Below are 57,671 nucleotides of genomic sequence, written 5' to 3'. Positions count from 1 at the left end.
GCTCAGCCATAAGACAAGCACCAAAACGTCCATTCTGGACGCGATCTGACGGGCAACCGACATTCAGGTTTACTTCGTCATAGCCTCGCTCTGCTGCTAACTTGGCACAAGTGGCAAGATCTTGAGGGTTTGAACCGCCCAACTGCAACGCGACAGGATGCTCTTCTTGGTTATAAGCAAGGAAGTCCCCTTTCCCATGAATAATTGCTCCAGTCGTAATCATTTCGGTATAGAGCAAGGTTTCTTTCGTCATCAAGCGATGAAAGTAACGACAATGGCGATCGGTCCAATCGAGCATAGGAGCGACAGAAAGACGACAAGAGTGAGTCATAAGTATTTACCTTAACAACAAAGGAGCCGAAGCAATCCGCATAAGTAACGGCGCAAAGTGCTGATATTTTGCACGGTTAATTATTCGGGTTGGCTTCATATCAAAATTTTGGTCCGATATTGTAATGGTTCATGTCGGGATGCGCTACACTCGCTTTACCTGAGTCAGGTTTCGTTTTATTGTTGGGCGAACACTGACCGTTTGTGACAAAGATAAAAGCTTATTTGGATTTTTATCGGTTTCTCAACGATCTTCGTATAGAAATAGTTTATTATTAAGAAAGTCCAATCATTATGGTGAAAGCTTTGGACCAGACACTAGTTGAGCAAATAGAAGGCATATGTTCGGCACGAGGAGTCCGACTGACTCCGCAACGTAAGCGAGTTTTTGAACTGATTTGTTCAAACTCAAGAGCCTCCAGCGCTTATGAATTACTGGAGCAGCTCAAGGAGAGCGAACCTCAAGCCAAACCTCCTACCGTCTATCGCGCTTTGGAATTTTTAATGGAGCAGGGCTTTATTCATCGGGTTGAATCGACCAACAGTTTTATCTCCTGCTGCTCTTGCAACGCAAACCAACATTTTTTCCAATTACTTATTTGTGATAAATGTGGGGATGTCGTTGAACTTCAGGATGATACACTGATATCCTTGTTGGCCAATAATGCTGAGAAATACGGCTTTAAATTGACCAATCAAGTGATCGAAACTCACGGTACCTGTAAAACTTGTCTCTCAGAGTGAAAGAATAAAGATATAGAAGAACGTTATGCGCGCTGAATTTGTAAACCCGTTTTTAGCATCTCTAATGAATGTTCTAAAAACGATGGCTTCACTGGAATTGAAGCCTCAGAAACCACGAATCAAAAAAGATGAGATTGCCCGTGGTGATGTTTCTGGCCTTATTGGTATGGTCGGGGCGCAAACACGCGGCTCGATGTCAATTACCTTTGATGAAGGGCTTGCGCTCGAAATCATGCAGAACATGCTGGGTGAGCGACCAAATGGATTGAATGAAGAAGTAACCGATATGGTGGGTGAAATCACCAATATGGTTACTGGTGGAGCAAAACGTATTCTCGCTGAAAGTGGCTTTGATTTTGATATGGCGACACCTGTTGTGGTCTCAGGCAAAGGTCACACGATTCGCCACAAGTGCGAAGGCTCGATCATCATCATGCCATTTTCCTCTCAATGGGGTAACGCGTTCATCGAAATCTGTTTCGAATAATCAATAAATGAAAGGTTGGCTTTGGCCAACCTTTTTTGTTTCGCTATTACGAACATAAAAAAGGTCAGCAAATGCTGACCTTTGTTTTTCTATTCGCACATTACGCTTTGAAAGCTTTAAATGCGTTAATGAGACCATTGGTCGAGCTGTCGTGTGAACTGATTTCAGAACCATCAGCTAGCTCAGGTAGGATTTGGTTTGCTAGTTGTTTACCTAGCTCCACACCCCATTGGTCAAAGCTGAAGATGTTCCAAATCACGCCTTGAACAAAAATTTTGTGCTCGTACATGGCGATCAGGTTACCCAGTGTGCGAGGGGTGATTTGCTTAACCAAGATAGAGTTGGTTGGACGGTTACCTTCAAATACCTTGAATGGGGCAATCGCCGCCACTTCTTCTGCATTTTTACCGGCTTTAACCAATTCCGCTTTGACGGTTTCTTCATCTTTACCAAATGCCAATGCTTCTGTTTGTGCAAAGAAGTTCGACATCAGTTTCTGGTGGTGGTCACCTGCTGGGTTGTGACTCACAGCCGGTGCAATGAAGTCACAAGGGATTAACTTGGTGCCTTGGTGGATCAGTTGGTAGAACGCGTGCTGACCATTAGTACCAGGCTCACCCCAGATAATTGGACCAGTTTGGTAAGTCACTGGGTTACCATTGCGGTCAACGTATTTGCCGTTCGACTCCATGTTACCTTGCTGGAAGTACGCCGCAAAGCGGTGCATGTACTGATCGTAAGGTAGAATAGCTTCTGACTCAGCGCCATGGAAGTTGTTGTACCAAATACCAATCAGGGCAAGAATAACAGGAATGTTGCTTTCTAACTCTGTAGAGACGAAATGGTTGTCCATCTCGTGAGCACCCTCTAGAAGCTCAACAAAGTTGTCGTAACCGACAGCAAGTGCAATAGAAAGACCGATGGCTGACCATAGAGAGTAACGACCACCAACCCAGTCCCAGAACTCAAACATGTTATCTGTGTCGATACCGAACTCAGATACCGCTGGAGCATTAGTAGAAAGTGCCGCAAAGTGCTTAGCAACGTGTGCTTGATCGCCAGCCGTAGCTAGGAACCAATCACGTGCAGTGTGAGCGTTTGTCATGGTTTCTTGAGTCGTGAACGTCTTAGACGCGATCAAGAAGAGTGTTGTCTCAGGATCGACTTTCTTCAGTGTTTCAACGATGTGAGTACCATCAACGTTAGATACGAAGTGTAAGTTTAGGTGGTTTTTGTATGGTGCAAGCGCTTCCGTCACCATGTAAGGGCCGAGGTCTGAACCGCCAATGCCGATGTTGACGATATCTGTGATCGCTTTACCTGTATAACCTTTCCATTCACCGCCAATAACACGCTCAGTAAATGATTTCATTTTCTCTAGCACTGCGTTTACCGCTGGCATCACGTCTTCACCATCAACCAGGACTGGCTGGTTTGAGCGATTACGTAGCGCCGTATGCAGCACCGCGCGACCTTCCGTTTGGTTGATCGCTTCACCACTGAACATTGCTTTAATAGCAGCACTTAGTTCCGTTTCTTTCGCTAGTGCGAATAGGTGTTTTAACGTTTCTTCGTTGATAAGGTTCTTTGAGTAATCGACAAGAATATCACTGCCAAAACGTGCTGAGAGCTTATCAAAACGCGCTGCGTCTTGAGCAAAAAGATCTTTCAGATCCATATCTTGTGCAGATTCAAAATGCGCTGTCAGCGCGTTCCAAGCTTGTGTTTGCGTTGGATTAATAGTTTTCAACATGGTATTTATCCCGATGTTACAGTAGGTTCTATTCCATACAGTCTAGCGAAAACTGGTGGAATCCCCGATTTAGCAAAAAATAATGGTGATTGTCGACTGCACTCTCGTGCAAGACAACCTTAAGTTTGTAATTTTTTTTCAGAGTGCAATTATGACGCACTCGTGCTGCGCGCTCTTTGAGTTAAGTCACGTAAACCGTTTCTGTTTTGAGCAAGCCACTTAGCATTATGGCTCACTATAGTGTGTTGTCTCTCTAATACGCTGCAACCAAAGATAGCGTTGAATTATCCATTTGCCAAATAGATTATAAGGAATGAGATATGTGGTATCAGAAGTGTTTAACCCTACCCGCCCGAAAGCGTGGCTTTCATCTGATCACTGATGAAATTGAACAACAATTACCAGAATTATCAAAATTATCCGTTGGTTTGTTACATCTTTTTATCCAACATACCTCAGCCAGTTTGACTATCAATGAGAACGCCGACCCCACCGTTCGACATGATATGGAGCAACACTTTAATCGCTTTGTTCCTGAAAGGGCCCCTTACTATCAGCATGATTATGAAGGCGATGATGATATGCCCGCCCACATAAAAGCCTCAACATTAGGATGCCATCTCACTATTCCAATCTCTCAGGGGCGTTTAGCGTTAGGTACTTGGCAAGGGATCTACTTAGGCGAACATCGAGATCATGGTGGACAACGGCGTATAATGGCCACGCTCTATGGGGAATAAAAAACAAGCCGAGCAAATAGCTCGGCTTGAGTGATGATAAGGTGTGGCAAACGTTAAAACGGCTGATTGACCATGACACGAAAAAGGCTCTCTTCACTTCCCCATGCCATTTCGGCTCGCACCACAATGCCTTCCACTTGAAAACGCACGGCACCACCTGCGCTCCACTGCATATCGCTGTGCAGTTCAGAGAAACTGCTTTCGTCGCTCACTCGTCCCATATCGACAAAAGCGACCCATTGCCACCAAGGGATATCGTAGATATTCAGCACTGGAATATCATCCAAAGGTTGCCATTTGGGTAAAACACGGTACTCAGCGCTGTAGTTGATGGCCGATTTGCCATGAAAACGCCCAGAGGAAAAACTTCTCAATCGGTATAAACCACCTAGACTCACCTGATCAAACTCTGGCGGTCTTTGACATGTTTGAGTATTACAATTATTCCAAGTAGGCGTATCGGCAATATAGAAGTTAAACGCAAACACTTGTTGGTCGAGAAGATCATCGACACCACCGAGATTCCAAAAGCCACTACTGGAATACTCATACTTCAACCAATCGCTGTTATTGCCCCAGTTTTCATCTGCGTAGGTGATGTCCAGTCGAGTGCGAAAGCCTTGAGTAGGGTTGCGAACATCATTTCGGTTATCCCAATCCAACTTCAAACTGAGCCCGCTAGAGTCGCTATCTTGGCCAGCAATCGCGTTAATCTCTCGAGAGGTATGAAACGGCTGAAACTCAATGGTGGTGATGCCACTGCGATCTGGCGAGAAGCCTTTAATTTGCCGAGTGGGTTCTAATGCCGCACGCGCTCCACGAAACGCCGCATGCCCCCAAGGCACAATATAGCGGAAGGAGAAACGCGTGATTGATTCTTTACCTGTCGCTATCGTTCGATCGGCCGCTGTTGAATCATTACTGGCGTTAGCTCCAAGGTAATAGTCGTAATCAACAAACTTCCCCTGATAGCTTTCCGCACCGAGCAACCAGAAATCACCCACTTGGTAATTTGTTGCCGAAAGATAAGTGACATAGCTTCCTTTGTCAGAATAAAGCACGGTACCTAACACAGAAGCATTAGCTTGCCCTACGTGCTTTGCAAGTCCAGCGACACCCAGAGTATTACCCATGCTATCACTGACAAAATAGTAAGGAACCACGGCCGTTTCTGGAGACCAACTTGGCCAACCATCAGCCCAAGTTGGCAGAGCGCACAAGCCAGTTGCTGCAACCACAAAGCGAAAAACAGGTTTTGATTTCATTATTGATTTATTCGCTATAAGACATTTCAACGCGTGAAGTAAGTTTAGTCACTAACTCATAAGCGATGGTGCCGATATGCTGCGCCACGTCTTCCGCAGGCAAATCTGCGCCCCAAAGAATCGCCTCATCCCCGACATGATCGGTTGCGTCGGGTCCGAGATCCACCGTGAGCATATCCATAGAGACTCGACCAGCAATCGGCACCTTGCGGCCATTGACCAACACGGGAGTTCCGTTGGGTGCGGTTCGTGGGTAGCCATCACCATAACCAATAGCAATTACCCCTACTTTGGTATCGCGTTCGCTGCTCCAGGTTGCACCATATCCCACTGACTCGCCCGCTTTGACATCTCGAACCGCAATTAAATGAGACTTTAAGGTCATCACTGGTTTGTAGCCTAACTCGGAGGCGGTCTTGTCACCAAATGGAGAAACACCATACATAATGATGCCCGGGCGCACCCACTCCAATTGACTTTCTTGCCAAGCCAATAATCCTGCAGAAGCTGCAAGCGAGCGCTCACCTTTGCAACCTCGAGTCAGCGACAAAAACAGCTCGATTTGTTTCGGCGTCATCTCGTTGTTCATCTCATCAGCACAACCAAAGTGGCTCATATAGCGCAAAGGCTTGGCCACATTCGGACACTGATGCAAACGCTCAACAAACGCTTGATATTGCTCAGGACGAACCCCTAAACGATGCATACCGCTGTCGATTTTCAGCCAAACCACTACGGGCGTTTCCAACTCAGCATTTTCCAAATCGCGCAGTTGCTCTTCACAGTGCACCACCGTTTGAATGTTATTGGTCACCAAGACAGGCAAATCACCCGACGAGTAAAATCCTTCTAAAAGCAAGATGGGTTTAACAACACCACACGCTCGCAGTTGTAGCGCTTCTTCAATTCGCGCAACCCCAAAGGCATCAGCACCAACCGCATGCTTAGCGACGTGACGCAAACCATGACCATAACCATTTGCCTTAACCACCGCCATCAACTTACTGTGCGGGGCTTGCTGTTTGATCAACTGCAAATTGTGTTGCAAAGCCACAAGGTCAATACAAGCCGTGGCGGCTTTCATGTAATTCATCGTGTTACTCATCATCAAACGCCGGGCCTGCATAATTGTCAAAGCGAGACCACTGTCCTTGGAATGTCAGCCGCACCGAACCGATAGGACCGTTACGCTGCTTACCAATAATGATCTCCGCCGTACCTTTCAGCGCGCTGTCAGGGTTATATACTTCGTCTCGATAGATGAACATGATTAAGTCGGCGTCCTGCTCGATAGAGCCAGATTCACGCAGATCCGAGTTCACAGGACGTTTGTCTGCCCGTTGCTCTAGCGAGCGGTTCAACTGCGACAGGGCCACCACGGGTACATTCAGCTCTTTCGCCAATGCTTTCAGTGAGCGAGAAATCTCCGCAATTTCCAAAGTACGGTTATCCGAGAGAGCTGGCACGCGCATCAATTGAAGGTAGTCGACCATGATCATCGATAAACCACCATGCTCACGCGCCACACGACGCGCACGTGAACGCACTTCCGTTGGCGTTAGACCAGAGCTGTCATCGATGTACATGTTCTTCTTCTCCATCAAAATACCCATGGTCGAAGAAATACGCGCCCAATCCTCATCGTCCAGCTGACCGGTACGGATCTTGGTTTGGTCAACACGAGACAAAGAGGCCAACATACGCATCATGATTTGTTCCGCGGGCATCTCCAGTGAGAAAATAAGCACAGGCTTGTCTTGATCCATCGCGGCGTTTTCACACAAGTTCATTGCAAAGGTGGTTTTACCCATCGATGGACGTGCGGCGACAATGATAAGGTCAGAGCCTTGCAAGCCTGCGGTTTTCTTATTCAGATCCGTAAAGCCAGTATCCACCCCGGTGACACCATCTTGCGGGCTCTTGTACAGTAGCTCGATACGTTCTAAGGTTTTCTCTAGAATGGAATCGACATTTTGTGGGCCTTCGTTTTCGCTGGTGCGTTCTTCCGCGATGGCGAATACTTTACTCTCAGCGAGATCGAGCAGATCTTCCGAACTACGGCCTTGAGGATCATAACCCGCGTCCGCAATTTCATTGGCCACACTGATCAGATTACGTACTAAAGCTCGCTCAGCAACGATATCAGCATAGGCATTAATGTTGGCAGCACTTGGCGTGTTCTTCGCCAAATCGGCAAGGTACGCAAAACCACCGACATCTTCCAACTGCTCACGGCGTTCTAAATGCTCGGACAGGGTAATCAGATCCAGCGGCTTGTTCTCTTCCAAAATGCTTTTAATGGCATCGAAAATCAAACGGTGGGGACGACTATAAAAATCCTTGCTGACCACACGCTCAGCAACCGTATCCCAACGTTCATTATCCAATAACAAACCACCAAGCACCGATTGCTCAGCTTCTAAGGAATGAGGAGGAACTTTTATTGCATCTACTTGGCTATCCGGAATTTTGCGTTTTCGATTATCCGCCATGACTACACTCTGTAACTTATATTTAGCGTCATTATACTCAAAATGGTTTAAGATGCGCGCCTCCGCATGCAGAGTTTGTTGCCCATCTGACAAGTTTTAACTTTAGGCTGACGCACCTATTCTCGTATGTTCGTACTATCCTGAGCCATAAGCTCACATTATAAGAGGTGTTCGTGTCCAATCGCTGGTTTCTGTCGTTAGGTCTATATGCCGTTAGCCTAACTGCTTATGCTGAAGATAATTTGGATAAGGACATCGCCCTTCCATCTCCTTGGAAAAGTGAAGTGGAGTTTGGCTATCAAGCTCACTCAGGCAACTCGGATTCTCAAGCGCTCAACGCACGCCTCAGTGGGGAATACACGGAAGGTCGCCACCGCTCAAATGGAGAGTGGAAATTCTACAATTTATACAAAGATGGCGAAGAAGATAAGCGCACGTCAACTTACAGCCTGCAATCTGACTACAAGTTATCCCCTAAGACCTACCTTTACGGCAGCTTTAAAGGCATTGATTCACGCTACAGTGCGTACTTCAAAGACTACACAATTTCAGCGGGTTTGGGTTATCAGTTTGCCAGCACGGATACCTTTGTGCTTGAGTTCGAATTCGGTCCTGGCTTTCGTTATCAAGAGCCCAATCTGGATGAAATTGATGACGATGACATTATTTTCCCTGAAATCGTCGAAGAAGGGATTTTCCGTGGCAATTTAAAAACCAGTTGGCAAGCGTTAGAGAATTTGCGTCTCTCGGCCGATATTACGGTCGTCAGTGGTCACAGCAATACGCGAACCGACAGTGATTTAAGTTTGACCAATAACATTACCGAAGACATTGCCCTTAAGATCGCCCACTCTCGCCAATACCACGACCGAGTGCCCGATGGTCTAAGCAAAGCTGACAGCGTATTCTCCGTGAATCTGCTGTTTGCTTTCTAATCTCAATCCTCTGATACGATAAACTCAAGCAATAAAAAAAGCACCTCAGAGAGGTGCTTTAAAATTTCGTCTTGATACTGAATATTACTCAGCAACAACTTGTAGTTTAACTGTCGCGAATACTTCAGAGTGAAGTTGAACGCTGATTTCGAACTCACCAGTTGTACGTAGAGCACCTTCAGGAAGGCGAACTTCGCTCTTAACAACTTCAACGCCAGCTGCAGTGATTGCATCAGCGATGTCACGAGTACCGATAGAACCGAACAGTTTACCTTCGTCACCAGCTTTAGAAGCGATAACTACTGCTTCTAGAGCGTTTACTTTCTCAGCGCGAGCTTCTGCAGAAGCTAGTTGCTCAGCAACTTTTGCTTCAAGTTCAGCACGACGAGCTTCAAACATTTCAACGTTGCCTTTAGTTGCCATAACTGCTTTACCCTGAGGGATAAGGAAGTTACGAGCGTAACCAGACTTAACGTTTACTGTGTCACCAAGGCTACCTAGGTTACCGATTTTATCAAGTAGAATAACTTGCATTGTTTAATCCTCTTTCTTAATAAACGGTACCGATTACTGATGCTTATCAGTGTACGGTAGTAGAGCTAGGTAACGAGAACGCTTGATCGCGCGAGCTAGTTGACGCTGATACTTAGCGCTAGTACCAGTGATACGGCTAGGTACGATTTTACCAGCTTCAGTGATGTAGTTTTTAAGAGTTGCTACGTCTTTGTAATCAATCTCTTGTACGCCTTCTGCAGTGAAACGGCAGAATTTACGACGACGGAAGAAACGAGCCATGGGCTATCTCCTGATCTTAAATATGAATTATGTCATCGGCATGTAACACCAATTTACCTACGCCATTTCGGCCGGTCTGATAAGCAACAAAGCCACTTACCTTAATGTTACTGCCCAAAACTATTTGTTGAGTTATGTCTTGTGACCCTTTACCGCTGACAACCACTGGCATTCGACAGAAAACTTGTCTTGGTAAATCCGCCTCAACCACTACCGAGCGATGCTCGAGCCAAAATCGACAATGTGAGATTCCAGCAGGGCTTTGGCTTCGAATCGGATCTTTCACGACAGTGCCGCTCAGCTCCATTCGATTGGTCATAAAATCAATTACTCAGCAGCGAATTCTTTCGCTTCAGCTTCACGACGAGGAGCGCGTTCTTCTTTCTGCTTAAGCATGATTGAAGGCTCAGTGATAGCTGCTTTAGTACGCATGATCATGTTGCGTAGAACTGCATCGTTGTAACGGAAAGCAGTTTCTAGCTCATCGATTACAGCTTGGTCCGCTTCAACGTTCATTAGAACGTAGTGAGCTTTGTGAAGCTTGTTGATTGGGTAAGCCAGTTGACGACGACCCCAGTCTTCTAGACGGTGGATTTTACCGCCAGCTTCAGTGATAGAACCTGTGTAACGCTCGATCATGCCAGCAACTTGCTCGCTTTGATCAGGGTGCACCATGAATACGATTTCGTAATGACGCATTGTTTGCTCCTTACGGATTATTAGCTTCCACATTTGGCTCAGTCATCCAGAGGAAGCAAGGAACTAAGGGTTATTGACCGAGTTTAAGGACGGCAAATAGTACAGAAAGGGCTCAGTTTAAGCAAGGAGTATTTTTAAACAACCGAGAGCGAGGAAGATAGGGACTAGGGAGCTAGGAAGATAGGGACTAGGGAGCTAGAAAACTAGAAAACTAGAAAACTAGAAAACTAGAAAACTAGAAAACTAGAAAACTAGAATGCGAGGAAGCGACTCTTCTAGCAACCTCGCTTCTGGAATTTACGCTTTAGCCAACTCTGCACGCATTTCGTCAATCACGGCTTTATAATCTGGTTGGCCAAAAATGGCTGAACCTGCAACAAACATATCCGCACCCGCTTCGGCGATTTCACGAATGTTATCCACTTTCACACCACCATCGATCTCCAAGCGGATATCACGCCCAGTCGCATCAATCATCTTACGTACTGCACGCAGCTTATCCAAAGTGTGAGGAATGAATGACTGCCCACCAAAGCCAGGGTTCACCGACATTAATAAAATGAGATCCACTTTATCCATGATGAATTCTAGGTGCGCCAACGGCGTCGCAGGGTTAAGTACAACACCCGCTTTACAGCCGTGCTCTTTGATCAATTGCAAGGTTCGATCGACATGCTCAGACGCTTCGATATGGAAGGTGATCATCGACGCACCCGCTTTGGCAAAATCGGGAATGATGCGATCGACCGGTTTGACCATCAAATGCACATCAATCGGCGCGGTAATGCCATAATCACGTAGCGCTTTACACACCGGCGCGCCGAAAGTGAGGTTCGGAACATAGTGGTTATCCATCACATCGAAATGGACAACATCCGCCCCAGCCGCCAAGACTTTTTCAACATCTTCACCTAGACGAGCAAAATCTGCAGACAAAATGGATGGAGCAATAAGAAAATCTTTCATACCTGACCTCAGTAATCACGAGCAAAACAGCAAACCAATGTGCGCGCAATTTTACCGAAGCCAGTGTGGAGATCCACCATTTCGGTGAAATAGTGTGAATGTAGAGAATGAATCGATGGGGTTAACTGATGTCTGGCTTGTGGAAAAGCGCCATTAGTTCATCCACTTTGTTACGCCCACCGCCGTTACGGCTGATAGTGCGCTTGACCTTAACGACATTCAGCTCCGCACCATGATACAAACGGCGTGTCAGTTTGGTGTCGTGGTTTGAAATAAGTACTGGAATGCCTCTTTCGCTCGCGGTTTTTTCCGCAATATCCGCTAAGGCAGCTTGATCATCCAATGTGAAACCATTCCCTGCGTATGACGTAAAATTGGCTGTATTTGAAAGTGGCGCATACGGTGGATCGCAATACACCACACACCCTTTGCGTGCACGACGAAATGTCTCTTGATAACCTTCGCATACAAACGTCGCTTTCTGCGCTTTCTCCGCAAAAAACTCTAATTCCGCTTCAGGGAAATACGGTTTTTTGTACGAACCAAAAGGCACATTGAAACCGCCTTTTTTGTTGTAACGGCATAAGCCATTGAAACCAAAACGGTTCATGTAGAGAAACGCTAATGAGCGAAACATCACGTCATCGGTTTTGTTGAACTCACTACGGATGCTCAAGTAAGCGTCTTTACGATTGTTCTCTTGCGTAAACCAGCGTTTTGCTTCACTGATGTAGAGCTCAGGTTGCTCTTTGAGCAAATTGTATAAGTTGATCAAATCGGGATTGATATCGGCCAAAAGATAATGCTCATAATCCGTATTGAGGAATACGGAACCCGCTCCGACAAAAGGTTCTACGAGTTTACGAGCCGGCGGTAGGTGCTTTTGGATGTCCTCCACAAGGCCATATTTTCCGCCTGCCCATTTTAGAAAGGCTCGCTGCTTTTTCATCGAATGCTCTTTACTGCTCTATCTATCAACCCAATTTCAAGGGTGCGGAATGTAACATATTTTCCCACGAAACTCAGGTTTATTTCACTCGGTCTATCTCTCGGTGTACCTGACTGAGCGATTTTGCCCATGGGCCAAGCGACTGGAGAGATTTCGGCAGTTCATTCACCGCATCTCGAGCCATTTGAATAGTGGGATAATCGCGGTAGGTCACGATGTACCACTCCGTGTCGTTTCTCAGCGTCGGATAAATACGGACTTGATTCTGCAACTGGTGTTTATCTAAAAAGGCTTGAACATCTTGCAACGACGTCATCGCCGCCAGTTGCAATGTGTAACCTCTTGGTGACAACGCTTTCAACTCTTCACGAGCAAAGGAAAAACGCACAACAGCAGGCGCTTGATCCTGTTCTGGCGTTTGGTTGATTTTTTCTGGCGCATCCGCTTCGATTACAGGGGTCGTTTGCGTGTTCGCGGCCACCAAGGCATCCATCTTACTGGTATCAGCCTGCTGAGGCTTATTTTCCAACAATGCGTCCACGACATCTGACTCAATCACAACACGTTGCTGATCTTGATCGCTAATGCCAACGCTAGTGGTCATCTCTTTCACCGCTGGGGGGAGTGCGTCGGTATCATCTTGTGCACCTTGTAAAGACAATGCCTCGGCTTGCTGTCGAGCCAGCTCTGTTTTTTGCTCGGCATCTATCACCTGGGTTTCGGCAGTGGGCTCTAAAGTGGGAATCACTGTTTGTTCCAGCGTTCGTGAAATCTCTTGCGCTTTCTCATCGGCAGTTGGTTGGCTGAACATCCACCAATAGCCTGCCGCGGCGAGCAGCAATAATATCAGTACGGTGAGCACGATATTTACCGGTGATGCCACTATCGAGCGGATAATGATCCTTTTTTCCACCTTGAGATCTCCTAAAGCCATAATTGCCCCTGGAATCGGGTCTACTTTCTTAAATGCGGCACGCACTTTTTTCTCATTGGCTTCGTCGATGTAACGAACCACCAGGTTTTCAAAAAAGCGCATCGCTTCCGTTTCACTCAGCCTTTCAATGTCAAGGTCGACTGGTTTATGCTCCTGCCCGTAGCCTAAGCGCGTCAACAGTGACTCTAATTGACCTGATTCGCTAAACATCAAGACGTTGACGGTCCATTGAGGGTTAGCCTGAGCTTCCAGCACCCACATCCATAGCTCTGAGACAAGCGCCTCACTTAACAGATGAGCATCATCAATAACAATGGCAAAGTCACAAGCTTGATCAGCAAAAAGGCGCTCCGCACTTTCAATCAAAGCATCGTGCGGATTAAACAACGGCTCACTGACAAGCTGGCTAAGAATAAGCGTGCGATGCTGGCTTTCATCTTGACTAGGATGGCACAGAACTAAACATTGATTTTTTTCCTGCGCATACTGCTCAAGATAACGTTGCGCTAACCAAGACTTACCAAATCCTTTAGCACCATTAATAGTGATAAGGTTGGAGCCAAAATTAGTCAATAACTCAAGACGTTCTAAAAGCTCGGTTTGAGAATCCAGTTCAAGTACATTAGGCAAAGCACGGCTCATCAGCGATTCCTTGTGAAAATAGCCCCTGATGGAGCTATTTTAAGGTTTGATTAATTGATTGTGCGACAATCTTCAATGGCTTGACGAATGACCTCTTGAGGAACATCAGCCACGACCTCAGCGGTACCAATACTGCTTGGTAAGACTAATCTCAGTTTCCCTGATAGCACTTTCTTATCGCGCATCATATGAGTCATGAAATCGTCAAACGTCATACTTTCTGGTGTATGTACTGGCAGCTTAGCTCTGCTAAGTATAGAGAAAATCTTATCAAATTGCTGCTGATCGATCATACCCTGTAACTGTGCGGTGCGTGCCGCCATGACAGTACCCGCAGCAACGGCTTCACCGTGTAACCAGTTGCCGTAGCCGAGCTCAGCTTCGATCGCGTGTCCAAACGTATGGCCCAAGTTCAATAAAGCGCGAATGCCTGACTCTTTTTCATCTTGCGCCACCACTTCTGCTTTAATTTCGCAACAGCGTGCGATGGCGTAAGTTAATGCTTGTTCATCTAATGAATACAGCGCATCAAGATGCTCATCGAGCCAAGTGAAAAACTCAGCGTCATAAATGATGCCGTATTTAATCACTTCAGCAATACCCGCAGCAAACTCTCGTTCAGGAAGAGTTTTCAAACAGTTGGTATCAATAATCACCGATTTCGGCTGATAGAATGCACCAATCATGTTTTTGCCTAGTGGATGGTTAACTGCCGTTTTTCCACCAACAGAAGAGTCCACTTGGGATAACAGCGTGGTTGGAATTTGAATAAAATCCACACCACGTTGATAACAAGCGGCAGAAAAACCGACTAAATCACCAATTACACCACCACCTAGTGCGATAACCACGACATCACGGGCAAAGCTTCCCTCGAGAAGAAAGCTCATTACTTGGTTAAAGGTATCTAAACTCTTGTATTGCTCTCCATCAGGCAGTTCAAGCAACGAGGCCTGACAACCTAAAGATTGCAATAAAGAAAGAATTTTATCCGCATAGAGAGGGGCTACCGTGACATTGGTGATCACGACCACTTTCTGCCCAGCAGTGAGAGAAGATAGGTGCGCCGAATCTTCAAACAACCCGGCGCCTATTGTGATTGGGTAGCTACGTTCAGCTAAATTGACCGTAATCCGTTCCATGGTTGCACTCCACAATAAAAGAAAGACTTAACTTAGCTTTCTTCTAGCATTTTTACGATCTGGTTGGCTACCACTTTTGCACTTTGATCGTCAGTGCGAACGGTGTAATCCGCGATCTCTTCGTAAAGAGGGTTACGCTCACCAGCCAGTGATTCTAGTACTTCACGTGGATTATCCGTTTGTAGTAACGGACGTTTTTTGTCACGGTTAGTACGAGCTAGCTGTTTCTCGATAGTCGTTTCTAGGTATACCACAATACCACGTGCAGAAAGACGATTGCGGTTTTCGCGGCTTTTCACCGAGCCACCGCCCGTTGCCAATACGATACCCTGCTCTAGTGTCAGATCGTTGATAACCGCTTCTTCACGTTTGCGGAAACCCTCTTCACCTTCAACATCAAATACCCAAGAGATGTCAGCGCCTGTGCGCTCTTCAATAACAGTATCAGAATCCAAAAACTCCATGTGGAGTTGTTGAGCTAGGTATCGACCAATTGTGCTTTTGCCAGCGCCCATTGGGCCAACAAGGAAAATATTACGTTTCTCAGCCATGTTTAGCAGTAATTTACAACGTTAATTCAATGACATCGCCACAAGAATAATTCGGATGAATCCCGATTCAATATGCGCTTGTGGCACCAATTCCTCACAGATACTCGTGATAAGACCCGAAATTATCAAGGTATGGTGCCGCTATTGCAACTTTATTTTTAATCTAATTGCTCTGTCACTCGCGATCAATCTCCACCAGCACTACTGCAAGATAACCTTAGGTGTGACAAATATCAGCAATTCACGTTTACCCACGTTTTCATAGCTACGGCGGAAAAGCGCCCCCAATAAAGGTAAATCGCCTAACAGAGGAACCTTGTCCGTGGTATTGGTAATACTGTGTTGGAAGATACCGCCTAACACTACCGTTTCACCATTATTGACCAAGACTTGTGTACCGATGCGCTGAGTATCAATCGCAACCGCTTCTCCAGTGCCTGTTTTGACAATTTCGCCGGGTCTATCTTGTGTAACGCTTAAATCCAACACGAGACGATTGTCAGGCGTGATCTGTGGGGTCACTTTCAGGCTAAGCACGGCTTTCTTAAATGAAACCGTGGTCGCTCCACTGGAGGAAGACTCTAGATAAGGGATCTCCGTACCTTGCTCGATATAAGCAGGCTTCTTATTGGTTGTGATCAAACGAGGGCTAGAAATAATTTCCGCTTTTGATTCGCGTTGCAGTGCAGAGAGTTCGAGATCCAACAACAAATCCGACCCCAATTTAGCCACTTGGAAAGCAATACTTGAGGCGTTTGCAGAGGTCGCAGCAAGATTGACATTGAGGAAATCATCAATGGAGGCCGAACCGCCTTCACTGCCACTGCCGCCGCTACCTGAGTCACCACTGCCACTACCACTACCTGCATTGTAGAGACCAATGGTTGCAAGGTTGTTTTCGATTGAACCACCGACAGTTGTGCTGCCGTTGATGGAGGTGAAACCCCAACGTACACCAAGCTCATCAAGATTGCCTTCGTTCACCGTAACAATTCGCGCTTCAATTTGTACCTGTTTGACTGGGATATCCAACGAATTGATAATTTCTCGAATCACTTCGATGTTTTCGGGTAACTCACGCAACAAAAGAGAGTTTGTCCGTTCATCAATCGCCACACTACCACGCTCTGACAGCATGCTGACCGACTCTTTGCCATTGATCATCTCAGCGATGTCTGACGCTTTGGCAAAGTTGACTTTGATGATTTCCGATTTGAGGGAGCCAAGCTCTTCCGCCAGACGCTCTTTCTCAAGCTGCTGCTTCTCTCTCAAATCCAATTCATCTTGAGGAGCGATGAGCACAACATTGCCTTCAACACGTTTATCTAAACCTTTCACTTGAAGAATGATATCGAGCACTTGCTGCCAAGGTACGCCATCCAATCTCAACGTCACATTACCAGTCACGGAATCAGACACCACGAGGTTGAAGCCATTGTAGTCTGCGATAAGCTGCAAAACATTACGCACTGGAATATCTTGGAAGTTGATAGAAATCAACTTGCCTTCTTTTTCCAACACACTTTGTTCACGGGCTTCTTGTTCCGATTTGATGCGAGAAATTGTCACCTCGAGATAGCGTCCAGACAGACGATAGTCGTGACGAAATTCACCACTAACATTCGCAACAAGACGGGTTTTGGACACTTCTCTGAACACTTCGATACTTTCAACCACGGTCGAGAAATCTTTGACATCGAGCAGATAGAGCTGCTCATCTTTGACCGAGGTATTGATCAACTCGATGCTCAATCCTTCCGCTACCGGTTTCAAATCCACCACCGTTGCAGGCGTTGCCAATTCAACGATGATAATCGCATCTTTGGCAGCGTTGGTTCTGAAATCGATGCTCTTGAGCGCATTTTCTGCTTCAGATTGTGCGTTTGCAAAGGTGGTAAAGATGCAAACAGACAACAGGCAGACGAATTGGGAAAGCATTCCCGGAAACAATTGGATTTTGTTTTTCATCATCAACTCACAAATCACTAAAATTTCTTGCCTATCTCAATGCCAGTCTGACTTTACGTTGCTGCCAGCAACCTAAACCATCAGGAAGGGTTTCATTGATCAATATGTAAGACGGCGTTACTACGGTCACTTTGCCATTGTTCTGGCCGATAAATTGCCCTGGGTGAACTTTCTCCACTTTGCCTTGTGGAGTCTGTACGAGACCGGCAATGGTATTGCCACTCCCCATCACCCCTTTCAGACGCAATTGGCTAAGTGGATAACGCTCCAACTTGCCATTTTTAGCCCGTGAAGGTGGCTGCCAGCAGTCTTTCTTAACGACAGGTTGAGAGGCAATCACGGCTTCCTTAGGTAATTCAAAAGGACGGCGATTTTCTCGAGCTAAGTAATCAATCGGGATGTACTCGCGCTCTGGCTGTAACTTGGCCATTTCTTGACGTGCTTCCGATTCAACTTGGCGGATAAAACCTTCCATCGGTTCGGTATTCGCTCGACAACCCGATAGCAAGACCAGCACAGCGACGAGCGATAAACTACTTCTCATGGACAGCCTCCGACTTGAACTGATAGGTGTTCGCTTTTACTCGGAAGTGCAAGGTGCTGCTTTCCATACTCACTCGATGCCAAGTCACATCGGTAAAACTGATAATGCGAGGCAAGCGGGCAATCGCTTCAGAAAATTCACCGATATCGTGATAATCCCCGGTTAACTCAATATTCAAAGGCAGTTGGTAAAGGAAATCCTTGGTTTGCTTTTCCCCCCAATCGATACGTGTAAACGTGAGCTTACTTTGAATGCCGAGTTCATTGACCGACGCCAACATTGTCGCCAACTCCTTCTGCACGGGCAGTTGCTTAAGTAAGAATTCATAGCGCTGAGTCAGTTCATCAAGTTGCGATTGAAGTTGCGGCAAGGCAGCCACTTTGGTCGCCTTAATTCGAGCCGAGATTTTCAGCGTTTGCTCTTCTGTGACCATCCTTTGCAACACTTCCGTTTCCGGCTTGAGATAGAACCAATAACCAAAACCTTGAATGATCAACATCAGCAACACGACAACCGCCGCCTGCGGTAAAATCGGCCAATCTGTGATTTCATCAATATCGAGATCTTGCCAACTAGCCATGATTCCCCTCCTTGGCCAACGTATTGGCAGAATCGGCATGTTCATCAAACACAAAAGAGACGGTAAACGTCTGGAAGCTCTTACCAAAACGCTTCTTGTCATGAACAATCGAATGCATTTCCACTTCTTTTAGAAAGGTGGAACGTTCCAAATTATCCAACATGGTGGCGAGTCGAGCGGTACTATCGCTTATGCCAGCCAACTCAACGTCGTTGGTGTTCATTTTGATCTTGTCGACATACACCCCCTCAGGGATCAGTTCCGTCATCAAGTTCATAAATGCGGTGGTTTTGTTGCGTTCCGCTTGAAGCGACTCGACAACCTTGAGTCGAGCGAGGATCTGGCTATGCTCTTCCTTGGCAATGTTCATCGCTTGGATACGCTGATCCAACTGTGCGATATAGTGGGTAAGATAATCGAGACGCTCTTGCTGCAAACGTTGTTGGTATGAAAAGTACTGGCCAATGCCCCACTGAATACCGACCGCGATCAGGGCACCTAATGCGACCAGACTGACAAAACGACGTTTATGCTCCTCACGCTTGTGTTCACGCCAAGGTAACAGGTTGATCTTATGCTGCATGGCTATCCTCCAGCCACTGAATGCCACCAATCGCTAATCCCGCTGCCACCGAAAAATGGTGCCAATCAACAATACGGCGCTTTCTTTTCGCCGTTTTTTGCTCAAACAGAGCCAGAGGATTAAGGACTTCGCACTCCAAACTCAGCTTTCTCTGCAACGTTTCACTCAACAACGGAGTAATCGCGCCTTCACCGCAGATCCAGAGGCCATTCACTTTGCTTTGGCTATCCATAGATTGGAACAGCTGCAATTGCCGACGAACTCGCTCTGTCAGTTCTTTATTAAAGATGTCGGTTTTCTCATGAGCATCAGGAGAAGTCAGATCGTCGCCTATCGACGCATTGAGGTGAGACACCCCATAGGCAAATTCTTTAACTAAAGGCGGTTCGTTGCGACGCGACATCACCAAAGAGGAGGTGTCATAACCCACATCCAACAAGCAATAGCTAGCTTTATCTGGATGGCGCTCTGCCGCTAACGTTAAGATGTTGCACAGGCTATGCGCATGCACATCTACCAGCACGGGTTTCAGTCCCACTTCTTCTGCGACACGCACACGGCTTTCCACCACCTCTTTTTTGGTGGCGTAAACTTGATAGCTATGATTCGTTTTGCTGGTTTCTTCGACCAATTGGACATAATCAATCGATAATTCATCGACAGGAAATGGCGACTGATGTGCAAACGCCTGAAGGATAGCGAATTCTCGCTCTCGACCATCCAACTCCGCATCGATCGATAACATCTTACTAATCACTGAACTATCAGGCACCGCCAGTGCCACCTGATAACGGAAAAGAGGCAGTTCCTTCTTCAGTTCTTTCAGGCTATTGACAATTTCTTGATGATTCAGAGTGTGGTTATCTGAGAAAATACCGTCTTTAATGATTATTTCTTTGTACCCTAACAGGGCGTAGTGCTCTCCATAAGGTTTCAGAATGACAGCCTTGAGGCTACGATGACCAATATCAATTCCGGTAACGAACGGCTTACCCATCTCAAAACAGCTCCCATTTTCTTTAGCTCAGAGGTTGTTATTAACCGTCAAATAAGAGTTAATAGCAGCAGAGCTAACTTTTTAGCCTAGAGTACAAGGGTTTGCCGTCATACAGCCTCAACTAAACAGGGATTCTCCGGTGAAGTTCATAAAGCGTTTACTTATATTTGCATTAATTTGCATAATTCTTGGAGTCACAACAATTTTTGGCTTTTATCAGTACGTTAAGCCAGAACTGCCAGATGTGGCGACACTCAAAAATGTTGAGTTACAAACTCCGATGCAGGTGTTTAGCCAAGATGGGAAATTAATTGCGCAATTTGGTGAAAAGCGTCGCATTCCAGTGACCTACGACCAAATTCCTCAATCGCTGATCCACGCGCTGATCGCGACTGAAGATAGCCGTTTCTATGATCATTACGGTATCGACCCGATTGGTATTACCCGAGCGGCGTTAGTTGTCGCGATGTCAGGTTCCGCTAAACAGGGCGCAAGTACCATTACTCAGCAATTGGCACGTAACTTCTTCCTCTCGAATGAAAAGAAGTTAATGCGTAAAGTGAAAGAAATTTTTATCGCCATCCATATTGAGCAACTGCTGAGCAAGCAGGAGATCATGGAGCTTTACGTTAATAAAATTTTCCTTGGTTATCGCTCATACGGTTTTGGGGCGGCAGCTCGAGTCTATTTTGGCAAAGATTTGCAAGATCTCTCCTTAAGCGAGATTGCGACTTTGGCGGGTATGCCAAAAGCACCATCGACACTGAACCCTATCTATTCGCTAGAACGCGCAACCAATCGTCGTAACGTCGTCCTAATGCGCATGTTGGATGAAAAATACATCACCCAAGAAGAGTATGACGCAGCACGAGCGGAAACATTGATTTCTCAATTCCACGGCGCGGAGATCGAGGTCAGTGCTCCTTATGTGGCTGAGCTCGCGCGTGCATGGATGGTACAGGAGTACGGCGAAGAGAAAGCGTATACGTCCGGTATGAATGTCTACATGACCATCGACTCTAAGCTCCAAGCCGCAGCCAACAAAGCCGCGATTGACAACTTATTAGCCTACGATGAGCGTCACGGCTACCGTGGTGAAGAAAGTGTGCTGTGGAAAGCAGGCGAAGCCGCTTGGGATGAAGCGAAGATGGACGATCATCTGAGCAACCAACCGACTTACGGCGAATTGATTCCAGCGATTGTGACCAAGGTTGAAAGCAAAAACGCAACCATTTGGGTTAAACGTGAACAAAGCCAAACCATCGCATGGTCAGGCATGAACTGGGCGCGCAAGTTCATCACTGATGAACGTCAAGGCAGTGCACCAAACTCAGCCAAAGACATCTTAGCGCCGGGCGAGCAAATTTGGGTTCGCAAAGTAGTGACTACCGATGACAAAGGCGAAAGCCAGGAAAGCTGGCACTTAAGTCAAGTGCCTAACGCCAATACCGCCTTTATCGCCATGAACCCTGATAATGGCGCGGTACTTTCCCTCGTGGGTGGCTTTAACTTTGTTCACAACAAGTTTAACCGTGCCACCATGTCGGTTCGCCAAGTAGGTTCGAGTATCAAACCCTTTATTTACTCGGCGGCGATTGATAACGGCATGACTCTGGCCACGCTGATCAACGATGCACCAATCAACAAATGGGATGAGAGCCAAGGTACAGCATGGCGTCCTAAGAACTCTCCTCCGACTTACATTGGCCCAACCCGTTTACGTATTGGCTTAGCAACGTCGAAAAACGTCATGGCGGTTCGTACTCTGCGTGAAGTCGGGCTGGATGAAACGCGTGAATACCTCACTCGCTTTGGTTTTGAGCTCGACCAACTGCCACGTTCAGAAACCATTGCCTTGGGTGCAGGTAGCTTAACCCCAATGAAGATGGCACAGGGATTCTCGGTTTTTGCCAATGGGGGCTACTATGTAGAGCCTTATTACATCAGCCATATTGAAGATCCTTATGGCAATGTCGTGTTTGAGTCACAGCCACAAACCATCTGTCAGCAAGATTGCCCAGTGGCCACGCAAACCATTGTAGAGAATGAGAATGGTGAAAGCACCGAGAGCACTCAGCCATTTGCCAAGCAAGTGATCAGCGAACAGAATGCTTTTATCATGCGCGAAATGATGTACAGCAACATCTGGGGGGGTGGTAACTGGCGTGAAGGTACAGGTTGGAATGGCACAGGCTGGCGTGCACAAACGTTGGGTCGACGCGATATCGGCGGTAAAACCGGTACAACCAACGATTCCAAAGACGCTTGGTATAACGGTTATGGCCCGGGTGTGGTCGCGATTTCTTGGGTAGGTTTTGATGACCATAGTCGCACGCTCGGAAAAACCACCACTAACGCCAACTTAGATGGTAAACAAACCTCTGGGGCCGAATCTGGAGCGAAAACTGCATTGCCAGCGTGGATTGATTTTATGAAACTGGCTTTAGAAGGCGTGCCTGAACATGAAAAAGTGTTACCCGCGAATATAGTGCGTGTGCGCATCGATCGTGAAACCGGGCTATTAACCAACAAGACCGATGACAGCGCTATGTTTGAGTACTTCATTAAAGGGACAGAGCCGACTGAGTATGTTTCTAGCGTCGAGGAAGAAAGCATCTATTCCTCTTCCAGTGATGAAGAAGCGCTGTTCTAAGTTAGCCAGTCAAACACAAAAAAGGTTGCCATTTGGCAACCTTTTTATTTATTGGCGGAGCAGACAAACATTACTGCTCTGAACCGCTCACGAGTAGCTCTTTGATGGTTGCTGCCAACTGCTCAAAACGCGCACGCAGCGGAGAGCCTGGGCGATAAACCACCACGATTGTTCGAGAAGGCACCGGATTGACCGCTTTGATATAACACACGCCATCTTTTTGCTTCTCTTTTGGTACCGAGAGCTCTGGCAGCAAGGTAATCCCAGCCCCTGCAGCGACCATATTGCGCAAGGTTTCCAAGCTGGTCGCTTTAAAGCGTTCATCATCACGAGCACCTGCCGCAAAACAAAATCCTAACGCCTGATCGCGAAGGCAATGACCATCCCCAAGCGCTAATACGGTTTTTCCATTGAGCTCTAACATATCCAGCTGTTCGAGCGCAGCCCATTCATGATGGCATGGCACCGCAACACTTAATGGTTCGTTATACACTTCAATTTCTTTAAATGGTTCAGTCTCTGCTACCGATGCCAGTACTAAGCAATCGAGTTTGCCATCTTCGAGTTGTCGCACTAACTGTTGTGTTTGTGCTTCGTGCAAAAACAGCTCCAGCTCAGGGAAACGCTCTTTGAGTTGAGGTACAATTTTTGGCAATAAATAAGGCCCCAGCGTTGGAATAAAGCCAATATGCATCGGCCCTGTCATCGCCCCACTTTGACCACTTGCCATCTCTTTAAAGGTTTTGACCTCTTTGAGAATATTTTTTGCCTGCTCAACAAGTTGCAAACCAGCATCGGTAAAAAGCACTCGACGACTGCTACGCTCAAGTAGCGTTGTCCCTATCTCTTCTTCCAGTTTACGAATTTGTCCGCTTAGTGTTGGTTGACTCACGAAACACGCTTCAGCTGCTTTTCTGAAATGTTTATGCTCTGCCAAAGCCACTAGGTATTCGAAATCGCGAATGTTCATACCCACCTCAATAGAATATAGCTATCAAAAACATAACATCAGATTCTAATAACTATCAAAATTTTTCGTCGTGTTTAATGATGAGATGTTTCATCTTCATCCCACTCTCGACGCCAGAACAAAGGAAATTTGCCGCAAGCAAATAACGACCGCCTCACAGCGGTTTTTATTTCATATTGTACTTAAGTTTCCGTACGTTACTTTTATACTATACCCAATAGGCGGCAGGTTTTGTCATGAAACTTTACTCAATTTATCCATGGAATTGACCACATGTCATGTAACGATTGCTCTCAACACTGGTTTTGGAAAAAGATGGGGCGATGCCAGCGCTGCCTCGATCAATTGACCGTGTTGTCCGTTGTATGCTGGATCATTTGGTGGTTCGCATTCAGAGACAACCCTACCGCAATCGAATCAATTGCCCTGATCGTGGCCGGATTTGCTTTTAACATTTTGCTCTTTTTGCATTTATGGATGAAGTACGTGATTTTGCCTTGGCAGGCTCGCAAGCTCAGTGAAAAACCGCGTGATAAGCAGAAATAAAAAAACCCCGCTACCAATATCGGTGTCGGGGTCTTCCTAGATATTTCTAAGAAAAAGCAGTGGTAACTTTATAGACTGCACTGCTTTCTGATAGTTCCCATAAAATACGATCTTTTTTGATCTTTTTTATCGGCCGAACTAAATTCCCAATGAAATCAAACGCTATGCAACTTTAACCTGAGAAATAATCTGTTCACTTAGATTGAATTCGAGCGCGACTTCGTCACACGCATGCTGTCTTGGGCATTGATCGCAGTCTTTCAAGACTTTCTCAGGAAGCAGCGACTTCGAGGTTTGCACGAAGTTCTGTTTCAGGAAGAACTCAGGGGCACGAGTCAGCACAAACAGCTTTTTAATGGCCATGTCTTTGGCTTTATCAATCAGATACTGAACCACTGCCGTTCCCTGACCTTGTCTCTGCCAGCCCGCTTCGATGCCTAAAGAGCGGATCTCTGCCAAACCAGAATCGTAGATGTAAAGGGATGCACACCCGGTCACCAGACCTTGATGTTCCGACACCGCAAACAAACCGATATCGCGGATAATCTCGCTGCGTGTACGCGGTAAGTTTTCCCCTAAGTTTGCCCAGTAAGCCACCATGCTCTCTAAGGTTTCAATATCGGTGATTCGCGCAGGACGTACCTTAACTAAGGTCGTATCACGCGCAGCAAGGCGCTTGTCCGCTTGTTCAACCGCATACGCCACTTGCTTTGGAGATACCCCACCTAACGCACTGCGCTTTTCAAGACACGACTCTATGGTCAGAATTTGGTAAACATCGGCTTCAATCACGGGAGAGAAAGATTGCAATTGCTCAAGCGATAGCTCTTCAAGCGCACAGCCTTGTGCAATGGCCCCGACCACCGCAACACCAACAATGTGGTGTGCTTCGCGGAATGGGATCCCTTTGGCCACCAAGTAATCGGCCAGTTCCGTCGAGTTGGCGTAACCTTGTTTCGCCGCTTCAAGCGTACGCTCTCCATTGACTTTAATCCCATCAAAACAAAGCGCTGCCATCTCCATGCAATCGTTCCAAGTATCGAGGGCATCGAACAGCCCTTCTTTGTCTTCTTGCATGTCTTTGTTGTACGCCAGTGGTAAGGCTTTTACCGTCATCATCATGCCCGCAAGAGAGCCATACACGCGGCCCGTTTTGCCACGGATCAGTTCTAGCGCATCAGGGTTTTTCTTTTGTGGCATCAAGGACGATCCTGAAGTCACCGTATCGGCTAACTCAATAAAGCCCGACTCGCCAGAGTTGTAGAAAATCATGTCTTCCGCAAGACGAGATAAATGCAACATGGAGATCGAAGCAACTGACATCAACTCCATCACATGATCACGATCAGAGACCGAATCCAGTGAGTTGCGTGTCGCACGACGGAAACCCAAATCCTGTGCCAGTTGCTCACGATCAATTGGATAAGCGGTGCCCGCTAACGCTCCTGAACCTAACGGGCAGGTGTCAAGACGAGTCAATGCATCGCTCAATCTCGAATAGTCACGCTCAAACATTTCCACATAGGCCAAGCACCAATGTGCAAACGTCACCGGTTGAGCACGTTGTAAATGGGTATAACCCGGCAGGACCGTGGCTTGGTGCTGTTTTGCCACATTCACCATTTGCGTCTGCAATTTATCCAATCCTAACAGCAGCTGATGCCCTTGCTGGCGACACCATAATTTCAGGTCAGTGGCGACTTGGTCGTTGCGCGAGCGACCAGTATGAAGCTTTTTACCCAGGTCGCCGACTTTTCCAATCAGTTGTTGTTCAACCCACGAATGAATATCTTCTGCATCGGAGTGAAGAATTTGATGCGGATCTTCCATCACCTCAAGTTTTAGCTCGTTCAGCGCAAACTCCAGTTTTTGCTGCTCTTCTTTGCTCAGTACATTGACTGACAACAACGCCTTAGACCAAGCAATAGAGCCGACAATGTCTTGCTCGGCCAGTCGGTAATCAAAGCGAAGCGAATCGTTAAAATCTTTGAACCTGGTATCTGCCGCTTGGGTAAATCTTCCGCCCCATAATGCCATTGCGTCTCTCCTGATGACTATTGCTAACCGGTGTAAGTGTGTTGCTCGATCCCTTACCCATTCATGGTAAGGAATGCAGGTATTGTTATGTGCCCACGTTACGACAAACTCGCCAAAAAATAAAGTATAAATTCATTATTTTTACATATTTATTCATGAATAATTTTTAAGCCTCCCATACAAAAAGGCTCAGCAGATGTCTGCTGAGCCTTTCTTGTATTCAACAATAACCGCGCTGGTTATTTCTGGCTATTGAGTGCGCGAATTCGGCTAGAAAGTGAGTAAAGGCGGATAAAGCCGCCTGCGTGGCTTTGATCGTACACTTCATCTTCACCAAAGGTTGCAAACGCTTCGGAATACAAGCTGTTTTCAGAGCGTTTCTGTGTCACCGTAGCCATGCCTTTATACAGCTTCACCACGACTTCACCATTGACATCCTGTGCCAACTCATCTGCCGCAGCCATGATCGATTTACGCAGTGGTGTGAACCAGCGACCATCATAGACAAGGTGAGATGCTTTTAAACCCAGTTCTTCACGGAACTCAAAAGACGTTTTGTCCAGCACCAACTGCTCAACCGCACGCAGCGCTTCCATCATAATGGTGCCCCCTGGGGTTTCATAACAACCACGAGACTTCATGCCAACTAGACGGTTTTCTACAATGTCGATACGACCAACACCGTGTTTCGCCCCTTTTTCGTTCAAGTAAACCAGCGCGTTGTACGGCGTCATTTGCTCACCATCCACCGCCACAACTTCACCTTTTTCAACTTGCAGGGTAACGTATTCCGCTTCATTCGGCGCTTGCTCTGGATCGACGGTCCATACCCAGCAATCTTCATTCGGTGCATTCCAGGTACTTTCTAGTACGCCACCCTCAGTAGAGATATGCCACGCATTCGCGTCACGAGAATAGATTTTGGTCAACGAGGCAGCACAAGGAATGTTGCGCTCAGCCAAGTAGTCTAAACACTGCTCACGACTCACAAGATCCCATTCACGCCAAGGCGCAATCACTTTCAGATCAGGGGCCAATGCAGCGAAGGCGCCTTCAAAACGCACTTGGTCATTCCCTTTACCAGTACAGCCGTGACACAATGCATCAGCCCCCACTTTACGGGCAATTTCAACTTGTGCTTTGGCAATCACCGGGCGCGCCATAGACGTCCCCAAGAGGTATTTTCCTTCGTAGTAAGCGCCCGTTTTCAGTGTTGGGTAGATGTAGTCAGCGACCAATTCTTCTTTCAGATCGACGACATAACATTCTGAGGCACCAGAAGCTTTGGCTTTCTCTTCAATACCGACAAGCTCTTCTTCGCCTTGACCCACATCAGCAACAAAGGCTACTACTTCACAATCGTAGTTCTCTTTTAACCAAGGAATGATCACTGACGTATCCAAACCGCCTGAGTAAGCGACAACCACTTTATTGACATTTAATTTGCTCATTTCCATTCTCCATTTGTCTGGCCTGCACTCGGCGGTCAGTGCCATACGACTTCTTAATCTTGTTGAGTTATACCCTTCCTACTTGAACCTGCAGCGGTGTTGGCTGCATTCGTTCACTGGCACGCCAGCCCGGCCCAATCACATAGCGTATCTATGCTCATGGGGATTCACTCATTTGCCGCCTACCTGCAGCTTCAAGTTGTTTGGGTATAGCTGTTTCATTCAAATAGTTATGCAGGTAAAAACTGGGTACCGATACTTTCTCCGGCAAACAGTTTTTCCAGATTTTCTGGATAGCGCCAGGTTGCGACTTCAATCGCTCGCCCTAAATCGTTTGCGGCTTCTAAGGCTGCTTGGACTTTGACAATCATGCCATCGGTAATCACCTTACCGGCAATCAAGGCATCGGCTTCTTGTTGGTTTAAGCTCTTAATTAAGTGCCCTTTGCCATCAAGCACCCCACTCACATCAGACAGAAGGACCAGTTGCGCATCTAATGCCCCAGCCACTGCAACAGCAGCTTGATCAGCGTTGACGTTCATGAGCTGCCCCTGCGCTGTTAAACCAATTGAGCTGATGATCGGTAAGGCACCTGCGTTCAAAATCGTTTGCAACAGGCTTGAATCTCCTGGCGTCGCTTTGCCCACCGCTCCGAGCTCTGGATCCAACTCTTCAACCTGACATAAGCCACCGTCGGCAAGGCTTAATCCAATGGCATTCAGGCCATCCGCCATCGCTTGTCCTTGTAGCAATTTGTTCGCTGTCCCTGCGAGCGCGCCTGCAATCAGCGGAATTTGATCGTAAGGTGTTACACGTAAACCGTTTTTCTTCACTGTCGGAAGTTGTAACTTTTCCATCAGCTCATCCACCAGGTAACCGCCACCGTGCACAATCACGATTTGTCGCTGCTCTTTTTGTTGATAGCTAGCAATGGCTCCAAATAGTTGGCTCAAGGTTTGGCTGCACGATAGCGCCGCACCACCTAGTTTGATTACAAGAGGATTTAAGCTTGGTTGTGTCATCTTCTTTTCCTTACCCAAAGCGTTACAGCAAGGCTGTTAGTGGTGAAAAACCGTAATGAATATTTAGGCACTGCATCGCTTGGCTCGATGCCCCTTTTAAAAGGTTATCAATGGCCGAAATCACGATGATGTGTTGACCTTGAACCTTCCAGCCAAGATCGCAGAATGGGGTAAATTCGACATCCTGAATGCGTGGAATAACATCCCCTTTGAGGCGCACCGCAGGTTTTCTGTCATAGGCTTGCGCAAAAGCGTGCGCGACTTGTTCTTTCGTCACACCATCCTGCAACTTCATGGTGATCGTCGCCAAAATGCCACGTTTGAAGTTGCCAAGGTGAGGCGTAAAGATCACATCACAGCCAAGGTGGTGAACGATTTCCGGTTGGTGTCTGTGATTAAAAATGCCATAAGGCTGTAAGCTGACTTCACAAAAGCTATTGGTCATCGACGCTTTGCGACCTGCCCCAGAGACGCCACTGGTGGCATTAATCACTGGCCATTGATTGGTATCCACTAACTGAGAGACCAGCAACGGCTTAATTGCCAATTGTGCCGCTGTGGTGTAACACCCAGCAACCGCCACCAATTGACTGGCTTTAATGGCTTCTTCATTCCACTCAGCCAAACCATATGCCGCTTTGTCCAACCACTCACTGTGCTGGTGCGCAAAGCCGTAAAACTGAGTATAGAAATCATCCCCTTTCACACGGAATGCACCTGAGAGATCAAACACCTGACAACCTTGCTGCAAAAAGAGCGGAGCAAGGTCATGGCTGACTTCATGTGCCGTCGCTAAAAAGATCACATCCGAGTCTTGGGCTACCCCGAGCGGATCCGTTAGCGGCAACACGGGCATTTCAATCACACCCGCAAGTTTGCCATGCAGTTGAGAAATGCACTTGCCCGCATCAGTGCTATTGGCGGATACATACAAACCTGCTAGCGTGAGCTCTGGGTGTTTCTCTACCATCAGTGCCAATTCAGCGCCTGTGTAACCGCTGGCACCTATGATTGTGGTTTTTAACATCTCAGTACATCCGTAAACTTAAGAAAGCGTAAAAGTGACTATTCATATTTAAAAATTGCTTTATATTGATTTTTTATTCATTAAATATGAGTTAATATGTGTTTTACCTTTTTGTTACCCAACTGTCAACAGGGGAAGTGAATAATCTATGCAATTACCGAGTTTTCTTGATGTTTACCGTGGCTTAATTTCCACCTCATCCATCAGCTCTAGCGACCCAAGTTGGGATCAAGGCAACCAGGCGGTGATCGAAAAGCTCTCCGACTGGTTTGCGGCGTTGGGCTTTAATGTGGACGTCACCGAAGTCGAACCGGGTAAATACAATTTATTGGCACAGAAAGGTCAGGGAGAGGGCGGCCTACTGTTGGCTGGACACAGTGATACGGTGCCTTTTGATCAAGGCCGTTGGAGCTTTGACCCTCACCAACTCACCGAGAAAGACAATAAGTTCTATGGTTTAGGCACCGCCGATATGAAAGGCTTCTTTGCCTTTATTTATGAAGCCGCCAAACGCATGGATTGGAAAGGACAAAATAAACCCCTTTATGTGCTGGCGACGTGTGATGAAGAGACCACCATGCTCGGTGCGCGCCACTTTAGTGCGCATACCCCCTTTAAACCTGACTACTGCATCATTGGCGAACCGACGAGTTTAGTGCCTGTTCGTGGGCACAAAGGCCATGTCGCCAATGTCGTACGAGTCACAGGGAAATCGGGCCACTCCTCTGATCCATCATTAGGGGTCAATGCCATCGAGATCATGCATGAAGTCCTGTTCGTGCTGATGCAACTGCGTGATACGTTAATCAAACAGTATCATAACCCTGGGTTTGCTATCCCATCTCCCACTCTTAACCTTGGCCATATTCATGGGGGCGATAGTGCCAACCGCATCTGCGGTTGCTGTGAGTTGCATTATGACGTAAGACCTCTTCCTGGCATTAGCCTCGACGGTTTGGATAATCTGCTGCGTGGGGCACTAAAAGAGGTGGAAGCAAAATGGCCGGGACGGATTGAGATCGTGCCACTGCACGAGCCAATCCCTGGTTACGAGTGCCAACATGATCATCCATTTATTCATGGCATAGAAGATCTCTGTGGTACACCATCACAAACCGTGAACTACTGTACCGAAGCGCCATTTTTGCAGCAGCTCTGCCCCACATTGGTGCTGGGTCCGGGCTCTATCGACCAAGCTCACCAGCCAGATGAGTTCTTGGCGTTTGACTTTATCGACCCGACGATTGACGTGCTCAGTAAAGCAATGCGCAAATACTGTTTTTAGCTGCATGTCGGCAGAGTTGCCTTGCGCCACTCTGCCTTATAAATTGTAATAAATTTTCAATATCGTTTATTTACAAAGCAATACTTTGCTTTAAGTCAGAACAGCGAGCGAATATTTGCAAACTTAGTCTGCTTTATTTGACTAAATATATTAAATTTCGCTAGATTGGTGGCTTAACAAGGAACAATGGATGTAATTTTTTTACGAGGCAGGATGACAATGAACGAGAAATACGCCGCGCTCAAGAGTAATGTCAGCATGTTGGGGCACTTATTGGGTAACACCATTCAAGAAGCCCATGGCGACGAAATCTTAGAGAAGGTGGAGACCATTCGTAAGCTCTCCAAATCTGCCCGCGCAGGCAATCAGGCTGATCGTAACAACCTGATTGAAGAAATCAAAAGCCTGCCAGATGAGCAACTCACCCCGGTGGCTCGCGCTTTTAACCAATTTCTGAATTTGACCAACATTGCCGAGCAATACCACACCATCTCTCGCCATTGCGATGCACACGTGTGTGAGCCGGATGCGATCAATACGCTGTTTGCTAAGCTTGGTCAAAACGGCATCAATAAACTCGATACCGCCCAAGCGATTCGTGAATTGAACATTGAACTGGTGCTGACTGCGCACCCGACGGAAATCACGCGCCGCACCATGATCAATAAACTGGTCAAAATCAACGAATGCCTGTCTAAATTAGAGCTGAGCGATCTTTCTTACAAAGAGCGCCACAAGACAGAAAAACGCCTCGAGCAACTTATCGCACAAAGCTGGCACTCAGACGTGATTCGCAAACAGCGCCCAACACCACTCGATGAAGCGAAGTGGGGGTTTGCCGTAGTGGAAAATTCACTCTGGGAAGCAGTGCCAGATTTTCTACGCGAACTCGATGAAAAGCTCAAAGACTATCTAGACCAAGGCTTGCCAATCGATGCTCGCCCTGTTCACTTCTCATCTTGGATGGGTGGTGACCGAGATGGCAACCCGTTTGTGACCCATACTGTGACACGTGAAGTGTTGCTACTCTCGCGCTGGAAAGCGGCGGATCTTTACCTCAAAGACATCAATGAGTTGATCAGCGAGCTGTCAATGACCAAGTGCAATGACACCGTTCGTCAATTGGCAGGTGAAGATGAACACGAGCCTTATCGTGCCATCCTGAAACAACTGCGCACGCTGCTGAGTGATACCAAAGAGATCCTGGATGCGAAAATTAACGGCCAGAAGCTGGCAGTAAAAGCGCCGCTGCAAAGTGTTGAGCAACTTTGGGATCCTCTTTTCGCTTGTTATCAGTCACTACGCGAATGTGGCATGAGCATGATCGCCGAAGGCTCACTACTCGATACACTACGTCGCGTCAAAGCGTTTGGTGTGCATCTGGTTCGCTTGGACATTCGCCAAGAAAGTACTCGTCACGCTGATGTCCTTTCTGAACTGACACGTTACTTAGGCATTGGTGATTACAATCACTGGAGCGAACAAGACAAAATTGCGTTCTTGACCAATGAATTGGCATCGAAGCGCCCATTGCTACCACGTGACTGGCAACCTTCAGAGCCAGTGAAAGAAGTGCTCGATACGTGCAAAATCATTGCCGCGCAATCTCGTGAAGCGTTTGGTGCTTACGTCATCTCGATGGCCAAGACTGCCTCTGATGTACTCGCGGTGCATCTACTGCTGCAAGAATCAGGCTGTCCTTATCGCATGGATGTTTGTCCGCTGTTTGAAACTCTCGACGATCTAAACAACGCCGAAGCGGTGATCAAACAATTGATGAGCATTGACCTCTATCGTGGCTTTATTCAAAACCATCAAATGGTGATGATCGGTTATTCCGACTCAGCAAAAGACGCCGGCGTAATGGCGGCGGGTTGGGCCCAATACCACGCAATGGAAGCCTTAGTGAACGTTGCTGAACAAGAAGGCATTGAGCTGACCTTATTCCACGGCCGTGGCGGTACCATTGGTCGTGGTGGTGCACCCGCTCATGCAGCGCTGCTCTCTCAACCACCAAAGAGCTTGAAAGGCGGCCTACGCGTCACCGAACAAGGTGAGATGATTCGCTTTAAACTCGGTTTGCCTGATGTAGCCGTTAATAGCTTCAACATGTACGCCAGTGCGATCCTTGAAGCTAATTTGCTACCACCACCAGAGCCAAAACAAGAGTGGCGCGATCTGATGGAAGTGCTGTCGCAAGTAAGCTGTGAAGCCTACCGCAGTGTGGTTCGTGGTGAGCCAGACTTTGTCCCTTACTTCCGCCAAGCAACACCTGAGCTGGAGTTGGGTAAACTGCCTCTAGGCTCTCGCCCTGCCAAGCGTAACCCAAATGGTGGCGTGGAAAGCCTACGTGCGATTCCTTGGATTTTCTCTTGGAGCCAAAACCGCTTGCTATTGCCTGCGTGGTTAGGTGCTGGTGAAGCGATTCAGTACTCGATTGACAAAGGCCATCAAGCGCTTTTGGAAGAAATGTGCCGTGAATGGCCATTTTTCTCCACGCGTTTGGGCATGCTTGAGATGGTGTACCTCAAGTGTAACAGTGAGATTTCTCGTTACTATGATGAACGTCTCGCCGACAAATCGCTGCTACCTCTTGGTGATCGTTTACGTGATCAGCTGCAAAGCGACATCAAAGCCGTGCTTAACGTCGAAAACAACGAGAACTTGATGCAAAGCGATCCTTGGGGTCAAGAGTCTATTCGACTACGTAATATCTACATCGAACCGTTGAATATGCTTCAAGCAGAACTGCTTTACCGCACTCGTCAAGCAGGCGTGGTATCGGAAGCGCTTGAAGAAGCGTTGATGGTGACCATCGCGGGTATCGCCGCAGGTATGCGTAACACAGGTTAAGTTCATTGAGACGTAAAAGAGCTGGCGACTTACGCCAGCTCTTTTGGTTTTGGAAACCATCCAATTCCACTCTCATTCTTCAATGGCCTCATGCCATTTTTCCTCTTGCAACTGACATTCTCTCCCCACTTCTCTCATTAAGCGGAAAGCATCATCAGGCGTTTCAAGAACTCATTTCAGCCACAATTCATCCTTGCTGGCATTTTATAAAAATTACTCATTCTGTGCTCTAGATCACCATCACCATGTAAGCGCAACAACAAAAAACTAGAATATTAAGCTAGATTAAAAACGAAATGACGCACATTTAAAGCGTGTTATTCTACCAAAATTCACTATTGAGCATTTTGTTAGTTTTTTGGGTAATATTGTCCTGCTATTCCACTTTATGCTTATTATTTAGATATACTACTCATCCGCTGCGGATCACACATCAAAATATTATTTCTGCAGCCTGATGGAATCGCTCCATCCACCCTAGGTGATAAACGGCTTTAAAGGTGACAGGACCAACATTGTTGGTGCTGACTGCACATAAACAAATTGCATCAACAAGAATGTAAACGCCGTGCAGGCAGCTTGTTCATAAGTTTATTGACCATTTGGATTGAAGACATGTCATTACCACACGTAATTCTAACCGTTTTAAGCACTCGTGATGCGACCGGTTACGATATCACTAAAGAATTCTCCGCTTCTATCGGCTACTTTTGGAAAGCAAGTCACCAACAGGTGTACCGTGAGCTGAATAAAATGGCAGAGAAAGAGCTGGTAACTTGTGTATTGGAACCGCAAGAAGGCAAGCCGGATCGCAAAGTTTATTCAATTACCGACGCTGGACGCTCAGCATTAGGTGAGTGGTTTGATCAACCGACAGCCCACCCAACTGTACGCGACGAGTTTTCAGCAAAACTGATGGCTTGCTCAGTACAACCCTCTGCACCTTACCGCGCTCAGCTTGCTGAGTTAGTAGAAGAGTCCCGCAAGCTAGTCTCACACTACAAAGAAATTGAAGCCGCTTACTACGCGACACCATCGACACTGGATAAGCAAGGCCGCCTAGAGCGCCTCACCTTGCGCCGTAATTTGATGATGCGTGAAGCTTGGGTACGCTGGGCAGAAGAAGTGTTAGCCGAACTGGATATCCTCGGCTAATCCACCAGCCACATACACTAGACAATGTGGCGGTGATGATTTGAAATAGCAAAACGGCTCCTGATAAGGGAGCCGTTTTTATATGAGGGAGAGATAGAAAGTCAACTTATGCTTTCTTTGGACGAACCCCTAAGGTATGACAAAGCGCGTAAGTCATTTCTGCACGGTTTAAGGTATAGAAGTGGAAATCTTTCACGCCTTCACGACTGAGGATACGAACCATATCAATGGCCTGACTTGCACCCACAAGCTGACGCGTCACAGGATCATCATCTAAGCCTTCAAACTGCTTTGCCATCCATCCAGGCACTTTAACGTTATTCTGCGCAGCAAAGCGAGAAGCTTGTTTGAAGTTAGAAACTGGCAGAATGCCAGGGACAATTTCAACGTCAATGCCCGCAGCAACACAGCGGTCACGGAAACGTAAGTAGCTTTCTACATCAAAAAAGAACTGTGTGATTGCACGGTTTGCCCCAGCATCCACTTTACGTTTTAGATTGAGTAGATCCGCTTGAGCACTTTTCGCTTCTGGATGCACTTCTGGGAACGCTGCCACTGAAATATCAAAATCGTGCAATGACTTGAGTAGCGTCACCAAATCCGACGCATACATATCTGGCGCACCACCACCAGGAGGAATATCACCTCGCAGTGCCACGATGTTTTTAATGCCGTTCGCCCAATAGTCGTTGGCAATATTGATCAACTCTTCGCGGCTGGCATCAATACAGGTTAAGTGTGGGGCTGCAACTAAGCCTGTCTGCGCTTTAATCTCTTTAATGATTGAGTGTGTGCGATCACGCTCACCTGAATTCGCACCGTAAGTCACAGAAACAAACTTAGGTTGCAGTGTTTTCAAACGATGCACCGAATTCCACAACGTTTCTTCCATTTGCGGCGTACTTGGCGGAAAAAACTCAAACGAAACGTTGATATTGTCTGATAACTCAGCGATATTCTGATTTAAAGCGTCGATATGACTAGCGTGCGTGTATCCCATCTTACTCTCCCTGTGACCCTTCGCCACAAAATAAATCTCAATCCTCAAATCGACGTTTAGACGTCTATATGTCCACAGAATGTATTGAATACGATTTAATGTCAACCTTGTGATTATGAATTTTTCTCAAGTTCATAATGAGCATAGTTCAAGTAGAAAAAAGGGACCGCTTGGGTCCCTATCAAATCGTCCATCTTCTGCTAGAACAAGCCAGCTAAGCGATTGAGATCAGACTGAATTGCGCCAGCAGTCACTTCACGCCCAGCCCCCGGACCACGAATCACTAAAGGATTATCACGATACCATTTACTCTCAATGGCAAAGATATTGTCACACGGCAACAAGTTCGCCAAAGCATGCTCTCGTTGTAGCGCTTCAACACTGACACGAGCTTTACCATTTTTTTCTAGACGGGCAACATAGCGTAGTACCTGATCTTGACGCTGCGCCTTAGTTAGACGTTCTTGTAAACGCTCACTCAATAAATGGGCTTGGTCAAAGAAATCATCAAGAGAAAGTTCTTTAAGCTCTTCAGGCACCAAGGATTCCACTTTGACGTTTTCTGGCTCAATGTCTAAGCCTGATTCGCGAGCCAAGATCACCAGCTTACGCATCACATCTGATCCATCTAAATCGCTGCGAGGATCCGGTTCAGTGAGGCCTTGCTGCCAAGCTAAATCAACCAGCTCTGCAAACGGTACTGAACCATCAAACTGCTGGAACAGCCAAGAGAGCGTGCCAGAGAAGATGCCAGAAAGTGCCACGATTTCATCACCACTTTCGCGTAAATCTCTCACCGTGTGATTAATCGGCAAACCTGCACCCACGGTTGCGTTATACAACCAATGACGGCCAATTTTGCTGAAGGCATCTTGCACTTGGTAGTAGTAATCGCTGCTCGCTGAGCCCGCAATTTTATTCGCGGAAATGAGGTGCATACCTTGATGGGCAATATCCAAATATTGCGCTGCCAACTCGCGGCTGGCCGTGACATCCAATACCACCACTTCGTCATAGTCTTGGATTGAACTCAATCGTTGTAGCCAATTGGCCCCATCATTCGGTACCGAGTCATCATCAAAATGCGCGTGTACTGCCGCAGCATCTAAACCTTGTTCATTGAACAGATAAGTTTGGCTATCCACCACGGCCACCAACTCAAAGTTCATACCATGGCGTTTTTCCAACTCACTTTTCTGCTGCGCAAACAGAGATAACCAACTGGATCCGATATTACCTTTACCACACAGGGCCAACGCCACACGCTTCTGGGCTTGAAACAGTTGGGTATGGATCGCTTTCACCAGTACCGGAATATCGACTCGGCGCATCACCGCAACCAAACTCAATCCTGATTCAGCTTCAGAAATGAATTCCACAGGAGAGTGTTTCAGTTGCTGATAGAAACCAAAACAATGGCTGGCATTGTTCGTCACTCCAGCCCCGACAGCGGCGACCAGCGAAAAGCCCTCTTTCAGCTTGATCTCGGCGGCCAAACCCAACTCTTGCAGATGTGCCAAAGCGCCACCAGCAATTTCAGTGGTATACGCTAAGCGCAGCATAAATTGATCTTTTTGTGCTTCAAACGCCAATGGTTCCAACTGCGCGCGTTTGAGTGCACTCAATACCTCTTGCTGCTGGCGATCAAAGTCATGACCAGCAGAGAAGTTCAATTGAACTAACATAACATCGTCAAGCGAGGTGATGATTTTGGCACCACGCCCAGACGCCAATACGCGTTCAATACGGGTAGAACCCGACTCAGGGGTGTAGCTGCAGCGCAGATTAAGCTCGGTGGCACTTTGTGCCACTGGCTGTAATGTTCGGCTATGCAGGACTGGAGCGGCTAAGCGCGCAAGTTCACTGGCTTCATCCAAACGCAGTAACGGCAGCAAACAAGCGTCACTGACCAAACGAGGGTCGGCGCTGTACACCCCAGCCACATCACTCCAAATCGTCACTTTAGCCACTTCCGCCAACGCACCAATCACGGTAGCAGAGTAGTCAGAGCCATTGCGCCCTAATAAGACCGTTTCGCCTGCTTGGTTTTGCGCCATAAAGCCGGTGATCACCACACGGCGATGTGAGTGCTGCGCCAACACTTCTTTAATCAGAGGATAAGAACGTGCTCGATCCACTTCAGGTTGGGTGCCTGTTTCAGCCCGTAAAAACGCACGCGCATCCTGAGCCACCGCGGCCAGATCATGTTGATTCAACAGCGCAGCCAGTAGACGCGACGACCACACTTCTCCATGGCCTAAGATCGCTGCTTTTTGCGCGGTTGTGAGTGGTGCGGAGAGCTCGGCCAACGTGCTGAACTCATCAGCAAGTTGATCAAGCAGCTCGCTACGCTGGTTCGACGCGATCAGTGCTTCCACCAATCCGGTTTGATATTGACGCAAAGCTTGCAATGCTTCGTGAGCCAAACGGCCGTCCTTCTCCAGCGCCTCACTAAATTCAATTAAGCGGTTGGTGGTTTTGCCCGCTGCCGACACCACCACTAAATCGTTATCACCCGAGTACTCTTTGAGGATGTTCACCACACGACGATAGCAATCCGGATCCGCAAGGCTGCTTCCACCAAATTTGTGCAGTTGTCGAACTTGACTCATTAACAGCTCTCCTTCGCTTGTTGAAAGGCCAGCTTGAGGTCGGCAATCAGATCTTGCGCATCTTCCAGCCCCACCGATAAACGCAATAACTGTTGCGTGACGCCAGCTTCTGCGAGTGCTTCCTCTCCCATCGCACGATGAGTCATAGATGCCGGATGACAAACCAAGCTTTCGACACCACCAAGTGACTCCGCTAATGAAAACAAATCTAGCGCTTTCACAAACACTTTCAATTGCTCAAAGCTGCCAGCAAATTCAAAGCTCAACATCGATCCAAAGCCCGATTGCTGCTTTTTGGCGATCTCATGACCTGGATGCGCTGGCAAACTCGGGTGATAAATGGTGCCGACTAACTCTTGAGTTTGCAGATAAGAGAGGATTTGTTGCGAACTTTCTTCATGCACGCGCATACGTGCCCCCAATGTACGGATACCACGTAGCGTCATATAGCTATCAAATGGCGTGCCGGTTGCGCCAAGGCAGTTCCCCCACCACGCCAGTTCTGTTGCGTGCTCTTCGGTTTTGGTGATCACCACACCGCCAATCACATCAGAATGCCCATTGATATACTTGGTTGTCGAGTGAATCACAAAGTCTGCCCCCAGCTCCAAAGGCTTTTGGTACACCGGTGTCAAAAAGGTGTTATCGACCGCCACCAACGCGCCCACTTTATGGGCTTTCTCACACACTTCCGCGATGTCCACCACACGCACGAGCGGGTTGGAAGGCGTTTCAAGCAACACCAGTTTGGGGTTAAGCGCCAACGCCGCATCCAGTGCAGCACTGTCGGATTGGTCGACAAAGCGGACTTTAAAATCCCCTTTCTTCGCTCGAGTATTGAAAAGACGGTAGGTACCGCCATAACAATCATGAGGTGCCACAATAAGATCGTCAGGGCTTAAAAAAGCAGACACCCACAAGTTAAGTGCTGATGTCCCGCAGTTTGTGACCACCGCACCTTTACCAGATTCGAGCTCAAACAACGCTTGCTCTAGTAGACCACGATTTGGGTTGCCTGAGCGGGTATAGTCGTATTTAGGCACTTCGCCAAAGGCAGAGAAACCATAGTTCGTCGACAAATAGATCGGTGGCACAACGGCACGGTATTGAGTATCGGATTCGATGCCCGTTCTAACGGCAATCGTGGCTGGCTTGTGGTGACTCATGATGTTTCCTTTCTGCGAAGATGAATTCTTAATAAGAATGCGCTACTGTTATCGGAACGCCTTCCTCTCCATTAATAGTTGTCACTTTAACCATCAAAATTTAAGACGTCAACACTTCTAGACGTCTATATGTCTTTGCTTATGGCGGTAAATCCAGCTAAAATCTCCGCTTACAATTTTTATTAACCGATTATTACTCTGAAGGTGCGCAATGGCTGACTGGAATGGCGAATACATAAGTCCATACGCAGAGCATGGAAAGAAAAGCGAGCAAGTAAAAAAAATTACCGTTTCTATCCCGCTTAAAGTACTAAAAGTTCTGACGGATGAACGTACTCGTCGTCAAATTAATAACCTACGCCACGCAACAAACAGTGAGTTGTTGTGTGAGGCATTTCTGCATGCGTACACTGGCCAGCCACTGCCGACGGATGAAGATCTCAGAAAAGATCGCCCGGATGATATCCCAACAGAAGCCAAAGAATTGATGACGGCGATGGGTATCGAATTTGAAGCGTATGACGACTAAACCTCGTTAGCTTTACCACACCGGGGGAAAGTGGTATCTGATCAAAAACGGGACGCTTAAAGCGTCCCGTTTGTTTAGGCTGTGATTTACTCGGCCATGTAGTTTTCTGGCATTGGAATACGAGCCACACCGGTATCAACTGCCGCCTGAGCAACGGCTTTCGCCACGCGAGGCAGCAAACGTGAATCCATTGGTTTGGGAATAATGTATTGCGGGCCAAAGCTCAGCGATTCAACACCTGCCGCTTTCAATACCGCTTCTGGCACTGGCTCTTTCGCCAATTGACGAATCGCTTCAACCGCTGCCAACTTCATTTCATCATTAATTTCACTAGCACGAACATCCAGAGCGCCACGGAAAATGAATGGGAAGCACAACACGTTGTTCACTTGGTTCGGATAGTCGCTGCGACCTGTACCCATGATAAGATCGCTGCGCACTTCATGCGCCAACTCTGGCTTGATTTCTGGATCAGGGTTTGAACACGCAAACACAACCGGTTTATCCGCCATCAGCTTCAGCGCTTCTGCAGGCATTAGGTTTGGACCAGACACGCCAAGGAAGAGATCCGCACCGCTGATCACATCTTCCAGTGTGCGCTTGTCTGTATTGTTGGCGAACAGTTGCTTGTACTCGTTGAGATCATCACGACGTGTATGAATCACACCTTTACGATCCAGCATGTAGATCTTTTCACGCATCGCGCCACATTTGATCAGCAGCTCCATACACGCCACGGCAGCCGCACCCGCACCAAGACAAACAATAATACATTCGTTTAGCTTCTTACCCTGCAGTTCGATCGCATTCAGCATACCAGCCGCGGTGACAATGGCCGTACCATGTTGGTCATCATGGAACACTGGCACATCACAACGCTCAATCAGACGTTTTTCAATTTCAAAACAGTCTGGTGCTTTGATGTCTTCTAAATTGATACCACCAAAGGTATCTGCAATGTTCGCGACCGTATCCACGAATTCGTCGATGGTGCGATGCTTCACTTCAATATCGATAGAATCAAGACCAGCAAAACGCTTAAACAGCAGTGCCTTACCTTCCATTACTGGCTTTGATGCCAAAGGACCTAAGTTACCTAGACCCAAAATTGCCGTACCGTTAGAGATAACGGCCACCATATTTCCCTTTGAGGTGTACTTGTAAACGTTGTCTGGGTTCTGTGCGATTTCGCGAACCGGCTCCGCGACACCTGGACTGTAAGCTAAAGCAAGATCTTTAGCGGTTTCCGCAGGTTTGGTTAGAGCGACGGCAATTTTACCCGCCGTTGGCAAAGCATGATAATCAAGAGCTTGTTGGCGAAGTACTTCTTCAGGGGTCATTTGCTGGCTATTGTCATCGGACATAAATGGTTATTCTCTTTTTGCGTGTACGGTAAAGGGGGGAACACTTTAGGTTGAACAAAAACTCTGCTTTTTTGTTCAATTTAGAGAGAAATTCTAATTGATATAAGTCAATCTTCCTAGCCAAGAATGCGAGGCAAATCTATAAAAATTGTGAATAAGATAGAAGTAAGACCAGATGGCATAGGGGATGGTGCGTGAGAGAAAGCGTCTCCTAGGCGTTGAATGCAAAAAAGGCCGCATAAGCGACCTTTTTCTCAAACAGCAATAGCTAACGCTATTATTTCTTACCGCTTGATAGAGCACCGAAACGCTTGTTGAAGCGATCAACACGGCCGCCTGTATCAACGATACGTTGCTTACCAGTGTAGAATGGGTGGCACTTGTCACATACGTCTAGGTGGATAGATTCTTTATCTAGAGTAGAGTTGAAAACGAAAGAGTTGCCGCAAGAACAAGTTGCGTTTACTGCTTTGTATTCTGGATGGATACCAGCTTTCATGGGATAACCTCAAATAGTAGGCCGTGTCGCTATACGAGTCTTTGCCGCACACCACACGCAGTTAAAAATAAAACTCAGATACCGCTAAAACAGAATTAAAGCCATATCTTAAGGCGCGATATAGTAATGAATCGTCTCTTTCGAATCAACCTATTTCCACGATTTTCCGCTAGTTTTTTATACAGTTTTCCTCTCTCTGTTCGAGCATGCCCTTTTCTCGTATTTCTACCTCGCTTCCATTAGACTGTAAGTCATTATTTTTGCCATGAAACACCACGTTATGCGTCCATCCATTGCTCGTGTTGCGCTGCCAGTGCCACTCGATAAACAATTTGATTATCTCGTTCCTGGACACCTTTTTCCGATCATTGGTGGCCGCGTGAGTGTGCCATTTGGACGACAAACCTTGATTGGCATTGTCACCGCTTTGGTTCAAGAATCAGACTTTCCACGCGAGCAACTTAAACCCATTAAAGCGGTGTTGGATCATCGTCCTATTTGGCCCGATTCCGTCTACAGTTTATTACTTTGGTGTAGCCACTTTTACCAACATCCCCTAGGTGAAACACTGCATAACGCCCTCCCCGCTGCACTAAGAAAAGGCAAAGCGGCTGACTTTGCCACTCTACAAGAATGGCAACTGACCGAGTTAGGCAAAAACCAGTTGATGCAAGGGTTAAACAGTCGCGCGATAAAGCAAGCGAAAGTATTGAATATGCTTGCTAATGGCCCTCTGCCTCACCAAGCCTTTTTGGATGAGGAAGTGGCATCCACAACCTTACGCACCTTGGAAGAAAAAGGCTGGATCAGCTGTGAAGAAAAAACGCCACAGTTGGCTCGTTGGGGGAATCCGATTGAACATCCCGTCGATAAGCCGAAACTCAACCAAGAGCAAGCCATTGCCATTTCGACCGTTAACAGCCAGACAGACTTTGGCTGTTATCTGTTGGAAGGGGTCACAGGTTCAGGCAAAACCGAAGTTTATCTCAACTTGATCAAACCCATTTTGGAACAAGGCAAACAGGCTCTGGTATTGGTCCCTGAAATTGGTTTAACACCACAAACCATCAATCGTTTTCGTCAACGATTTGATGTGCCAGTCGCCGTCATCCATTCTGGTCTTAATGATACGGAACGTCTCAACGCTTGGCTTTCCGCACGAGACAAAGCGGCGGGCATTGTCATTGGTACACGCTCTGCACTACTGATCCCATTTGCTCAGTTGGGGATCATCATTGTCGATGAAGAGCACGACGCTTCGTACAAACAGCAAGATAGCTTGCGTTACCATGCTCGCGATGTGGCTGTGATGCGAGCGGCAAAAGAAGGCATTCCAATTGTTCTCGGTTCAGCCACGCCCGCGTTAGAAACCTTACACAACGCACTTACGGGCAAATATCATCATCTCTCGCTAACCCAACGAGCAGGAGTGGCCGTGCCAACCACCAACAAAGTGCTGGATGTCAAAGGGCTCTATCTGGAAAGCGGCCTCTCAGCGCCACTCATTGCTGAAATGCGTCGTCATTTAAAAGCGGGCAATCAGGTGATGCTGTTTCTCAACCGTCGAGGCTTCTCCCCTGCGTTAATGTGTCATGAATGTGGTTGGATTGCCGAATGCAAACGCTGCGATGCCTATTACACTTATCACCAGTACAGCAATGAAATCCGCTGTCACCACTGTGGTTCTCAACAACCTATTATCCATCAATGCCAAGGTTGTGGTTCGACACAACTGGTGACGGTTGGTGTCGGCACTGAGCAACTGGAAAACCAGTTGACGGCCCTGTTTCCAGACTACAAAGCGATTCGCATCGACCGCGATAGCACACGACGCAAAGGCAGCCTCGAAAGCGCTTTAGAAGCCATTCGCAAAGGGGAATACCAAATTTTAATTGGCACGCAAATGCTAGCTAAAGGGCATCATTTCCCAGACGTGACGTTAGTGGCACTATTGGATGTTGATGGGTCACTGTACAGCAGTGATTTCCGAGCGTCCGAACGATTGGCTCAGTTGTTTATTCAAGTAGCCGGACGAGCAGGGCGTGCTAGCAAACCTGGCGAAGTGATATTACAAACCCACCATCCAGAACACACCTTGCTCAAAGCTCTGTTGACCAAGGATTACCGGCATTTTGCGCAGTCTGCACTGGAAGAGCGGAAAATTGCCCAACTTCCCCCGTTTAGTTTTCTAACGCTATTTCGCGCAGAAGCCAATCACAGCGAAATCGTCGAAACATTCTTACGTCAAGTGCGTATGACTCTCGAGTCGCATCCCTTGTTTGATCACACTTGTCTCGTGCTCGGTCCAACCCCCGCTCCACTGGCCAAACGTGCGGGCAAATACCGCTGGCAGCTTCTGCTTCAAACTCAACATCGTTCCTTGATGCAGAAAATACTCTCGAGCACGAAACCTGCTATCGATTTGTTACCAGATGCGAAAAAAGTACGTTGGAATTTGGATATTGAGCCACAGGATCTGAGTTAGCAAACGTTTACCACCTCACTCTAACGTTGAAAATTGCAACAATTTGCTTCTTTACGTGATGAACATCACGAATGAAATGCGGATTTTGTTAATTCGCCCGTAACTTTAAATAAAGAATTGAATAGACTATTCAAATTACAACGAGGCAACTCATAATTCGATTTTATTTTCCGAATCAGAACAATAACTAAACGTCATAATTGGCGAACATTTTGAGAGGGTTAGTATATGGCGACAATGAAGGATGTTGCCCAGCTTGCAGGAGTTTCAACGGCAACGGTTTCGAGAGCGCTGATGAATCCAGACAAAGTATCCGCCACAACGCGTAAGCGTGTGGAAGATGCAGTGTTGGAAGCTGGTTATTCCCCAAACTCGCTGGCACGCAATTTACGCCGCAACGAGTCACGCACTATCGTCGCGATCGTTCCTGACATTTGTGATCCTTACTACACAGAGATCATTCGTGGCATTGAAGATGCCGCCATTGAACAGGGATATTTGGTTCTACTCGGTGACAGCGGCCAACAAAAGCGCCGTGAAAGCTCACTCGTCAATCTCGTTTTTACCAAGCAAGCGGATGGTATGCTGTTGCTCGGTACCGACTTACCGTTTGATGTGAGCAAGCCAGAACAGAAAAATCTTCCTCCGATGGTCATGGCTTGCGAGTTCGCCCCCGATCTCGAACTGCCGACGGTTCATATCGATAACTTGACCTCAGCATTTGAAGCGGTGAACTACCTGACCCAATTGGGCCACAAACGCATCGCCCAAATTTCAGGGCCAAAATCCGCAGCACTTTGTCAGTTTAGACAACAAGGCTATCAACAAGCTTTGCGCCGTGCAGGCATCACAATGAACCCACAATACTGTGTTGAGTCTGAGTTCTCTTTTGAAGGTGGGGCGAAAGCGATCCGTCATCTGCTAGAAATGAATGACGCGCCAACCGCCGTTTTCTGCCATTGTGACACCATGGCTATCGGGGCGATTCAAGAAGCGAAAAAATTGGGCTTCCGAGTACCGCAAGATCTGTCGATTGTCGGCTTCGATGACATTCAGTTTGCCCAATATTGCGATCCTCCACTAACCACCATCTCACAGCCACGCTATGAGATTGGTCGTCAAGCGATGCTGATGATGTTAGAGCTGCTGAAAGGACATGACATTCACAGTGGCTCACGCTTACTTGAAACCAAATTGGTGGTTCGTGGTAGCGCAGCGCCTCCAGGCTTGCGCTAAAACCAAAACCAACCGGCAGCGAGGTTATTTGCAGCCTCGCTTCCTTTTCTGCGACGTTTCCCTGTTAACGCTTGGCATTCTGCATTACCATAGCGGGCTAGCATAACAATTGTTTGTATTTTCCGTGGCTAAAGATTATGTAAGACGTGGTCGTAGTCCTAAAAAGCCGACCAAAAAAGCAGCTCCTCGTAGAAAAAAACCTTGGCTTGCCGGCCTGTTAGCCATCGTGCTACTGGGTGGTTTTGGCTATGGTTTGTATACCCTCAGCAATGACCCAGAGCCGCCAACACCCGTTGCAGAAAACAAACCGGTGAGCAAACCTAAACCGCCGGCGAAAAAAGAACTGCCGCCTCCACCAGAAGAAAAATGGCAATACGTTGAAAGCTTACCAAATCGAGAAATCGAAGTGGTGGCCAAAGAACAAGAAGTGCCTAAGATTCCTTACATTATGCAGTGTGGCGCCTACAAAAAGCGTGAACAAGCGGAACATCGTAAACTCGACATCGCTTTTCAAGGCATTACCAGTACCGTCAAAAAGAAAGAAGGCAGTGATTGGTATCGTGTGGTCTTAGGACCATATAAGCTAAAACGTGACGCTGAACGCGATCGCCATAAATTGCAACGCGCCAAAATTGAACCGTGTGCCATCTGGCAAGAAGAACAATAATTCTCATCCAAAGGGGCTTGTAATTCGCCCCTTTTCTTTGCATCCCTTTCCCCCCTAACCTTCCATTCCAAACCTTGAGCCTTGATTTCTTTTTTACCCTCCCCCATATAGGGATCAACTCCATATAGAAAAGAATCAAGAGGCCTACTCGTGACTACCATCGTTTCTGTACGTCGTAACAATAAAGTCGTCATCGCCGGGGATGGACAAGTATCTCTGGGTAACACGGTAATGAAAGGCAATGCGCGTAAAGTTCGCCGTTTATACAACAACAAAGTTCTGGCTGGCTTTGCTGGCGGCACGGCAGATGCGTTTACTCTATTTGAACGCTTCGAAAGTAAGCTGCAGATGCATCAAGGCCACCTAACTAAAGCGGCCGTTGAACTGGCGAAAGATTGGCGCAGCGATCGTGCATTACGTAAACTTGAAGCATTATTGGCCGTGGCAGACGAAACGGCGTCATTGATCATCACGGGCAATGGCGACGTGGTACAGCCAGAAAACGATTTGATCGCGATTGGGTCTGGAGGGGCGTATGCACAAGCAGCCGCGACCGCTTTATTGGAAAATACCGAACTCGATGCACGCGAAATCGCAGAAAAAGCATTGAACATTGCGGGTGATATTTGTGTGTTTACCAACCACAACCACACCATCGAAGAGCTCGAGATCCCAGCAGAATTGCCAAATCTCAGCCAAGCTTAATTCGCCCACAGATTGTAAGGAATGATTATGTCTGAAATGACTCCTCGTGAAATTGTCCATGAACTGAATCGACACATCATTGGTCAAGACAATGCAAAACGCTCTGTGGCAATTGCACTACGTAATCGCTGGCGTCGAATGCAACTTGAAGAAAGCTTGCGCGTAGAAGTCACGCCAAAGAATATTCTGATGATCGGCCCAACTGGGGTTGGTAAAACCGAAATCGCTCGTCGTCTTGCGAAGTTGGCCAACGCACCTTTCATAAAAGTGGAAGCCACCAAATTCACCGAAGTGGGTTATGTGGGTAAAGAAGTGGAAAGCATTATTCGCGATCTGACTGACGTGGCAGTGAAGCTGACTCATCAGCAAGCGATGGAAAAAGTCAAATTCCGTGCAGAAGAGCTCGCGGAAGAACGAATCCTTGATGCGCTCCTACCACCACCTCGCGATGCTTGGGGCCAGAACGAGCAAAGCGAAGATACCTCGAACACTCGCCAAATCTTCCGTAAAAAACTGCGTGAAGGAAAGCTCGACGACAAAGAAATTGAAATCAATGTCGCAGCGCCACAGATGGGCGTGGAAATCATGGCGCCTCCTGGTATGGAAGAGATGACTAACCAGCTACAAGGGATGTTCCAGAGCCTAGCTGGCAACACCAGTAAAAAGCGCAAATTGAAAATCAAAGACGCCTTTAAAGCACTGATTGAAGAAGAAGCCGCTAAGCTGGTCAATCAAGATGAACTTAAAGAGCAAGCCATCTACAGTGTAGAAAATAATGGCATCGTGTTTATCGATGAGATCGATAAAATCTGTAAACGCGGCGAGAGTTCAGGCCCAGATGTGTCTCGAGAAGGGGTACAACGAGACTTGTTGCCTCTTATCGAAGGCAGCACTGTCTCCACCAAGCACGGTATGGTAAAAACCGACCATATTCTGTTTATTGCCTCTGGTGCTTTCCAAGTCGCTAAGCCTTCTGACCTGATTCCTGAACTGCAAGGTCGACTGCCGATCCGTGTTGAACTCGAGGCGCTTTCAAGCCACGATTTCAAGCGTATTCTGACCGAGCCAAGAGCATCACTTACAGAGCAATATGTTGCTCTGATGAAGACAGAAGATGTGGATATCGAATTTACGGAAGACGGCATCACGCAAATTGCAGAAGCTGCCTGGACCGTGAATGAAACCACTGAGAACATTGGCGCTCGCCGTCTACATACTGTGATGGAACGCCTAATGGATGAAATCTCATTCGATGCAACGGAAAAATCAGGCACCAAGTTTGTGATTGATGCAGCGTACGTGCAGCAACGTCTCGGCGAATTTGTCGAAGATGAAGACTTAAGCCGTTTCATCCTGTAATCCTCTTGAGTAGCAAGGGCGAGAGCATTATTTCTCTCGCCCTTTTTCTTCCTCTTCTCACCTAGCATCTTTGCATTTAGCCGTATTGCGCTCCCTTAAGCTAACCTTTCTTCAGTGCGCTTTTCTTCGTATACTGACGATTCTATTTACTAGCACGAAAAATTCATGAATCAGTCATTGCGTATCTGGCTGGATGCCGCTCGTCCGAAAACACTTCCTTTAGCGCTTGTTTCCATTTTAACTGGCAGCGTATTAGCCTATTCATTCGGTCAATTTTCACCTGTGATCGCGTTACTCTCCTTTGTTACCGCAACGCTATTGCAAATCCTTTCTAACTTAGCAAACGATTATGGCGATGCCGTGAAAGGGACTGATAACGACAAACGATTAGGGCCAATGCGTGCCATGCAGTCTGGTGCGGTTTCTGCTCAAGCGATGAAACGAGCCATTATGTTTAATATCATTTTGACCATGATCTCCGGCTTGTGTCTGGTGTTTTACGCATTGAGCAGCCTGCAAAGTATTCTTGCGTTTATTGGTCTCGGCGTATTGGCCATCTTTGCCGCCATCGCTTATACCATGGGTAGCAAGCCGTACGGCTATGTTGGGCTGGGTGATCTGTCTGTGTTTATTTTCTTTGGTTTACTGGGTGTATCGGGCACTTACTTTCTCCACACTGGCCACTTAGATACCGCACTGCTGCTGCCTTCTTTGGGATGTGGATTATTGGCCGTTGCCGTGCTCAATATCAACAACATGCGTGATATTGAGAATGATGCGGCCTGTGGCAAACGCACCGTTGCCGTACGACTTGGGCAACAACGTGCGAAACAGTACCATTTCGCTTTACTCGGTGGCGCCTTAATGGCCTTTGCAAGTTACTTGTTGCTGCAACCTAGCTCCATTTGGCTCTGTCTGCCATTTTTATTCAGCCTAATAGTGCTCTTTAATCATGGTAAAGCCGTTTGGCAAACAGAGAAACCTGCACAAATTGCCCCTATGATGCCAGTCGTCGTGAAATGCTCACTCGTCACCAATATTTTGTTTGCAACTGTTGTGGTAGCTCAAACTCTTGTTAGTTAATCATTAATTGTCATTGCAATGACTTAATGCACGGATATACTCAAAAGAAATCTCGTTGACCAAAGAAGGTATGCCATGGAATACAACACTTCAGCCCTTTGCGATATCTATATGGACCAAGTGGATGTAGTCGAGCCTATGTTCAGTAACTTTGGTGGCCGCGCTTCCTTTGCCGGACAAATCACCACAGTCAAGTGTTTTGAGGACAATGCCCTCATTCGAGAAACGCTGGAACAAGATGGTGTTGGCCGTGTACTTTTGGTTGATGGTGGTGGTTCATTGCGCCGAGCATTACTTGACGGCGAACTTGCCGCGATAGCGGAAGAGAACGAATGGGAAGGCATCGTTGTCTACGGCTGTGTGCGTGAAGTGGACGAGCTGGAAGATATGAATATCGGCATTCAAGCTTTAGCCTCTATTCCAGTGGGTGCTGCCATGCAGGGTGTTGGCGAAGTGGATGTTCCCGTCAATTTTGGTGGGGTGACCTTCCTTCCAGAAGACTACCTCTATGCAGATACAACGGGCATCATTCTCTCCCAAGAGCCTCTCAGTGCCGATCTTGAAGAAGATGAAGAAGAGCCAGAGCTGCTCGATTAAAGAGAAAAAAGCGTCACTTTGACGCTTTTTTCTATTGAGCAAGCAGTCAAAACAGAGCAAAAGTCAGCGCGGCGTAAAGATGCGCTGTTTTTTTGACCGAATGATGCAAATTATTCAATATAGGGCGTGTTTCTCGGCCTTGTGCTGAGTAGAATGAGGCTAACAGACTTGAGTAGTAGCAAGGGCTACACTCGTAACCGAATCAATATAGGTAGGCCAAGATGTCTTTTGAAGTATTAGAAAAACTAGAAGCTAAAATTCAGACCGCTGTCGATACTATCGCTTTGCTACAAATGGAAGTAGACGAGCTTAAAGAAGACAAAGCTAAGTTGGAAACGGAAGCGAATGAACTACGCGCTCAACGTGAACAACTTGAGCAAAAAGCGCAGCAAACTCAACAAGAGCATGCTCAATGGCAAGAACGCATTCGCGCGCTTCTTGGCAAAATGGAAGACGTCGAGTAATTCTCCGCTTCTAGGGAAAACCCTAGACACCACATACGAGGCCCTAAGAGCGTTTATGCCTTGGGCCTCGCACCTCGCACCTCGCACCTCGCACCTCGCACCTCGCACCTCGCACCTCGCACCTCGATTTTCGCCTTTAAACTGAATTTAGCAAACGTTTTCCCTACATTTTGTGCTAGAATCGCGGCAATTTTACTCTTCCTTCGATTTAACACTTTTTTGGAGACAACATGAAACGCGATTTAGCGATGGCCTTTTCCCGCGTCACAGAAGGCGCTGCTCTAGCGGGTTATAAATGGCTAGGCCGTGGTGACAAAAACGCGGCGGATGGCGCTGCAGTAGAAGTCATGCGCACCCTGCTGAATAAAACCGACATCAGTGGCGAAATTGTTATTGGTGAAGGTGAAATCGACGATGCCCCGATGCTTTACATTGGCGAAAATGTTGGCCTAGGTGGTGATGAAGTGGATATCGCGGTCGATCCAATCGAAGGGACGCGCATGACCGCTATGGGCCAATCAAACGCTCTTGCGGTACTGGCTGCCGGTGAAAAAGGGAGCTTTTTAAAAGCACCGGATATGTACATGGAAAAACTGGTGGTTGGCCCTGGTGCAAAAGGAGTGATCGATCTCAACAAGCCACTTAAAGAAAACCTCGAGAACATCGCACAAGCGCTTGGAAAAACGCTTGATACCTTGGTGGTGATTACCCTTGCGAAGCCTCGTCATGATGAGGTGATCGCCGAGATGCAACGCATGGGTGTTCGTGTTTTCGCTGTGCCGGATGGTGATGTAGCCGCTTCGATTCTTACCTGCATGCCAGACAGTGAAGTTGACGTGATGTACTGTATTGGTGGTGCACCTGAAGGGGTTGTCTCAGCGGCCGTCATTCGCGCATTGGATGGCGACATGCATGGTCGTCTTTTACCTCGTAACGAAGTAAAAGGCGATAACGAAGAAAACCGCAAGTTTGCGGATTTCGAGCTCGAGCGCTGCGCTGAAATGGGCGTGGAAGCGAACAAAGTGCTAAAACTGGAAGACATGGCACGCAGTGATAATGTCATTTTCTCCGCAACAGGCATCACTAAAGGCGATCTACTTGAAGGCATCAGCCGTCAAGGCAATATTGCAACCACCGAAACATTGCTGATTCGTGGCCGTTGTCGAACCATTCGTCGTATCAAGTCGATTCATTATCTTGAGCGCAAAGATGACGAAGTGAAAGCGATCATTCTTTAACATACAAAGAGAACATGAAAAGAGGGCTGCCTAGTAGGCAGCCCTCTTCATTAAAAGTCTTACACAGAATATCTATCCACCATTCGCGATTATAATGCGGTAAGCACAACGCCTCTGGCCTTCAATAATGTGCTCACTGCGCTCGATGTGGCACTCATCACCAAGCAACTTTTGGAACACATTCAACTCCGACTGACACAAACTTGGGCAGCGTTGCGCCGCTTTACAGATCGGGCAATGGTTTTCCGTCAGCAGGTAGCCTTCATCCGTCTTTTCTAGCTCTGCCATGTAGCCTTCTTCTTCTCTCATCAGGGTAAGCGTTTCGAGTCGACTGATCAGATCCAAACACGTAGCTAACGCCTTTTGATAGTGCAAAAACGTTTTTTGTTCACGCTCTGCCGCCACCTTTGCTAGGCCCTCAGCACCAAACAACGCCTCTACGGCATCGATAACCTGAATCGTTAACTCGCCATGACGATCAGCAAACTGATCATGTCCCTTTTGCGTTAAAGACCAATGACGAGTTGGACGGCCAATTTTCACCTTCACATCGTGAAAATGCACCAGACCATCCTCTTCCAGACTCTGCAAATGTTGGCGGGCCCCCATGGTTGTCATACCCAAATCAGTCGCTATTTGCTTTGCGGTAACCGCCCCATCTCGTTTTATGGATTGAATGATCCTATCTATGGTCTTCATGTTTCCCTCTTGCCCTGTGCAGATATTATGCGCCATAGGATTAGTAAAGAAAAGGCTTGATAATCTCCAGGAGTAGAGACGCTTCTCTCTTCATCGACCATCTAACTCTGCTCATCTCAAAGTCGAACTCACTGTATCATTTTTTGGACAAGCAATTTCCTCCCTTTCCATTTACCGAATCTGACATATGCTTTGTGTATAGATACTGTTTATTTTATCAACAGCAGAACACAGGGAGAGTCGTTATGGGCAGTCTTCAAACGGAGCAACCGTTACCATCGTTTGATGAGATGATGGCGCTCGCCGCAGAAAATCCAGATGCGTTTAATCAATTCAAGCAAGATATGTGTCAGGAGATGATTCAATCAGCTTCTGAGGCCATGAGAGAGAGGTTACTTGCACAGCAAAGCCATATCGATTTGGTGATTAGCCGTTGCAAAAATCCCGTCCACACTAACGTGGTTTTGATGAATGAGTTAACCAAACAGATGGTCAAATTTCGTGAAGCACTGGACAGTGATGGCTCAGAATTACAAGCACCCAGCGCAGAAGTGATACCTTTTGCACCCAAAGGCTTTTATTAGTTCGAGCGAAAACCAATAAGGCCCACAACGGGGCCTTATTGGTTTCAGATACGATTCAAGCTCTTAGTTAGCGTTCAGGCTCGCCATAACGGTTGCTGCCTTCCGTCCCTTTGAGAAAACCACACTCTAGCAAAATCCAAGCACCACAAAGCAACGCTATCGAGCCAATCAATGTCTCCATACCACTCGGCTCTTGTGCTAAAGGAGCAGAGAGAGGCGTTGCTAAACGGCCTAAAATCAATGGCACGTTCAGCGCTAACCAATACGCCGATTTATTGCGGTCATGCCAGCGTTTTGTGGTCACCGCTAAGTCTGGGATGAGTAAAGCCAGTAAGAAGATCGGTAGCAAAATATAGCTATAGGCAGGGAATAACTTCGACACTGCGGTCACAAAACCCAAAATACCCAAGTAATAACACAAATTCCAAAGCCAATATGTTTTACGACCGATACGACCTTGGAAAGAAAAAAGCAGTTCTTTTAACGACATCAAATACAATCCCAAACCAGATACACCACCGTTACCCAAAAAGTAACGCAATGGGGATCAGTTTACCACCTTCTGAAAACTATCCTTATCCATATCTCGAATATTCACCGTCAAACTGCGCACATGGCTAGCGGTTTCCTGAAGAGCTGCCATCAATTGGCGCGAGAGTTCTCGTTTTTGTTCTTCGGTTCGTCCTGATAATAAATCAAAGCTAACATGAATAAAGTCGACACTGTCCCCTTCTTCTCCGATCAACCAATGGTGGCAGCGTAGCGTTCGCGACTTAACCGATGGCGCGTCGAACAAGCCACTTTTGATGGCAATGTGGTGAAGATCCTCCAATAAACCGGGAATATTGACGCGTTCTTCAACGGAATTTGAATACTCTAAGACTAGATTTGGCATGATACTTCCTTTTGTTGCCGATTTTCGATTGGTAACGCTGACATAGAGTAATACCAAGCTCACCGACAAATTCCGAGTAATTGGCTATGGTTATGCAGGATAGATCACCAATCGTTTTCGTCTGAGCGAAATATCAGTGAGTTTGACGCGCTCTGACCAGCCAAAGAAAGCGACAAGAAATGACACGAGTCATGATCTATCCACATATTTCTGTTATATTCCTACGTAGATTTTTTACATAAATTGGCTTCATTGGTTCGCCTGTGAAGACTTCGATTCAATAAAGATATGGAGATATTCCTATGCGTCGTCCTGTAGTGATGGGTAACTGGAAACTTAACGGCAGCAAAACTATGGTTGCTGAACTGCTAACTGGTCTAAACGCTGAACTAGAAGGCGTTGAAGGTGTAGACGTAGCGGTAGCGCCGCCAGCACTTTACATCGACCTTGCAGAGCGCCTAATCGCTGAAGGTGGCAACAAGATCATTCTTGGTGCACAAAACACTGACATCAACAACAGCGGTGCATTCACTGGCGACATGTCTCCTGCAATGCTAAAAGACTTTGGTGCTACTCACATCATTATTGGTCACTCTGAGCGTCGTGAATACCACAATGAATCAGATGAGTTCGTAGCGAAGAAGTTTGCATTCCTGAAAGAAAACGGTCTAAAACCAGTTTTCTGTATCGGTGAAACTGAAGCGCAAAACGAAGCAGGCGAAACTGAAGCCGTTTGTGCACGTCAAATCAACGCAGTGATCGACGCATACGGTGTTGAAGCGCTAAACGGTGCCATCATCGCTTACGAACCAATCTGGGCGATCGGTACAGGTAAAGCTGCAACAGCAGAAGATGCACAGCGTATCCACGCCTCTATCCGTGCGATGATCGCAGCAAAAGATGCTGCAGTAGCAGAGCAAGTGATCATCCAATACGGTGGTTCTGTTAAGCCAGAAAACGCGGAAGCTTACTTCACACAACCAGACATCGATGGTGCTCTTGTTGGTGGTGCATCTCTAGATGCTAAGAGCTTCGCAGCGATCGCGAAAGCAGCAGCGAAAATGAAAGCGTAATTCAACGCAATCCTATCTTTGTATTTAGGGCGTATTTCTTCGGGAATACGCCCTTTATTTTAGCCTCAACATTTCTCGAATTTGGTTTTGCCCTATTCTGTTCATCGAGAATCTTTTCTAATAAACTCACAAAGTTAATTTGGCTAGATAATTGGAAATATAATTTCAGAGGACAACTATGAACATACTGGTCACCGGTGGCAGCGGTTATATTGGCAGCCACACCTGTATTCAGATGATCGAAGCAGGAATGACGCCCATCATTTTGGACAATCTTTATAACAGCAAATTGCTGGTGCTCGATCGCATTGAACAGGTCACTGGCGTGCGCCCCGCTTTCTATCAAGGTGACATTCGTGACAGCGAGATTCTGCAACACGTCTTTGCTCAGCACGATATCCAAGGCGTCATCCACTTTGCAGGCCTAAAGGCAGTAGGAGAATCGGTTGAAAAACCTCTGATGTATTATGATAACAATGTGTCAGGCACCCTAAATCTCGTACGAGAAATGGATAAAGCTGGTGTTAAGAGCCTTATTTTCAGTTCGTCAGCCACCGTCTATGGTGATCCCGCCTCCGTACCAATCCGTGAAGATTTCCCAACCTCAGCCACCAACCCTTATGGCCGCAGCAAATTGATGGTGGAAGAGTGTCTGACCGACTTCCACAAAGCCAATCCTGATTGGAGCATCACCCTGCTGCGTTATTTCAATCCCGTTGGCGCTCACGAGTCGGGTTTGCTCGGTGAAGATCCTCAAGGCATTCCAAATAACTTATTGCCCTTTGTGGCTCAAGTTGCGGTTGGTCGACGCGAAAAACTGGGCGTATTTGGTGACGACTATCCAACACCAGATGGTACTGGGGTTCGTGATTACATTCACGTCATTGACCTTGCAGACGGTCATTTGGCGGCTTTGAATAAAGTGGGGCAGCAAGCAGGATTGCATATCTTTAACCTTGGTACCGGCCAAGGGAATAGCGTACTTGAAATGGTCGCTGCTTTTGAAAAAGCGGCTCAGCGTCCGATTCCTTACGAAATCAAACCTCGCCGTGCAGGTGATATTGCTGAATGCTGGGCCGATCCTGCCTATGCGGAACAAGTATTGGGATGGAAAGCGACACGCTCGCTAGAGACCATGGTGGTAGATACTTGGCGTTGGCAGTCCAACAACCCAAATGGCTATGAGTAATCGCCATCACTGACACGTTTTGCTGTATTACTAACACAATAAGGGCGAGTGAGAACTCGCCTTTTGCTTGTGGGTACGTTAGAAATAGAGGTCAGATTAATCCTCATCAACAAACTGGGCCTGTAAGTAGTTTTCAATACCCGTCAATTGAATAAGGCCTAGTTGCGTCTCAAGCCAATCCACATGTTCTTCTTCGTCTTCTAAGATATCTTGGAAAAGATCACGTGACACATAGTCGTGTACATCTTCTGCGTAGGCAATCGCCGCTTTTAGATCGGGAATGGCAGCCATCTCCAGCTTTAAATCGCACTCCAGCATTTCTTGAGTATCTTCGCCAATCATGAGCTTACCTAGGTCTTGCAGATTTGGGATGCCTTCAAGAAACAAAATGCGCTCAACAAGATGGTCTGCATGCTTCATCTCGTCGATCGATTCGTGATATTCCTTGTCCGCAAGGTGCTTGAGCCCCCAGTCTTTATACATACGAGCATGGAGAAAGTATTGGTTAATGGCAATCAGTTCATTGCCTAATACTTTGTTGAGATGTTGAATAATTATTGGATCGCCTTTCATGACATAGCCCTCCTCTTTGGCTTCTATAACTGTAGAACCAATTGAGAAGGTGTCAAAAAGAAAGCCGTTTAGGTTAACTGGCTTGCTTGAATAGTGCCGGAGCAGTTTCGTTGATAATCTCTTTCGCCATACGTATGCATTTGCCACATTGACTTCCCAATGCAGTGCACTTTTTGATTCCGCGAATATCCGCAACACCTTGCTCAATAACAAGCTTGCGAATTTTCTTGTCTGAAACACCATGACACAAACAAACGTACATATTACAACTCAACTTATCCGCCACGAAGTTAACTATAATGGATAATCATTCTCATTACCATAATAAGTAATGCGTATTTTTAGACTATTTTGTTATTAAGCGAGCTATGTTTTATATAAACGAAAAGAGGAAGCCAAAGCTTCCTCTTTTCTTGTGCGCTGTTCTTCAAATTGAAGAAGAGTGCAAGATTTCGTTTAATTCAAAGAATTATGCGAAGATCTTAGCAACAACACCAGCACCAACAGTACGGCCACCTTCACGGATCGCGAAACGTAGACCTTCGTCCATCGCGATTGG

At 47.0% G+C, this 57,671-nt stretch carries 56 protein-coding genes and 1 pseudogene (1 of these 57 running past the window's edge); 22 read left to right on the top strand and 35 right to left on the bottom strand.

Annotation, left to right across the window (positions count from 1 at the left end; translation table 11 throughout):
• Positions 1-331: the 5' end (the start) of a tRNA dihydrouridine(20/20a) synthase DusA gene (gene dusA / locus PQQ36_RS19765; RefSeq protein ID WP_011079372.1), read on the bottom strand. It extends 650 nt beyond the left edge of the window; only the first 331 of its 981 coding nucleotides appear in the window; the start codon lies at positions 329-331; its stop codon lies off the left edge, out of view.
• 293 nt (positions 332-624) lie between these two features.
• Between dusA and zur the strand changes: the two genes are divergently transcribed.
• Together zur and PQQ36_RS19755 are read left to right on the top strand one after the other, a co-directional pair.
• The gene (gene zur / locus PQQ36_RS19760; RefSeq protein WP_011151269.1) at positions 625-1,074 is read left to right on the top strand and encodes a zinc uptake transcriptional repressor Zur; all 450 of its coding nucleotides are present in this window, start codon (positions 625-627) and stop codon (positions 1,072-1,074) included.
• A 25-nt stretch (positions 1,075-1,099) separates the two neighbouring features.
• Complete coding sequence (locus PQQ36_RS19755) at positions 1,100-1,561, top strand: chemotaxis protein CheX (protein ID WP_011079371.1); 462 nt, start codon at positions 1,100-1,102, stop codon at positions 1,559-1,561.
• Positions 1,562-1,661: 100 nt separating this feature from the next.
• Here PQQ36_RS19755 and pgi read toward each other — a convergent pair whose 3' ends face one another.
• A complete protein-coding gene (gene pgi / locus PQQ36_RS19750; protein WP_225471000.1) occupies positions 1,662-3,314 on the bottom strand; it encodes a glucose-6-phosphate isomerase in 1,653 nt (550 codons plus the stop codon).
• Positions 3,315-3,634: 320 nt separating this feature from the next.
• Between pgi and PQQ36_RS19745 the strand changes: the two genes are divergently transcribed.
• A complete protein-coding gene (locus PQQ36_RS19745; RefSeq protein WP_038964147.1) occupies positions 3,635-4,054 on the top strand; it encodes a secondary thiamine-phosphate synthase enzyme YjbQ in 420 nt (139 codons plus the stop codon).
• A gap of 53 nt (positions 4,055-4,107) precedes the next feature.
• On the opposite strand, the gene PQQ36_RS19740 is transcribed toward PQQ36_RS19745, so the two are convergent.
• From PQQ36_RS19740 to PQQ36_RS19730, 3 genes are read right to left on the bottom strand one after another with little or no spacing between them, the layout of a single operon-like run.
• The gene (locus tag PQQ36_RS19740) at positions 4,108-5,319 is read right to left on the bottom strand and encodes a BamA/TamA family outer membrane protein (RefSeq protein WP_101956522.1); all 1,212 of its coding nucleotides are present in this window, start codon (positions 5,317-5,319) and stop codon (positions 4,108-4,110) included.
• A 7-nt stretch (positions 5,320-5,326) separates the two neighbouring features.
• On the bottom strand, positions 5,327-6,445 hold the full coding sequence (gene alr, locus PQQ36_RS19735) for an alanine racemase (RefSeq protein ID WP_273662480.1): 1,119 nt from the start codon (positions 6,443-6,445) through the stop codon (positions 5,327-5,329).
• Positions 6,417-7,811: a replicative DNA helicase gene (locus tag PQQ36_RS19730; RefSeq protein ID WP_013571039.1), complete on the bottom strand. Its 1,395-nt coding sequence runs from the start codon at positions 7,809-7,811 to the stop codon at positions 6,417-6,419. The genes alr and PQQ36_RS19730 overlap by 29 nt, the downstream gene beginning before the upstream one ends.
• 173 nt (positions 7,812-7,984) lie before the next feature.
• On the opposite strand from PQQ36_RS19730, the gene PQQ36_RS19725 reads away from it, so the two are divergent.
• Complete coding sequence (locus tag PQQ36_RS19725; protein WP_013571038.1) at positions 7,985-8,746, top strand: DUF481 domain-containing protein; 762 nt, start codon at positions 7,985-7,987, stop codon at positions 8,744-8,746.
• An 84-nt stretch (positions 8,747-8,830) separates the two neighbouring features.
• Here the strand turns inward: PQQ36_RS19725 and rplI are convergent, their stop codons facing one another.
• The 14 genes from rplI to pilM all read right to left on the bottom strand — a co-directional run bounded on the left by rplI (position 8,831) and on the right by pilM (position 20,096).
• On the bottom strand, positions 8,831-9,280 hold the full coding sequence (gene rplI, locus PQQ36_RS19720) for a 50S ribosomal protein L9 (protein WP_011079364.1): 450 nt from the start codon (positions 9,278-9,280) through the stop codon (positions 8,831-8,833).
• Between the two features lie 33 nt (positions 9,281-9,313).
• A complete protein-coding gene (gene rpsR, locus PQQ36_RS19715; RefSeq protein ID WP_000090472.1) occupies positions 9,314-9,541 on the bottom strand; it encodes a 30S ribosomal protein S18 in 228 nt (75 codons plus the stop codon).
• 16 nt (positions 9,542-9,557) lie between these two features.
• Positions 9,558-9,860 carry a primosomal replication protein N gene (gene priB, locus PQQ36_RS19710; protein WP_011079363.1) on the bottom strand — a complete coding sequence of 101 codons (303 nt, stop codon included), beginning with the start codon at positions 9,858-9,860 and terminating at the stop codon, positions 9,558-9,560.
• 8 nt (positions 9,861-9,868) lie between these two features.
• Positions 9,869-10,240 carry a 30S ribosomal protein S6 gene (gene rpsF, locus PQQ36_RS19705; protein ID WP_011079362.1) on the bottom strand — a complete coding sequence of 124 codons (372 nt, stop codon included), beginning with the start codon at positions 10,238-10,240 and terminating at the stop codon, positions 9,869-9,871.
• Positions 10,241-10,537: 297 nt separating this feature from the next.
• Positions 10,538-11,206 (bottom strand): ribulose-phosphate 3-epimerase, encoded by a 669-nt coding sequence (gene rpe, locus PQQ36_RS19700; RefSeq protein ID WP_011079361.1) that lies wholly within the window; start codon positions 11,204-11,206, stop codon positions 10,538-10,540.
• 121 nt (positions 11,207-11,327) lie between these two features.
• Positions 11,328-12,155, bottom strand: coding sequence for a Dam family site-specific DNA-(adenine-N6)-methyltransferase (locus tag PQQ36_RS19695; protein ID WP_013571036.1), 828 nt, complete (start codon positions 12,153-12,155; stop codon positions 11,328-11,330).
• Positions 12,156-12,234: 79 nt separating this feature from the next.
• Positions 12,235-13,731, bottom strand: a complete 1,497-nt coding sequence (locus PQQ36_RS19690) for an AAA family ATPase (RefSeq protein ID WP_011079359.1) — start codon at positions 13,729-13,731, stop codon at positions 12,235-12,237.
• A gap of 50 nt (positions 13,732-13,781) precedes the next feature.
• On the bottom strand, positions 13,782-14,873 hold the full coding sequence (aroB, locus tag PQQ36_RS19685) for a 3-dehydroquinate synthase (RefSeq protein WP_011079358.1): 1,092 nt from the start codon (positions 14,871-14,873) through the stop codon (positions 13,782-13,784).
• Between the two features lie 32 nt (positions 14,874-14,905).
• Entirely contained in the window at positions 14,906-15,424 is a 519-nt protein-coding gene (gene aroK, locus PQQ36_RS19680) for a shikimate kinase AroK (protein ID WP_011079357.1), read from the bottom strand.
• A 201-nt stretch (positions 15,425-15,625) separates the two neighbouring features.
• Positions 15,626-17,410, bottom strand: coding sequence for a type IV pilus secretin PilQ (locus PQQ36_RS19675; RefSeq protein WP_011079356.1), 1,785 nt, complete (start codon positions 17,408-17,410; stop codon positions 15,626-15,628).
• A gap of 13 nt (positions 17,411-17,423) precedes the next feature.
• On the bottom strand, positions 17,424-17,936 hold the full coding sequence (locus tag PQQ36_RS19670; protein ID WP_011079355.1) for a pilus assembly protein PilP: 513 nt from the start codon (positions 17,934-17,936) through the stop codon (positions 17,424-17,426).
• Complete coding sequence (locus tag PQQ36_RS19665; protein ID WP_011079354.1) at positions 17,926-18,516, bottom strand: type 4a pilus biogenesis protein PilO; 591 nt, start codon at positions 18,514-18,516, stop codon at positions 17,926-17,928. Before PQQ36_RS19665 ends, PQQ36_RS19670 begins: the two co-directional genes overlap by 11 nt.
• The gene (locus tag PQQ36_RS19660) at positions 18,509-19,099 is read right to left on the bottom strand and encodes a PilN domain-containing protein (protein ID WP_011079353.1); all 591 of its coding nucleotides are present in this window, start codon (positions 19,097-19,099) and stop codon (positions 18,509-18,511) included. Before PQQ36_RS19660 ends, PQQ36_RS19665 begins: the two co-directional genes overlap by 8 nt.
• Complete coding sequence (gene pilM, locus PQQ36_RS19655) at positions 19,089-20,096, bottom strand: type IV pilus assembly protein PilM (protein ID WP_011079352.1); 1,008 nt, start codon at positions 20,094-20,096, stop codon at positions 19,089-19,091. Before pilM ends, PQQ36_RS19660 begins: the two co-directional genes overlap by 11 nt.
• A gap of 139 nt (positions 20,097-20,235) precedes the next feature.
• Between pilM and PQQ36_RS19650 the strand changes: the two genes are divergently transcribed.
• The gene (locus PQQ36_RS19650) at positions 20,236-22,749 is read left to right on the top strand and encodes a penicillin-binding protein 1A (RefSeq protein ID WP_011079351.1); all 2,514 of its coding nucleotides are present in this window, start codon (positions 20,236-20,238) and stop codon (positions 22,747-22,749) included.
• 70 nt (positions 22,750-22,819) lie between these two features.
• Here PQQ36_RS19650 and oxyR read toward each other — a convergent pair whose 3' ends face one another.
• Positions 22,820-23,719: a DNA-binding transcriptional regulator OxyR gene (gene oxyR, locus PQQ36_RS19645; RefSeq protein WP_011079350.1), complete on the bottom strand. Its 900-nt coding sequence runs from the start codon at positions 23,717-23,719 to the stop codon at positions 22,820-22,822.
• Positions 23,720-23,992: 273 nt separating this feature from the next.
• On the opposite strand from oxyR, the gene PQQ36_RS19640 reads away from it, so the two are divergent.
• Complete coding sequence (locus PQQ36_RS19640; protein WP_045620685.1) at positions 23,993-24,265, top strand: DUF3624 domain-containing protein; 273 nt, start codon at positions 23,993-23,995, stop codon at positions 24,263-24,265.
• Positions 24,266-24,427: 162 nt separating this feature from the next.
• Here PQQ36_RS19640 and argH read toward each other — a convergent pair whose 3' ends face one another.
• The 4 genes from argH to argC all read right to left on the bottom strand — a co-directional run bounded on the left by argH (position 24,428) and on the right by argC (position 29,802).
• A complete protein-coding gene (gene argH, locus PQQ36_RS19635; protein WP_011079348.1) occupies positions 24,428-26,302 on the bottom strand; it encodes an argininosuccinate lyase in 1,875 nt (624 codons plus the stop codon).
• Positions 26,303-26,541: 239 nt separating this feature from the next.
• Positions 26,542-27,753, bottom strand: a complete 1,212-nt coding sequence (locus PQQ36_RS19630) for an argininosuccinate synthase (protein ID WP_011079347.1) — start codon at positions 27,751-27,753, stop codon at positions 26,542-26,544.
• 230 nt (positions 27,754-27,983) lie between these two features.
• Positions 27,984-28,775: an acetylglutamate kinase gene (argB, locus tag PQQ36_RS19625; protein ID WP_011079346.1), complete on the bottom strand. Its 792-nt coding sequence runs from the start codon at positions 28,773-28,775 to the stop codon at positions 27,984-27,986.
• A 22-nt stretch (positions 28,776-28,797) separates the two neighbouring features.
• Entirely contained in the window at positions 28,798-29,802 is a 1,005-nt protein-coding gene (argC, locus tag PQQ36_RS19620) for an N-acetyl-gamma-glutamyl-phosphate reductase (RefSeq protein WP_013571029.1), read from the bottom strand.
• A gap of 148 nt (positions 29,803-29,950) precedes the next feature.
• Here argC and argE point away from each other — a divergent pair, with 148 nt between their 5' ends.
• The 3 genes from argE to PQQ36_RS19605 all read left to right on the top strand — a co-directional run bounded on the left by argE (position 29,951) and on the right by PQQ36_RS19605 (position 35,095).
• On the top strand, positions 29,951-31,087 hold the full coding sequence (argE, locus tag PQQ36_RS19615; protein WP_273662275.1) for an acetylornithine deacetylase: 1,137 nt from the start codon (positions 29,951-29,953) through the stop codon (positions 31,085-31,087).
• Positions 31,088-31,306: 219 nt separating this feature from the next.
• A complete protein-coding gene (ppc, locus tag PQQ36_RS19610; protein ID WP_026130595.1) occupies positions 31,307-33,940 on the top strand; it encodes a phosphoenolpyruvate carboxylase in 2,634 nt (877 codons plus the stop codon).
• Between the two features lie 615 nt (positions 33,941-34,555).
• Positions 34,556-35,095 (top strand): PadR family transcriptional regulator, encoded by a 540-nt coding sequence (locus PQQ36_RS19605; RefSeq protein WP_013571025.1) that lies wholly within the window; start codon positions 34,556-34,558, stop codon positions 35,093-35,095.
• 106 nt (positions 35,096-35,201) lie between these two features.
• Here the strand turns inward: PQQ36_RS19605 and metF are convergent, their stop codons facing one another.
• The 3 genes from metF to PQQ36_RS19590 form a co-directional block, all read right to left on the bottom strand.
• Positions 35,202-36,095, bottom strand: a complete 894-nt coding sequence (gene metF / locus PQQ36_RS19600; RefSeq protein ID WP_011079341.1) for a methylenetetrahydrofolate reductase — start codon at positions 36,093-36,095, stop codon at positions 35,202-35,204.
• A 200-nt stretch (positions 36,096-36,295) separates the two neighbouring features.
• Positions 36,296-38,707 carry a bifunctional aspartate kinase/homoserine dehydrogenase II gene (locus PQQ36_RS19595; protein ID WP_225471002.1) on the bottom strand — a complete coding sequence of 804 codons (2,412 nt, stop codon included), beginning with the start codon at positions 38,705-38,707 and terminating at the stop codon, positions 36,296-36,298.
• Positions 38,707-39,873 carry an O-succinylhomoserine (thiol)-lyase gene (locus tag PQQ36_RS19590; RefSeq protein WP_045620690.1) on the bottom strand — a complete coding sequence of 389 codons (1,167 nt, stop codon included), beginning with the start codon at positions 39,871-39,873 and terminating at the stop codon, positions 38,707-38,709. The genes PQQ36_RS19595 and PQQ36_RS19590 overlap by 1 nt, the downstream gene beginning before the upstream one ends.
• A gap of 211 nt (positions 39,874-40,084) precedes the next feature.
• On the opposite strand from PQQ36_RS19590, the gene metJ reads away from it, so the two are divergent.
• Positions 40,085-40,402 (top strand): met regulon transcriptional regulator MetJ, encoded by a 318-nt coding sequence (gene metJ, locus PQQ36_RS19585; protein WP_011079338.1) that lies wholly within the window; start codon positions 40,085-40,087, stop codon positions 40,400-40,402.
• A gap of 86 nt (positions 40,403-40,488) precedes the next feature.
• Here metJ and PQQ36_RS19580 read toward each other — a convergent pair whose 3' ends face one another.
• Together PQQ36_RS19580 and rpmE are read right to left on the bottom strand one after the other, a co-directional pair.
• The gene (locus PQQ36_RS19580; RefSeq protein ID WP_011079337.1) at positions 40,489-41,766 is read right to left on the bottom strand and encodes a malic enzyme-like NAD(P)-binding protein; all 1,278 of its coding nucleotides are present in this window, start codon (positions 41,764-41,766) and stop codon (positions 40,489-40,491) included.
• A 277-nt stretch (positions 41,767-42,043) separates the two neighbouring features.
• A complete protein-coding gene (rpmE, locus tag PQQ36_RS19575; RefSeq protein WP_011079336.1) occupies positions 42,044-42,265 on the bottom strand; it encodes a 50S ribosomal protein L31 in 222 nt (73 codons plus the stop codon).
• Positions 42,266-42,545: 280 nt separating this feature from the next.
• Between rpmE and priA the strand changes: the two genes are divergently transcribed.
• From priA to glpX, 9 genes are all read left to right on the top strand, one after another.
• Positions 42,546-44,750 carry a primosomal protein N' gene (gene priA, locus PQQ36_RS19570; protein WP_026130594.1) on the top strand — a complete coding sequence of 735 codons (2,205 nt, stop codon included), beginning with the start codon at positions 42,546-42,548 and terminating at the stop codon, positions 44,748-44,750.
• Between the two features lie 228 nt (positions 44,751-44,978).
• Positions 44,979-45,986, top strand: a complete 1,008-nt coding sequence (cytR, locus tag PQQ36_RS19565) for a DNA-binding transcriptional regulator CytR (RefSeq protein WP_011079334.1) — start codon at positions 44,979-44,981, stop codon at positions 45,984-45,986.
• Positions 45,987-46,095: 109 nt separating this feature from the next.
• Positions 46,096-46,653: an SPOR domain-containing protein gene (locus PQQ36_RS19560; RefSeq protein ID WP_011151294.1), complete on the top strand. Its 558-nt coding sequence runs from the start codon at positions 46,096-46,098 to the stop codon at positions 46,651-46,653.
• A gap of 150 nt (positions 46,654-46,803) precedes the next feature.
• Entirely contained in the window at positions 46,804-47,358 is a 555-nt protein-coding gene (hslV, locus tag PQQ36_RS19555; protein ID WP_011079332.1) for an ATP-dependent protease subunit HslV, read from the top strand.
• A gap of 27 nt (positions 47,359-47,385) precedes the next feature.
• On the top strand, positions 47,386-48,717 hold the full coding sequence (gene hslU, locus PQQ36_RS19550) for an HslU--HslV peptidase ATPase subunit (RefSeq protein WP_011079331.1): 1,332 nt from the start codon (positions 47,386-47,388) through the stop codon (positions 48,715-48,717).
• Between the two features lie 165 nt (positions 48,718-48,882).
• Positions 48,883-49,800, top strand: a complete 918-nt coding sequence (locus PQQ36_RS19545) for a 1,4-dihydroxy-2-naphthoate polyprenyltransferase (protein ID WP_065090045.1) — start codon at positions 48,883-48,885, stop codon at positions 49,798-49,800.
• A gap of 75 nt (positions 49,801-49,875) precedes the next feature.
• A complete protein-coding gene (gene rraA, locus PQQ36_RS19540; protein ID WP_011079329.1) occupies positions 49,876-50,397 on the top strand; it encodes a ribonuclease E activity regulator RraA in 522 nt (173 codons plus the stop codon).
• A gap of 221 nt (positions 50,398-50,618) precedes the next feature.
• Complete coding sequence (gene zapB, locus PQQ36_RS19535) at positions 50,619-50,861, top strand: cell division protein ZapB (RefSeq protein WP_011079328.1); 243 nt, start codon at positions 50,619-50,621, stop codon at positions 50,859-50,861.
• A 230-nt stretch (positions 50,862-51,091) separates the two neighbouring features.
• Positions 51,092-52,099 (top strand): class II fructose-bisphosphatase, encoded by a 1,008-nt coding sequence (gene glpX / locus PQQ36_RS19530; RefSeq protein WP_013571019.1) that lies wholly within the window; start codon positions 51,092-51,094, stop codon positions 52,097-52,099.
• Positions 52,100-52,171: 72 nt separating this feature from the next.
• On the opposite strand, the gene PQQ36_RS19525 is transcribed toward glpX, so the two are convergent.
• The gene (locus PQQ36_RS19525; protein WP_225471003.1) at positions 52,172-52,798 is read right to left on the bottom strand and encodes a helix-turn-helix transcriptional regulator; all 627 of its coding nucleotides are present in this window, start codon (positions 52,796-52,798) and stop codon (positions 52,172-52,174) included.
• A 245-nt stretch (positions 52,799-53,043) separates the two neighbouring features.
• On the opposite strand from PQQ36_RS19525, the gene PQQ36_RS19520 reads away from it, so the two are divergent.
• Positions 53,044-53,382, top strand: coding sequence for a DUF3135 domain-containing protein (locus tag PQQ36_RS19520; RefSeq protein ID WP_225471004.1), 339 nt, complete (start codon positions 53,044-53,046; stop codon positions 53,380-53,382).
• A gap of 67 nt (positions 53,383-53,449) precedes the next feature.
• Here the strand turns inward: PQQ36_RS19520 and PQQ36_RS19515 are convergent, their stop codons facing one another.
• Both PQQ36_RS19515 and PQQ36_RS19510 read right to left on the bottom strand, forming a co-directional pair.
• Positions 53,450-53,872 carry a DUF805 domain-containing protein gene (locus PQQ36_RS19515; protein ID WP_026130592.1) on the bottom strand — a complete coding sequence of 141 codons (423 nt, stop codon included), beginning with the start codon at positions 53,870-53,872 and terminating at the stop codon, positions 53,450-53,452.
• A gap of 57 nt (positions 53,873-53,929) precedes the next feature.
• Entirely contained in the window at positions 53,930-54,277 is a 348-nt protein-coding gene (locus PQQ36_RS19510) for a 5-carboxymethyl-2-hydroxymuconate Delta-isomerase (RefSeq protein ID WP_011079323.1), read from the bottom strand.
• 302 nt (positions 54,278-54,579) lie between these two features.
• Between PQQ36_RS19510 and tpiA the strand changes: the two genes are divergently transcribed.
• Entirely contained in the window at positions 54,580-55,350 is a 771-nt protein-coding gene (gene tpiA / locus PQQ36_RS19505) for a triose-phosphate isomerase (protein WP_273662268.1), read from the top strand.
• 178 nt (positions 55,351-55,528) lie between these two features.
• Positions 55,529-56,539, top strand: coding sequence for a UDP-glucose 4-epimerase GalE (gene galE, locus PQQ36_RS19500; RefSeq protein WP_011151302.1), 1,011 nt, complete (start codon positions 55,529-55,531; stop codon positions 56,537-56,539).
• A 96-nt stretch (positions 56,540-56,635) separates the two neighbouring features.
• On the opposite strand, the gene bfr is transcribed toward galE, so the two are convergent.
• From bfr to PQQ36_RS19485, 3 genes and pseudogenes are all read right to left on the bottom strand, one after another.
• Positions 56,636-57,112, bottom strand: coding sequence for a bacterioferritin (gene bfr, locus PQQ36_RS19495; protein WP_011079320.1), 477 nt, complete (start codon positions 57,110-57,112; stop codon positions 56,636-56,638).
• Between the two features lie 73 nt (positions 57,113-57,185).
• Positions 57,186-57,374, bottom strand: a complete 189-nt coding sequence (locus PQQ36_RS19490) for a (2Fe-2S)-binding protein (RefSeq protein ID WP_011079319.1) — start codon at positions 57,372-57,374, stop codon at positions 57,186-57,188.
• A 207-nt stretch (positions 57,375-57,581) separates the two neighbouring features.
• Positions 57,582-57,671, bottom strand: a pseudogene (locus PQQ36_RS19485) (elongation factor Tu); the annotation flags it as partial.

Source organism: Vibrio sp. CCUG 15886 (assembly GCF_028570825.1).
Taxonomy (GTDB): Bacteria; Pseudomonadota; Gammaproteobacteria; order Enterobacterales; family Vibrionaceae; genus Vibrio; species Vibrio vulnificus_B.
The sequence above is the reverse complement of the archived record's forward strand: the minus strand, read 5'-3'. Positions and strand labels throughout refer to the sequence as shown.

Bases quoted from the DNA above. Each gene is read 5' to 3' on its own strand.
- cytR (WP_011079334.1), top strand. From the start codon at position 44,979: ATGGCGACAATGAAGGATGTTGCCCAGCTTGCAGGAGTTTCAACGGCA.
- ppc (WP_026130595.1), top strand. From the start codon at position 31,307: ATGAACGAGAAATACGCCGCGCTCAAGAGTAATGTCAGCATGTTGGGG.
- priA (WP_026130594.1), top strand. From the start codon at position 42,546: ATGCGTCCATCCATTGCTCGTGTTGCGCTGCCAGTGCCACTCGATAAA.
- argB (WP_011079346.1), bottom strand. From the start codon at position 28,775: ATGACACAACCAAGCTTAAATCCTCTTGTAATCAAACTAGGTGGTGCG.
- PQQ36_RS19660 (WP_011079353.1), bottom strand. From the start codon at position 19,099: ATGCAGCATAAGATCAACCTGTTACCTTGGCGTGAACACAAGCGTGAG.
- PQQ36_RS19630 (WP_011079347.1), bottom strand. From the start codon at position 27,753: ATGAGCAAATTAAATGTCAATAAAGTGGTTGTCGCTTACTCAGGCGGT.
- PQQ36_RS19520 (WP_225471004.1), top strand. From the start codon at position 53,044: ATGGGCAGTCTTCAAACGGAGCAACCGTTACCATCGTTTGATGAGATG.
- argE (WP_273662275.1), top strand. From the start codon at position 29,951: ATGCAATTACCGAGTTTTCTTGATGTTTACCGTGGCTTAATTTCCACC.
- PQQ36_RS19740 (WP_101956522.1), bottom strand. From the start codon at position 5,319: ATGAAATCAAAACCTGTTTTTCGCTTTGTGGTTGCAGCAACTGGCTTG.
- zur (WP_011151269.1), top strand. From the start codon at position 625: ATGGTGAAAGCTTTGGACCAGACACTAGTTGAGCAAATAGAAGGCATA.
- tpiA (WP_273662268.1), top strand. From the start codon at position 54,580: ATGCGTCGTCCTGTAGTGATGGGTAACTGGAAACTTAACGGCAGCAAA.
- PQQ36_RS19665 (WP_011079354.1), bottom strand. From the start codon at position 18,516: ATGGCTAGTTGGCAAGATCTCGATATTGATGAAATCACAGATTGGCCG.
- PQQ36_RS19605 (WP_013571025.1), top strand. From the start codon at position 34,556: ATGTCATTACCACACGTAATTCTAACCGTTTTAAGCACTCGTGATGCG.
- metF (WP_011079341.1), bottom strand. From the start codon at position 36,095: ATGGGATACACGCACGCTAGTCATATCGACGCTTTAAATCAGAATATC.
- PQQ36_RS19590 (WP_045620690.1), bottom strand. From the start codon at position 39,873: ATGAGTCACCACAAGCCAGCCACGATTGCCGTTAGAACGGGCATCGAA.
- rpe (WP_011079361.1), bottom strand. From the start codon at position 11,206: ATGAAAGATTTTCTTATTGCTCCATCCATTTTGTCTGCAGATTTTGCT.
- rplI (WP_011079364.1), bottom strand. From the start codon at position 9,280: ATGCAAGTTATTCTACTTGATAAAATCGGTAACCTAGGTAGCCTTGGT.
- rpmE (WP_011079336.1), bottom strand. From the start codon at position 42,265: ATGAAAGCTGGTATCCATCCAGAATACAAAGCAGTAAACGCAACTTGT.
- bfr (WP_011079320.1), bottom strand. From the start codon at position 57,112: ATGAAAGGCGATCCAATAATTATTCAACATCTCAACAAAGTATTAGGC.
- hslU (WP_011079331.1), top strand. From the start codon at position 47,386: ATGTCTGAAATGACTCCTCGTGAAATTGTCCATGAACTGAATCGACAC.
- PQQ36_RS19730 (WP_013571039.1), bottom strand. From the start codon at position 7,811: ATGGCGGATAATCGAAAACGCAAAATTCCGGATAGCCAAGTAGATGCA.
- pgi (WP_225471000.1), bottom strand. From the start codon at position 3,314: ATGTTGAAAACTATTAATCCAACGCAAACACAAGCTTGGAACGCGCTG.
- argH (WP_011079348.1), bottom strand. From the start codon at position 26,302: ATGGCATTATGGGGCGGAAGATTTACCCAAGCGGCAGATACCAGGTTC.
- rpsR (WP_000090472.1), bottom strand. From the start codon at position 9,541: ATGGCTCGTTTCTTCCGTCGTCGTAAATTCTGCCGTTTCACTGCAGAA.
- PQQ36_RS19755 (WP_011079371.1), top strand. From the start codon at position 1,100: ATGCGCGCTGAATTTGTAAACCCGTTTTTAGCATCTCTAATGAATGTT.
- PQQ36_RS19525 (WP_225471003.1), bottom strand. From the start codon at position 52,798: ATGAAGACCATAGATAGGATCATTCAATCCATAAAACGAGATGGGGCG.
- glpX (WP_013571019.1), top strand. From the start codon at position 51,092: ATGAAACGCGATTTAGCGATGGCCTTTTCCCGCGTCACAGAAGGCGCT.
- metJ (WP_011079338.1), top strand. From the start codon at position 40,085: ATGGCTGACTGGAATGGCGAATACATAAGTCCATACGCAGAGCATGGA.
- PQQ36_RS19515 (WP_026130592.1), bottom strand. From the start codon at position 53,872: ATGTCGTTAAAAGAACTGCTTTTTTCTTTCCAAGGTCGTATCGGTCGT.
- pilM (WP_011079352.1), bottom strand. From the start codon at position 20,096: ATGGGTAAGCCGTTCGTTACCGGAATTGATATTGGTCATCGTAGCCTC.
- alr (WP_273662480.1), bottom strand. From the start codon at position 6,445: ATGCAGGCCCGGCGTTTGATGATGAGTAACACGATGAATTACATGAAA.
- aroK (WP_011079357.1), bottom strand. From the start codon at position 15,424: ATGGCTGAGAAACGTAATATTTTCCTTGTTGGCCCAATGGGCGCTGGC.
- zapB (WP_011079328.1), top strand. From the start codon at position 50,619: ATGTCTTTTGAAGTATTAGAAAAACTAGAAGCTAAAATTCAGACCGCT.
- argC (WP_013571029.1), bottom strand. From the start codon at position 29,802: ATGTTAAAAACCACAATCATAGGTGCCAGCGGTTACACAGGCGCTGAA.
- priB (WP_011079363.1), bottom strand. From the start codon at position 9,860: ATGACCAATCGAATGGAGCTGAGCGGCACTGTCGTGAAAGATCCGATT.
- PQQ36_RS19690 (WP_011079359.1), bottom strand. From the start codon at position 13,731: ATGAGCCGTGCTTTGCCTAATGTACTTGAACTGGATTCTCAAACCGAG.
- oxyR (WP_011079350.1), bottom strand. From the start codon at position 23,719: ATGAACATTCGCGATTTCGAATACCTAGTGGCTTTGGCAGAGCATAAA.
- PQQ36_RS19490 (WP_011079319.1), bottom strand. From the start codon at position 57,374: ATGTACGTTTGTTTGTGTCATGGTGTTTCAGACAAGAAAATTCGCAAG.
- PQQ36_RS19580 (WP_011079337.1), bottom strand. From the start codon at position 41,766: ATGTCCGATGACAATAGCCAGCAAATGACCCCTGAAGAAGTACTTCGC.
- PQQ36_RS19640 (WP_045620685.1), top strand. From the start codon at position 23,993: ATGTCATGTAACGATTGCTCTCAACACTGGTTTTGGAAAAAGATGGGG.
- rraA (WP_011079329.1), top strand. From the start codon at position 49,876: ATGGAATACAACACTTCAGCCCTTTGCGATATCTATATGGACCAAGTG.
- PQQ36_RS19595 (WP_225471002.1), bottom strand. From the start codon at position 38,707: ATGAGTCAAGTTCGACAACTGCACAAATTTGGTGGAAGCAGCCTTGCG.
- PQQ36_RS19745 (WP_038964147.1), top strand. From the start codon at position 3,635: ATGTGGTATCAGAAGTGTTTAACCCTACCCGCCCGAAAGCGTGGCTTT.
- aroB (WP_011079358.1), bottom strand. From the start codon at position 14,873: ATGGAACGGATTACGGTCAATTTAGCTGAACGTAGCTACCCAATCACA.
- rpsF (WP_011079362.1), bottom strand. From the start codon at position 10,240: ATGCGTCATTACGAAATCGTATTCATGGTGCACCCTGATCAAAGCGAG.
- PQQ36_RS19695 (WP_013571036.1), bottom strand. From the start codon at position 12,155: ATGAAAAAGCAGCGAGCCTTTCTAAAATGGGCAGGCGGAAAATATGGC.
- PQQ36_RS19545 (WP_065090045.1), top strand. From the start codon at position 48,883: ATGAATCAGTCATTGCGTATCTGGCTGGATGCCGCTCGTCCGAAAACA.
- galE (WP_011151302.1), top strand. From the start codon at position 55,529: ATGAACATACTGGTCACCGGTGGCAGCGGTTATATTGGCAGCCACACC.
- PQQ36_RS19510 (WP_011079323.1), bottom strand. From the start codon at position 54,277: ATGCCAAATCTAGTCTTAGAGTATTCAAATTCCGTTGAAGAACGCGTC.
- PQQ36_RS19670 (WP_011079355.1), bottom strand. From the start codon at position 17,936: ATGAGAAGTAGTTTATCGCTCGTCGCTGTGCTGGTCTTGCTATCGGGT.